41 protein-coding genes, 2 rRNA genes and 1 pseudogene (1 of these 44 only partly in view) are annotated in these 43,745 nt (G+C 67.9%); 37 read left to right on the forward strand and 7 right to left on the reverse strand.

Annotation, left to right across the window (positions count from 1 at the left end):
* Window positions 1-875, forward strand: partial view of a methionine adenosyltransferase gene (metK, locus tag RIE08_16875; GenBank protein ID MEQ8719286.1) — the 3' portion only. It extends 322 nt beyond the left edge of the window; 875 of the gene's 1,197 nt are visible here — the last part of the coding sequence; the start codon falls outside the window, past its left edge; it ends in the stop codon at window positions 873-875.
* A 14-nt stretch (window positions 876-889) separates the two neighbouring features.
* The gene (locus RIE08_16880; protein ID MEQ8719287.1) at window positions 890-2,608 is read left to right on the forward strand and encodes a hypothetical protein; all 1,719 of its coding nucleotides are present in this window, start codon (window positions 890-892) and stop codon (window positions 2,606-2,608) included.
* Window positions 2,609-2,628: 20 nt separating this feature from the next.
* Here RIE08_16880 and RIE08_16885 read toward each other — a convergent pair whose 3' ends face one another.
* Together RIE08_16885 and RIE08_16890 are read right to left on the reverse strand one after the other, a co-directional pair.
* Entirely contained in the window at window positions 2,629-3,144 is a 516-nt protein-coding gene (locus tag RIE08_16885) for a TrmH family RNA methyltransferase (GenBank protein MEQ8719288.1), read from the reverse strand.
* A complete protein-coding gene (locus RIE08_16890; GenBank protein ID MEQ8719289.1) occupies window positions 3,141-3,782 on the reverse strand; it encodes a methyltransferase in 642 nt (213 codons plus the stop codon). The genes RIE08_16885 and RIE08_16890 overlap by 4 nt, the downstream gene beginning before the upstream one ends.
* A 23-nt stretch (window positions 3,783-3,805) precedes the next feature.
* Between RIE08_16890 and def the strand changes: the two genes are divergently transcribed.
* The 6 genes from def (at window position 3,806) to RIE08_16920 (ending at window position 8,170) form a co-directional block, all read left to right on the forward strand.
* A complete protein-coding gene (def, locus tag RIE08_16895; protein MEQ8719290.1) occupies window positions 3,806-4,330 on the forward strand; it encodes a peptide deformylase in 525 nt (174 codons plus the stop codon).
* Window positions 4,327-5,226: a methionyl-tRNA formyltransferase gene (locus RIE08_16900; GenBank protein MEQ8719291.1), complete on the forward strand. Its 900-nt coding sequence runs from the start codon at window positions 4,327-4,329 to the stop codon at window positions 5,224-5,226. The genes def and RIE08_16900 overlap by 4 nt, the downstream gene beginning before the upstream one ends.
* A complete protein-coding gene (locus RIE08_16905) occupies window positions 5,223-6,386 on the forward strand; it encodes a transcription antitermination factor NusB (protein MEQ8719292.1) in 1,164 nt (387 codons plus the stop codon). Before RIE08_16900 ends, RIE08_16905 begins: the two co-directional genes overlap by 4 nt.
* Window positions 6,387-6,508: 122 nt before the next feature.
* A complete protein-coding gene (locus RIE08_16910) occupies window positions 6,509-7,045 on the forward strand; it encodes a hypothetical protein (protein MEQ8719293.1) in 537 nt (178 codons plus the stop codon).
* Window positions 7,042-7,509 (forward strand): hypothetical protein, encoded by a 468-nt coding sequence (locus tag RIE08_16915; protein MEQ8719294.1) that lies wholly within the window; start codon window positions 7,042-7,044, stop codon window positions 7,507-7,509. Before RIE08_16910 ends, RIE08_16915 begins: the two co-directional genes overlap by 4 nt.
* A complete protein-coding gene (locus RIE08_16920) occupies window positions 7,496-8,170 on the forward strand; it encodes a hypothetical protein (GenBank protein MEQ8719295.1) in 675 nt (224 codons plus the stop codon). The genes RIE08_16915 and RIE08_16920 overlap by 14 nt, the downstream gene beginning before the upstream one ends.
* 22 nt (window positions 8,171-8,192) lie before the next feature.
* Here RIE08_16920 and RIE08_16925 read toward each other — a convergent pair whose 3' ends face one another.
* Entirely contained in the window at window positions 8,193-8,585 is a 393-nt protein-coding gene (locus RIE08_16925) for a rhodanese-like domain-containing protein (GenBank protein MEQ8719296.1), read from the reverse strand.
* A gap of 50 nt (window positions 8,586-8,635) precedes the next feature.
* Window positions 8,636-9,052 carry a RidA family protein gene (locus RIE08_16930; protein MEQ8719297.1) on the reverse strand — a complete coding sequence of 139 codons (417 nt, stop codon included), beginning with the start codon at window positions 9,050-9,052 and terminating at the stop codon, window positions 8,636-8,638.
* A gap of 166 nt (window positions 9,053-9,218) precedes the next feature.
* Between RIE08_16930 and RIE08_16935 the strand changes: the two genes are divergently transcribed.
* The 7 genes from RIE08_16935 to RIE08_16965 all read left to right on the forward strand — a co-directional run bounded on the left by RIE08_16935 (window position 9,219) and on the right by RIE08_16965 (window position 14,759).
* Entirely contained in the window at window positions 9,219-10,196 is a 978-nt protein-coding gene (locus RIE08_16935) for a hypothetical protein (protein MEQ8719298.1), read from the forward strand.
* A 78-nt stretch (window positions 10,197-10,274) separates the two neighbouring features.
* Window positions 10,275-11,156 carry a hypothetical protein gene (locus RIE08_16940; GenBank protein ID MEQ8719299.1) on the forward strand — a complete coding sequence of 294 codons (882 nt, stop codon included), beginning with the start codon at window positions 10,275-10,277 and terminating at the stop codon, window positions 11,154-11,156.
* A 6-nt stretch (window positions 11,157-11,162) separates the two neighbouring features.
* A complete protein-coding gene (locus RIE08_16945; protein MEQ8719300.1) occupies window positions 11,163-12,077 on the forward strand; it encodes a hypothetical protein in 915 nt (304 codons plus the stop codon).
* A gap of 49 nt (window positions 12,078-12,126) precedes the next feature.
* Entirely contained in the window at window positions 12,127-12,615 is a 489-nt protein-coding gene (locus RIE08_16950) for a MogA/MoaB family molybdenum cofactor biosynthesis protein (GenBank protein ID MEQ8719301.1), read from the forward strand.
* Between the two features lie 4 nt (window positions 12,616-12,619).
* Window positions 12,620-13,645: a bifunctional diaminohydroxyphosphoribosylaminopyrimidine deaminase/5-amino-6-(5-phosphoribosylamino)uracil reductase RibD gene (ribD, locus tag RIE08_16955; GenBank protein ID MEQ8719302.1), complete on the forward strand. Its 1,026-nt coding sequence runs from the start codon at window positions 12,620-12,622 to the stop codon at window positions 13,643-13,645.
* Between the two features lie 5 nt (window positions 13,646-13,650).
* Window positions 13,651-14,526 carry an ATP phosphoribosyltransferase gene (gene hisG / locus RIE08_16960; protein MEQ8719303.1) on the forward strand — a complete coding sequence of 292 codons (876 nt, stop codon included), beginning with the start codon at window positions 13,651-13,653 and terminating at the stop codon, window positions 14,524-14,526.
* Window positions 14,523-14,759 (forward strand): hypothetical protein, encoded by a 237-nt coding sequence (locus RIE08_16965; protein MEQ8719304.1) that lies wholly within the window; start codon window positions 14,523-14,525, stop codon window positions 14,757-14,759. The genes hisG and RIE08_16965 overlap by 4 nt, the downstream gene beginning before the upstream one ends.
* On the opposite strand, the gene RIE08_16970 is transcribed toward RIE08_16965, so the two are convergent.
* Window positions 14,739-15,224: a hypothetical protein gene (locus tag RIE08_16970; protein ID MEQ8719305.1), complete on the reverse strand. Its 486-nt coding sequence runs from the start codon at window positions 15,222-15,224 to the stop codon at window positions 14,739-14,741. The two genes, RIE08_16965 and RIE08_16970, sit on opposite strands and share 21 nt — an antisense overlap.
* A gap of 358 nt (window positions 15,225-15,582) precedes the next feature.
* On the opposite strand from RIE08_16970, the pseudogene infC reads away from it, so the two are divergent.
* The 19 genes and pseudogenes from infC (at window position 15,583) to RIE08_17065 (ending at window position 34,410) form a co-directional block, all read left to right on the forward strand.
* Window positions 15,583-16,071 (forward strand): annotated as a pseudogene (infC, locus tag RIE08_16975) (translation initiation factor IF-3).
* 230 nt (window positions 16,072-16,301) lie between these two features.
* Window positions 16,302-16,496, forward strand: a complete 195-nt coding sequence (gene rpmI / locus RIE08_16980) for a 50S ribosomal protein L35 (GenBank protein MEQ8719306.1) — start codon at window positions 16,302-16,304, stop codon at window positions 16,494-16,496.
* A 27-nt stretch (window positions 16,497-16,523) separates the two neighbouring features.
* Window positions 16,524-16,892 (forward strand): 50S ribosomal protein L20, encoded by a 369-nt coding sequence (gene rplT, locus RIE08_16985; protein ID MEQ8719307.1) that lies wholly within the window; start codon window positions 16,524-16,526, stop codon window positions 16,890-16,892.
* 119 nt (window positions 16,893-17,011) lie between these two features.
* A complete protein-coding gene (locus RIE08_16990) occupies window positions 17,012-17,737 on the forward strand; it encodes an RNA methyltransferase (protein ID MEQ8719308.1) in 726 nt (241 codons plus the stop codon).
* Window positions 17,734-18,750, forward strand: a complete 1,017-nt coding sequence (gene pheS / locus RIE08_16995; protein MEQ8719309.1) for a phenylalanine--tRNA ligase subunit alpha — start codon at window positions 17,734-17,736, stop codon at window positions 18,748-18,750. The genes RIE08_16990 and pheS overlap by 4 nt, the downstream gene beginning before the upstream one ends.
* 61 nt (window positions 18,751-18,811) lie before the next feature.
* Window positions 18,812-21,157 carry a phenylalanine--tRNA ligase subunit beta gene (gene pheT / locus RIE08_17000; protein ID MEQ8719310.1) on the forward strand — a complete coding sequence of 782 codons (2,346 nt, stop codon included), beginning with the start codon at window positions 18,812-18,814 and terminating at the stop codon, window positions 21,155-21,157.
* An 82-nt stretch (window positions 21,158-21,239) separates the two neighbouring features.
* Window positions 21,240-22,115, forward strand: coding sequence for a xanthine dehydrogenase family protein subunit M (locus tag RIE08_17005; GenBank protein ID MEQ8719311.1), 876 nt, complete (start codon window positions 21,240-21,242; stop codon window positions 22,113-22,115).
* A gap of 1 nt (window position 22,116) precedes the next feature.
* The gene (locus tag RIE08_17010) at window positions 22,117-22,590 is read left to right on the forward strand and encodes a (2Fe-2S)-binding protein (GenBank protein MEQ8719312.1); all 474 of its coding nucleotides are present in this window, start codon (window positions 22,117-22,119) and stop codon (window positions 22,588-22,590) included.
* Window positions 22,587-24,953, forward strand: a complete 2,367-nt coding sequence (locus tag RIE08_17015; GenBank protein ID MEQ8719313.1) for a xanthine dehydrogenase family protein molybdopterin-binding subunit — start codon at window positions 22,587-22,589, stop codon at window positions 24,951-24,953. Before RIE08_17010 ends, RIE08_17015 begins: the two co-directional genes overlap by 4 nt.
* Window positions 24,954-24,990: 37 nt before the next feature.
* Window positions 24,991-26,004, forward strand: a complete 1,014-nt coding sequence (gene argC / locus RIE08_17020; GenBank protein ID MEQ8719314.1) for an N-acetyl-gamma-glutamyl-phosphate reductase — start codon at window positions 24,991-24,993, stop codon at window positions 26,002-26,004.
* Window positions 26,001-27,164, forward strand: coding sequence for a bifunctional glutamate N-acetyltransferase/amino-acid acetyltransferase ArgJ (argJ, locus tag RIE08_17025; GenBank protein MEQ8719315.1), 1,164 nt, complete (start codon window positions 26,001-26,003; stop codon window positions 27,162-27,164). The genes argC and argJ overlap by 4 nt, the downstream gene beginning before the upstream one ends.
* A complete protein-coding gene (gene argB, locus RIE08_17030) occupies window positions 27,164-28,036 on the forward strand; it encodes an acetylglutamate kinase (protein ID MEQ8719316.1) in 873 nt (290 codons plus the stop codon). The genes argJ and argB overlap by 1 nt, the downstream gene beginning before the upstream one ends.
* A complete protein-coding gene (locus RIE08_17035; protein ID MEQ8719317.1) occupies window positions 28,033-29,238 on the forward strand; it encodes an acetylornithine/succinylornithine family transaminase in 1,206 nt (401 codons plus the stop codon). The genes argB and RIE08_17035 overlap by 4 nt, the downstream gene beginning before the upstream one ends.
* Window positions 29,235-30,152, forward strand: a complete 918-nt coding sequence (locus tag RIE08_17040) for an ornithine carbamoyltransferase (protein MEQ8719318.1) — start codon at window positions 29,235-29,237, stop codon at window positions 30,150-30,152. The genes RIE08_17035 and RIE08_17040 overlap by 4 nt, the downstream gene beginning before the upstream one ends.
* Complete coding sequence (argR, locus tag RIE08_17045; GenBank protein ID MEQ8719319.1) at window positions 30,149-30,625, forward strand: arginine repressor; 477 nt, start codon at window positions 30,149-30,151, stop codon at window positions 30,623-30,625. Before RIE08_17040 ends, argR begins: the two co-directional genes overlap by 4 nt.
* Window positions 30,626-30,635: 10 nt before the next feature.
* A complete protein-coding gene (locus RIE08_17050) occupies window positions 30,636-31,856 on the forward strand; it encodes an argininosuccinate synthase (GenBank protein MEQ8719320.1) in 1,221 nt (406 codons plus the stop codon).
* Between the two features lie 10 nt (window positions 31,857-31,866).
* Complete coding sequence (gene argH, locus RIE08_17055) at window positions 31,867-33,264, forward strand: argininosuccinate lyase (GenBank protein MEQ8719321.1); 1,398 nt, start codon at window positions 31,867-31,869, stop codon at window positions 33,262-33,264.
* A complete protein-coding gene (locus RIE08_17060) occupies window positions 33,248-33,835 on the forward strand; it encodes a DNA-3-methyladenine glycosylase (protein MEQ8719322.1) in 588 nt (195 codons plus the stop codon). Before argH ends, RIE08_17060 begins: the two co-directional genes overlap by 17 nt.
* 26 nt (window positions 33,836-33,861) lie before the next feature.
* Window positions 33,862-34,410 carry an NUDIX hydrolase gene (locus tag RIE08_17065; protein ID MEQ8719323.1) on the forward strand — a complete coding sequence of 183 codons (549 nt, stop codon included), beginning with the start codon at window positions 33,862-33,864 and terminating at the stop codon, window positions 34,408-34,410.
* On the opposite strand, the gene RIE08_17070 is transcribed toward RIE08_17065, so the two are convergent.
* Together RIE08_17070 and RIE08_17075 are read right to left on the reverse strand one after the other, a co-directional pair.
* Window positions 34,389-34,913 carry a hypothetical protein gene (locus tag RIE08_17070; GenBank protein ID MEQ8719324.1) on the reverse strand — a complete coding sequence of 175 codons (525 nt, stop codon included), beginning with the start codon at window positions 34,911-34,913 and terminating at the stop codon, window positions 34,389-34,391. The two genes, RIE08_17065 and RIE08_17070, sit on opposite strands and share 22 nt — an antisense overlap.
* 11 nt (window positions 34,914-34,924) lie before the next feature.
* Window positions 34,925-37,327 carry a transglycosylase domain-containing protein gene (locus tag RIE08_17075; GenBank protein MEQ8719325.1) on the reverse strand — a complete coding sequence of 801 codons (2,403 nt, stop codon included), beginning with the start codon at window positions 37,325-37,327 and terminating at the stop codon, window positions 34,925-34,927.
* A 176-nt stretch (window positions 37,328-37,503) separates the two neighbouring features.
* Between RIE08_17075 and tyrS the strand changes: the two genes are divergently transcribed.
* The 3 genes from tyrS to RIE08_17090 all read left to right on the forward strand — a co-directional run.
* Window positions 37,504-38,781, forward strand: coding sequence for a tyrosine--tRNA ligase (gene tyrS, locus RIE08_17080; GenBank protein ID MEQ8719326.1), 1,278 nt, complete (start codon window positions 37,504-37,506; stop codon window positions 38,779-38,781).
* 355 nt (window positions 38,782-39,136) lie between these two features.
* Window positions 39,137-40,661 (forward strand): 16S ribosomal RNA (locus RIE08_17085).
* Between the two features lie 300 nt (window positions 40,662-40,961).
* A 23S ribosomal RNA gene (locus tag RIE08_17090) occupies window positions 40,962-43,745 on the forward strand; the annotation flags it as partial.

The following is a 43,745-nucleotide window of genomic DNA, read 5'->3' on the forward strand; positions in this document are numbered from 1 at the left end:
ACTACTCCGAAGAGGTGCGCTCGGGGAAGGCCGGCGAGGCCGACAAGCTCGACGAGCAGGGGGCCGGCGACCAGGGGATGATGTTCGGGTACGCGTGCGACGAGACCGACGTCCTGATGCCGCTGCCCATCCACCTCGCGCACCGCATGGCCGAGCGTCTCGCCGAGGTGCGCAAGGCCGGGATCGTGCCGTACCTGCGCCCCGACGGCAAGACCCAGGTAACGCTGCGCTACGAGGACGACCGGCCGGTCAAGGTGGAGCAGGTCCTGATCTCCACCCAGCACAACGACGGCATCAGCCGCGATTCGATGATCCGTCCCGACCTCATCGAGAACGTGATCATGCCCGTGCTGCCGCCCGAGCACCGCGACGACGGCTTCGAGGTCCACGTGAACCCGACGGGACGCTTCGTCATCGGCGGGCCTGTCGGTGACGCCGGGCTGACCGGGCGCAAGATCATCGTCGACACCTACGGCGGGTTCGCCCGCCACGGCGGCGGGGCGTTCTCCGGAAAGGACCCCTCGAAGGTCGACCGGTCGGCCGCCTACGCCGCCCGCTGGGTCGCCAAGCACGTCGTCGCGTCCGGCGCGGCCCGGCGTTGCGAGGTCCAGGTGGCCTACGCCATCGGCATGGCCCGCCCGATCTCGGTGCTCGTCGAGACGTTCGGTACCGAGACCGTTGCGCCCGTCGACATCGAGAAGGCGATCGACGACCTCTTCGATCTGAGGCCGGGTGCCATCGTGCGTGACCTGGATCTGTGCCGTCCGATCTACCGCAGGACCGCCGCCTACGGGCACTTCGGCCGCGTCGGCGACGACTTCCCGTGGGAGCGCACCGACCGGGTCGAGGACCTGAAGTCCGCGCTGGGTCTCTGAGCCCCACCGCGGAGGTGGTGCCGCCGCGCCGGGTCCGGGTCCTCCCGGATGTCGCGGTCATCGACAAGACGTTCGACTACGCCGTCCCGGACGCGTGGAACGACGGCCGCTCCGCCCGCCTCGCCGTCGGGTCGATGGTGCGTGTGGACCTCCACGGTCGTCGCGTCGCGGCGTGGGTCACCGAACTGGACCCGGAACCGGTGGCGGGGGTGGTCCTCAAGGACCTCTCGAAGCTCTCGGGCGCGGGTCCGTCCGCGGAGCAGGTGGACCTGGCCGCGTGGATCGCGTGGCGCTGGGGTGGGCGGCGTGCGCCGGTACTGCGTGCCATGTCACCGCACCGGATGGTGGCCGCGCCGCGGCGCTCGTTGCCCGGAGCTTCGCGGCCGCCGACCGACGCGGCCGGCGAGACGGGCGTCCGCGTGGTCGAGATCCCGCCGGCGGGAGACCGGTGGCCGCTGATCACCGACCTCGTCAGCGGCGGACGACCTCTGATCGTCGTGCCGTCGGTGGCCGACGCCGGCCGGCTCGCCCGTCGACTGCGGCGCGGCGGCGCCCACGTGGCGCTGCTGCCCGACGAGTGGGCCGCCGCGGCGGGTGGCGCCGTCGTCGTCGGCTCGCGTGCGGCGGCGGTCGGCCCGGTGAGCGGCATCACGTCGATCCTCGTCCTCGACGAACACGACGAGACGCTGCGGGAGGAGCGGGTTCCGACGTGGCACGCCCGCGACGTCGCCGTCGAACGGGCGCGCCGCCTCGGGATCCCGTGCGTACTGACGTCGCCGGTTCCGAGCCTCGAGGCGCGGGTGCTCGGCGAGGTGGTCCGCCCGGGTGCCGCGGAGCGCCGGGAGGGTTGGCCGGTGGTCGACACGATCGATCCCCGCGACGACGACGCCGGCCCCGGCACGTTGTTCACCGAGGCCCTCGTCCGCCGGCTGCGTGAACACGACCGCTGCCTGTGCGTACTGAACCGCACCGGCCGGGCGGTCATGTTGGCCTGTTCACGCTGCGAGGAGATGGCCACGTGTGAGCGCTGCGATGCCGGCGTCGTCGAGAACGACGCCGGTGACCTGCAGTGCCGTCGCTGCGGCACGCAGCGGCCGGTGATCTGCACCAACTGCGGCGCCACGAAGATCCGCCGCCTCCGGCTCGGCGTATCCCGGGTCCGTGAAGACCTCCAGACCCTGCTGCGCGAGCCGGTCGGTGAGGTCACGGCGTCCTCGGAGGGGATCGGCGACGAGCGCGTTCTCGTCGGTACCGAAGCCGTTCTGCACCGCCTCGACGGCGTCGACCTGGTCGCGTTCCTGGACTTCGACCAGGAACTGCTCGCCACCCGCTACCGGGCGGCCGAGGAAGCCCTCGGTCTGATCGCCCGGGCGGCACGGCTCGTCGGGGGCCGGGGCGGTGGTGGGCGGGTGTTCGTCCAGTCGCGGCGCGGTGACGACCCCGTCCTGGAGGCGGCCCGCCGGGGCGACCCTTCGGTGGCCGCCGATGCCGACATGGAGCGTCGCCGTGAACTGGGCTTCCCGCCGTTCAGCGCTGACGCCGAGGTGTCAGGGGAGGCCGCGGCGGAGTTCGTCGCCCGACTCGGATCGCCCCTGGGCGTCGCGGTCATGGGCCCACTCGAAGACCGGTGGCTCCTACGGGGGACCGATCATGCGGTCCTCGCCGATGCCATCGCGGCGGTGGAGCGCCCCGGTGGTCGGCTGCGTATCGCCGTCGATCCGCCCCGCGTCTGACAGCCGCCCGGCGGGGGCATTCACCAGGACCGGCGCCGGACCTCCCAGATGGCGATCGACGCGGCCGTGGCCACGTTGAGCGAGCCGACCTTGCCCAGTTGGGGCAGGTAGATCCCCGCGTCGCACTCCGCGAGGACCGTCTTGGATACGCCGCGGTCCTCGTGGCCGATGACGAGACAGATGTCGCCGGACAGATCGGCTGCCTCCGCGGGTTCGGCCCCGTCGGCCAACTCCACGGCGACGATGCGGGCGCCGGCGGCCTTCTCGGCGGCGACAGCCTCCGCCGCGGTCCCGGCCGCCCAGGTGACGTAGCGGTCCGTACCCAGTGCGGTCTTCGCCACCTTCGGGTTCCGGGGTGTGGTCTCGGTGTCCGCGAACCAGATGTGGTCCACGCGGTAGCACGCTGCGGTTCGGATGATCCCGCCGACGTTGAACGGCCCCTGCACGGCGTCGAGGATGAGCGACAGCCGGGGGAGATCGCCGCGCCGCTGTTCGCGGTGGAGGCGCTTGAGTTCGGTGGACGTGAGTTGTCTCACGGGCGGACCTCCAGGATCCGGTAGCCCTGACGCGAACCGACACGCTCGACCGACCATCCCCGGCCCGTCATCCACTTCGCGAGCGAGTCGGCGCCGAGGTTGCGGTTCACGACGAGCAGGGCACGGCCCTCGGGCGTGAGCCGTCCGATCCACGTCTCCAGGAGTTCGTGCAGCGCCGTCTTGCCCACCCGGATGGGCGGATTGGACCAGATCTCGTCGACGGAACCCTCCGGTACCTCGTCGGGGGTCATCGTCAGCACGGCCACGTCGGTGGCGGCGGCGTTCTCGGCGGTGAGGTCGAGCGCACGCCGGTTCACGTCCACCGCCCAGATCGTCGCGTCGGGGTGACGGCGGGCGAGGGTGACAGCGATGGGCCCGTAGCCACAGCCCAGGTCGACGATGGTGAGGGGCTTCTCGGAGGCGGGATCGCCGGACGGCGATCGGTCCGCGGTCACGAGAGGGCCCTCGGCGAGCAGGTACTTGGTCCCGGGATCGACGGCATCGCCCGCGAAGACGCCGCTGTCGGTGGTCAGGTGCAGCGTGATGTCGGGCAGGGTGAGGTCAACCGTGCGGCGTCGGCTGGCGGCGTCGGGGTTCTCGGCGAAGTAGTGGTCGGTGCGGTCCGGGGTCGTGCCCACGGGGTGACGGTAGCCTTGAGTGCATGTCCGGCTTCGCGATCCGTACCTACGGCGACCCCGTCCTTCGCTCCCGCGCCGCGGAGATCACCGAGATCGACGGGAAGCTCGCGGGTCTCACCGACGAGATGTTCGTCACCATGTACGACGCCCCCGGGATCGGCCTGGCCGCTCCGCAGGTCGGGATCCGCAAGCGTCTTTTCGTCTACGACTTCGGTGACGGGCCGGGCGTCCTGATCAACCCCGAGATCGTCGAGTCCGACGGCGAGTGGGTCTTCGACGAGGGGTGCCTGTCCGTTCCGGGCCTGTCGTGGGAGATCCTGCGCCCCAAGACCATCCACGTGACCGGGATCGACCTCGACGGCAACGAGGTCTCCATCGAGGCCGACGAGCTGTTCTCCCGGCTCATCCAGCACGAGATCGACCACCTCGACGGGGTGCTGCTCGTGGAGCGTCTGGACGAGGACACCCGTCGTGACGCCCTGAGGACCCTGCGTGAGGCGGATTTCAGTCGACCGCGTGAGTCGGCTTCAGGGTTGTCGCTGCCGTGACCTCCCCGCCGGCCCCACCCCGGCGGATCGCCTATCTCGGTTCTCCCGGTCTGGCCGTTCCTCCGTTGCGCGCCCTGGTCGACGCCGGGTTCGACGTCGCACTCGTCGTGACCCAGCCCGACCGCCGTCGCCGTCGTGGCGGGAAGGACGATCCGACCCCGGTCAAGGCCGCGGCGCTCGACCTCGGGATCCCGGTCAGCCACGACGTGGCCGATGTCGTCGACGCGGGCGTGGATCTCGGCGTGGTGGTCGCCTTCGGGCGGATCATCCCCGTCGATGTCCTCGACGCCGTCCCGATGGTCAACATCCATTTCTCGCTGCTGCCCCGCTGGCGTGGCGCGGCGCCGCTCGAGCGGGCGATCCTCGCCGGCGACGAGATGACCGGCGTGTGCCTCATGGACGTCGAGGAGACGCTCGACACCGGCGGCGTCTACGCCCGCCGCGAAGTGCCGATCGGCCCGCACGCGACGCTCGAGGACCTGCGGGGCGACCTCGTCGAAGCCGCGTGCGAGATGCTCGTGACCGAGTTGGGCACCGGTCTCGGTGAACCCGAGCCCCAGTCCGGTGAGGTCACCTGGGCCGAGAAGATACGCCGCGAGGACTACGAGATCGACTGGAGCCGCTCCGCCGTGGAGGTCGAGCGCATCGTCCGTCTCGGGCGGGCCTGGACCACCTGGCGCGAATCCCGGCTGGGCGTCGTGTCGGCCATGGCCCGCTCGGTCGACGAGTCCGAGGGTCGGACGCTGGCTCCCGGGGAGATCGACGGTGTGACCGTCGGGACCGGCGACGGCGTGCTCGTGCTGGCCGAGGTCAAGCCCGAGGGCAAGCGTGCCGTCGACGCCGCAGGTTGGGTGAACGGTGCCCGTCTCGAGCCCGGCGAGGTGTTCGGCACGTGACGGGCCCCGGAGAAGACGGCGCTCCGTCCCGGGAGGGACTCACCATCGAAGGTGGCGACAACGCCCGTGCGATAGCGCGGACCTGTCTGGTCCGGATCGACCAGAGCGGCGCCTTCGCCAACATCGTCGTGCCCCGCACCCTCGACGGGGTCCGGCTGTCCGACGCGGATCGCCGTTTCGTGACCCAGCTCGTCTACGGCACGACGCGGATGCGGCGGTCGTGCGATTGGCTGGTGGACCGCTTCATCACCCGGGAGGTGGAGCCCGAGGTGCGAGCGGTACTGCGGATGGGTGCGTTCCAACTCGTCCACCTCGGCGTGCCACCTCACGCCGCGGTGGACACGTCGGTGGAGATCGCCCCCAAGCGGGCCCGCGGCTTCGTGAACGCCGTCCTGCGCCGCGTGGCCGACGCCGGTCACGACTGGCCCGACGACGGGATCCGGCTGAGCTACCCGGACTGGATCGTCCGCCGGCTCTGCGACGAACTCGGCCGCGAGGACGCCGTCGCGGCGCTCGAGAAGATGAACGAGGCCCCGGCCGTGACCGAGCGTGACGACGGCTACACCCAGGACACCGCGTCGCAGTGGGTGACGGCGGCGGTGGACGCGCAGCCAGGGGACCTGGTCGCCGATGTCTGCGCAGCTCCCGGTGGCAAGGCGACAGGTCTCGCAGCCACCGGCGCCGCTGTCGTCGCGGCGGACCGACGGCCGAGCCGGGTCGGCCTCGTCGTCTCGAACGCGCAGCGCACCGGCGTCGAGTTGTCCGCGGTGGTGGCCGATGCCCGCCGTTCGCCCTACCGCTCGGGGGCCTTCGACCGGGTTCTGGTGGATGCCCCGTGTTCGGGCCTGGGCGTGCTGCGACGCCGCCCCGATGCCCGCTGGCGGATCGAGGAGTCCGACATCGTCGCGTTGGCGACACTGCAACACGAGATCCTCTCCGAGGCGGCTGGACTCGTCGCACCGGGCGGGCGCCTCGTCTACAGCGTCTGCACCCTGGTGGAGGCGGAGACGGTGGACACCGCGGCGGTCGTGGCCGAGCGGGGAGGGTTCGAGCCGGTCGAGATCGGTGAGCCGTGGCGGCCGTGGGGGACAGGCGGAATCCTGCTGCCCCAGGACCACGACACCGACGGCATGGCGCTGTTCGTCTGGCAGCGCGTCTGAGACGAGCGTTTCGTCATCAGATTCCAGTTCGGTTCCAGCTGAGCTTGCTGAGGTTCCAGCCTGACGATTCAGCGCGATGCTGAGGGATTCCGGTGCCGAGGGGTTCGGGAAAGACAGGTCTGATGAAGGACTCGACGACTTCCTGCGCCGCCGTGGTCGTCCTCACGTTGCTCGCGACGTCATGTGGCTCGGGCGACCCGACTGCTGACCACATGGACTGGGGTCCCCTCGCGGTCTACGACAGCGGTGAGGACGGCAACGCAGCCGGACTCGAAGGAGTACTGCGTATCGACGCGGCCTGCACCTATCTCGAGGCCCATGAGGTCGGTCCGGTCGAGGTCCTGCTCCTCTGGCCGGACGAGGGGGTCGAGTGGAACGAGGAATCGGGCACGGTCCGGTTCGAAACGCGGGAAGGTGAGGCGGTCACACTGCGCGACGGTGACCTCGTCGCCTTCGCAGGCGCGGGTTCGACCTCCGATCTCGCCGACGAGCGCACACGCTGGATCGCCGCGCCTCAGCCGAGCTGTGACCAGGACACGGTCTGGTACATCGCCCCCCGAGTGGTCGTCCTGTCTCCCGACTCTCGCGACGAGACCTCGAGCGCCCGCCGAGATGTGTCAGACAGCGGTTCGCCGTCGATCGCCGAGGTCGACGGATGAACCCGCCGTCGTCAGCGACCCGCCGCAGGGTGGCCGTCACCCTCGTCGGTCTCGTCGCCGCATTCGCTGTGGCCGGGATCGTGTGGGAGGTCGTGGACGAGACCACCCAGGAGTGCCCGAACTGGAGTGACGAGGAGCGGGCTGTGTTCGCTCCATGGTTCGATGCCGATGGTGGGTGTCTCGACACTGAGGTCATCTGGTCGGGTGGATGTGAGGACGGTGACGACTACGACTACATAGTCGTGAACCACGACACGGTCGATGAGCACTGGTATCTGACCCGCGACGGCGGTGCGAGTAGAGGCGCCGGTGACCCGTCGATGCTCGCCGAGGCGATCAACACGGGTTGGACACGTCGGGACGGAGCGACCTTGTGGATAGCTGACGACGACACCTTCGCCCTTGCCGTCGACGGTGACCGGATCCTCTGGTACCGGGAGGTGCAGGGCGGTGGCTGTGGGTAGGCGGCTCGGTCTTGTCGTCGCGATCGCTCTCCTGGCGCTCGCGACTTCGTGCTCGGGCGGAGTTCATGACGTCGCGATTCTGCAGGCCGAAGTCCACGACTCGGGGCGGTCGCTGAGTCTCGGCATCGCGACCTGCAACGCGTCGGACATCGAGGTCGAGCTCGTCGAGAACGAGACCGCCGTCAACGTCGTGGTGAGCGCCGTAGGTGGCACCGGGGGCGACGACTGCATGGACCGTACGGCTGTCGAGCTCTTGATGCCACTGGGCGAGAGGGTGCTAGTCGACGACGTGACCGGGATGGAGGTCACCGTCTTCGACCCGGCCGCGCCGGATCCTGTCCTGGTCAGCTCGTGGACGTACGAGTTGCAGGTTGACGTCGTCGACGAGGAAGCGGTGCACGAGCAACCGAACGTACCCGTCGTCGAGTCGACCGAATCCGGTTTCGTGGTCCGCTGGGAGCCGCTGTGTGGCTGGGCTCAGGACGTCGACGTGAGCATCGTCGCGGACCGCAGCGGCATCGACGTTCGCATCGAGTACCCGGTCGGGGGTGATTGCCCGGCGGTTCCGATGCAGTCCGTCGTCACGTTCGAGACGACCGATCCGATCGCTTCCGAGAGGGTCGATGTCACCCTCGTTCCGGCAGAGGTTGCGGAGGGGTGACGAACGGCTTGGCCCGGTGTGCTCAGACCGCGCCGATGTCCCTCAGCGCCAGGTAGCCGCCGACGAGGTCGGTCGCCCGGTGAAGACCGAGTTGTCGCAGCGTCGCCGCCGCGAGGCTCGAGGAGTAGCCCTCGTGGCAGACGATCACGACCCGTTGGTCGTGGTCGGTGACCTCGGGGATGCGGTGCGGGCTCGCCGGGTCCAGCCGCCACTCGAGCACGTTGCGGTCGATCACGACTGCCCCTGGCAGGGCTCCGTACGTGTCGCGCTGTTCGACGGGGCGGGTGTCGACGACGAGCGCGCCGTCCTCGAACTCCGCAGCGAGCCCGGAGGGTTCGACGCGATCGAGCTGCGCCTGCGTCTCGGCGAGCAGATCGTCGATCGTGCGTCGCCCCACCGGTCCTGAACCGTGCATGGCTCGATGGTCCCACATCACCGGAGTCCGCCCCTACCTCAGACGTCCGCTCAGGTGGCCGCCGTCACTTCGATCTCCACCATGAGTTCGGGGGACGCCAACGCCGCCACGCCGAGAACCGTCTGCGGGGGTGAGATGTGGGCGGGCTTGATCCAGTCCGCGTAGACGGCGTAGTTGGCCATGAAACCGGCGGTGTCGGTCGTGTAGAAGCGGATGAAGACGATGTTCGACCGCTCCATGTGGGCTTCGTGGAGGATGTCGTCGACGGCGGCGAGAGAAGCCTCCATCTGGCGCCTGATGTCGCCGACTCCCTCCACCCGCAGGCCATGGGGCGCGTCGGGATCCTCGACGAGGGCCGTCTGGCCGGCGCAGCGCAGAACACGGGTGGCGTCCTCGGTGATCTCGGCCTGGTTCATGGAGAAGGCGTCACCCCATGAGACCGGATTGATCGCAGTCCGCTTCATCATCCCCCCCTCGTTCCCGGCTCCACAGCGCCCGGCCCTGACGACACTACGACGATCGGAGCGACGGGGTTGCCCACGATGTGACGTTCGTCTCAGGTCAGGCGACCAGGAGCTTCCTACGGTGGTATCTGATGATGATCCAAGCCGGATCCTCTCGACGAGGAGCCAAATGACTGACACGGGCATCGGATCTGCGACCCTGCACGAACTCGTCGCCGCAGCGGTGATGGCACCGTCGTCTCACAACACCCAACCCTGGCTCTTCGAGCTGACGCCCGACGGCATCGCGCTTCACGCAGATCGCACGAGGGCGCTCCCCGTCAACGACCCCTACGACCGCGAGTTGACCATCAGCTGTGGGGCCGCGCTGCGGAACCTCGAGTTGGCTGCGGCCCACCTGCGGCTCACCGTGGAGGTGACGTTGCTCCCGGATCCAGCCGACGAGGATCTGCTCGCGCACGTCGAGGTGTCCGGTGACGGGCCGCCGGCTTCGGACGCCGTCGAGGCGATGTACTCGGCCATCCCCGGCCGGCACACCACTCGCGTGACCTTCGAGGAGGAAGCGGTCCCCGATGCGCTGCCCGAACGCCTCGTCGGCGCTGCGGCCGCGCACGGCGCGACGTTGCAGATCATCGGTCCCCGGCAGCGTCAACCGATCGCGGACGTCGTGTCGGAAGGCGACCGTGCCCAGTTCGCAGATCCCCGCTGGCGCCGCGAGCTGGCGAGCTGGATGCACCCGCGTCGCAGGGGTGACGGCCTCGTCGTCCCCGAGGTCGTCGGTCTCGTGACCCGAACGGCGGTGTCCGCCCTGAACCTGGGGGAATCGACGGCCGGGTCCGACGTCGAGCTCGTGCAGGCGGCACCCGTTCTCTGCGTGCTGGCGACAGACCACGACGACACCCGCGCCTGGATCGACGCGGGTCGGGCGCTCGAGGACGTTCTCTTGACGGCTGCGGCGGCCGGGCTGACGGCGGGGCACCTCAACCAGCCCTGCCAGATCCCGGCGCTGCGAACCCGGCTCCAGGCGCTCGTCCCCGAACGACGTCATCCCCAGGTGATCGTGAGACTCGGCCGGCCCTCCAAGAAGGCGACGCGGTCGCCCCGTCGTCCGGTCGACGACGTCATCGTCGGTGAAAGGACTTCGTGAGGGGTGCAGCCGATGACGGCGCGATGGGTGCGAAAATGCTCCGGTGACAGCCCGCGTCCAGGACCCGGCGGTGAACCGGTGAGAACCGCCCGCGTCGCCGTCGCCGTGCTGATCGTCGCCCTCCTCGTCGCAGCCTGCGGCGGCTCCGGCGACCGGCCCACACTTTCGGCCGAGGGAACCGTCGGGCCGACAGCGACAGAGAGCGCGACGCCTACCCCCACGCCCTCTCCCTCACCCACAGCGGCACCTTCAGCGACCGTCACCGCAGCCGCCACAGCGTCGCCGACGCCGACGGGGACACCGAGCCCGACGCCCACCGTGGAGACCACGACGCCGGCTCCGACGCCATCGCCGACGGCCCAGCCGACTGCTACGGCCGAGCCGACACCGGCACCGACGCCGCCTCCCGCGCCGGTGGCAACCCCCGCTCCTACCGTCGCACCGACACCGTCGGTCACACCCGTCCCCCTGAGCGGCGACGACAACCGCGTCTACGTCATGGGGGACTCGACCCTGCTCGGGGCGTCACAGACCGTTCCCGCCGCGCTCGACGGCTGGAACGTCACGTTCGATGCCGCAGGTAGCCGTCGCCTGCCCCAGGCCATCGAGATCCTCGCCGCACGCAGAGGCGAGATAGGGCGCGTGGTCGTCATCCAGATGGGCAACAACTACATCGACGGGGAGGGCGGGACCTACGCGTCCCAGATCGACCGGGCGATGGAGGTGCTTGCCGGCGTGGAACGTGTCGTGTGGCTGACCGTTCCGGAGAAGTGGCCCTCGCGGGTGACCATCAACGACGCCATCCGCGCCGCGCCCGCCCGGTGGCCCCAGATCGTCGTGGCCGACTGGGCCCCGCTCATCGCCGCGCACCCCGAGTATTCCGGTGACATGTTGCACCTGTCGGATCCCGGCAAGGTGGCCATCGCGGACCTGATCGACGCCTACGTCGGCCCCGCCTGATTACCGATGCCCCGGATCGACCGCCGAGCGGGGCTCTCGGTCGCGATGGCACTGGTGGGGTTCCTCGCCGCGGCGTGCGGATCTGCTGCGGATCCGGCGCCTGGCCGCGAGGAGGTCGTCGCTTCGCCCGATGAGGTGGCCGACGATGCAGGGGCCAGTTCCTGCGTCGAGCAGTACTCGCCGGAGACCCTGTCGCGCCGTTCGTTCGCGTTCGCCGGAACCGTCGTGTCCGTCGGCGAGGCCATCGACCCACGCCTCCACGGCGAGGAGGGAACGGCGATACCTCAGCCCTTCGCGCGTTTCGCTGTCGACGAATGGTTCCGGGGTGGCGGTCCCGCCGAGATCGATGTCTGGATCCAGCGCGAGGTCGCAGTCGGCGACGACTTGCTCGTCTCCGGCGAGCCCCGATGGTCGGGAGCGCCGACCGATGATCCGATCGCGTGGGAATGTGGTTTCACCAGCCCGCTCTCCCCGGCCCTCGAGGCCGAGTGGACCGCGGTGTTCGCGGCGTCCGACGCACTCGCCAACGGGGTGGTGATGGACGACGGGAGCAGTCGCTTCGAATGGGAGTTGCGGCTGGTCGACGGGACCCCGTGCGTGGTCATCGAGGCAGACCCCGAGCGCACCGTCTGTCACGACACGGACGCAGGCGACGACATCACCTACGGCCGGGTGCCGAGCTTCCACGTCCTGGTCGGTTCGGTGGTCGGCGAGGTCGCCGATGCCTTCGTCGAGCGTGAGGACCGGGCGCGCCTGTCCGCTCCGGCGGTCGTCCGACGGGACGAGGTCGTCCGACGGGACGACGAAACGGTTGTTGCGTGGGTGGCCGATTCGAGCGACGGCTTCCCGGACGTCTTCACGCTGGTACTGGTCGACGGGTCCGGCGCCGAGGTCTCGCGCACCACGTTCACGGCGCGCTGACATCGCAGCCGTTTGGCGTCTTGGGCGCGTCCCCTCGTAGTTTGCGGCGATGGCCGACAACGACACCGGGGGGCTCGAGGCCAAGGTCCTCACCGCATCCGACGGCGTCATCGCGGGTACCCGTGAGGACCGTTCGGGTGCCGCCCTCGAAGAACTCCTGACCGCCAACGGCTACGACGTCGTCGAGCGGAGGGCGGTCGCCGACGGGACCGAGTCCGTCGCCGCGGCACTGCGCGAGATGACGGCCGGGTTCGCCGGGCTGGTCGTCACCACGGGCGGGACGGGCTTCGGTCCACGGGATCTCACCCCCGAGGGCACCCGCGAGGTCATCGACCGTGAGGCCCCCGGCCTCGCCGAGGCGATGCGTCTCGTGAACCCGCTGGGGCGTCTCAGCCGCGGCATCGCCGGCACCGCCGGGAAGTCCCTCGTCCTCAACACACCCGGCTCGACCAAGGGGTGCGTCGAGGTAACCGAGGCGGTCCTCGACATCGTCCCCCACGCGGTACGGCTCCTTGCCGACGACCCCACACCCCACTGAGGCGGTGAACCCTCCGGGCCACCCCAGCGTCGACTGGGCGTACATGGTCGCGGCGATCGCCGAGGGCGACCGGGCGCGCATGATCGCGCCGCCCAACCCCTGGGTCGGCGCCGTTCTCGTCGAGCCGGGTGGTCGCCGCCACGTGGGGCACACCGAACGCCCGGGCGGGCGTCACGCCGAGCGCGTCGCCCTGGACCGCGCCGGGTCGGCCGCTGTGGGCTCCACGCTCTACGTGACCCTGGAACCGTGCAGTCACCACGGGCGGACACCACCGTGCGTGGACGCCGTGATCGAGGCGGGCGTGGCCCGGGTCGTCGTGGCGATACGTGACCCCGATCCGAACGTCGCCGGCGGGGGACTGCGGCGCCTCCGCGATGCAGGCCTCGAAGTCGAGGTGGGCGTCGGGGCGGACCGCGTCAGCGAGCAGCTCGAGGCCTACCTCCACCACCGCACGACAGGGCGCCCCTTCGTGGTCGCGAAGATGGCCTGCACGCTCGACGGACGGGTTGCCGCCGCGGACGGTTCGAGCCGCTGGATCACCGGTCCCGAGGCCCGCGCCGACGGGCACCGCCTCCGCGCGACGGCAGATGCGATCCTGGTCGGTGCCGGCACGGTGCGCGCCGACGACCCTTCGCTCACGGTCCGCGACTGGACGCCGCCCGCCCCGCTGAAGCTCGACGACGTCCAGCCGATACGTGTCGTCCTGGGGACGGCACCGCCCGATGCGCGTGCGCAACCGTTCCTCGAGGTCGACGGCGACCTCCGTGAGGTGCTGCGCGATCTCGCCGATCGGGGGGTCGTGGAACTCCTCGTCGAGGGCGGCCCGACGGTCATCGGCGACCTCCAGGACGCCGGGCTCATCGACGAGTACGTCATCTACCTGGCGCCCGCGGTGCTCGGACCGATGGGAACCCCCATGTTCGCGGGAGACAGCGCCGAGACCATCGACGACATCTGGCGGGGCGACATCGTCGGTGTCGAACGGCTGGGATCGGACCTCCGGATACGAGTGCGCCCCCGGATACCGTGAGCGCCATGCTCCGACTGGTACTTCCGAAGGGCTCGCTGGAGAAGGCGACGCTCGAACTGTTCGACGCCGCCGACCTCACCGTGAACCGCAGCTCGTCCGTCGCGTACAAGGCCGAGATCGACGACCCGCGCATCGCCGACGTGCGGATCCTGCGCCCCCAGGAGATCCCCCGCTACGTCAGCGAGGGCCTCTTCGACCTCGGCATCACCGGACGGGACTGGGTGGAGGAGACCTCCAGCAAGGTCGAGTCACTCGGCGAGCTGAAGTACTCGAAGGCGACGAGTCGCCCGGTGCGCATCGTGGTCGCGGTGCCCCAGGAATCGGGTTGGAACGAGGTCACTGACCTGCCCCAGGGCGTCCGGGTCTCCTCCGAGTACCCCGAGCTGACGAAGCGTTTCTTCGCCGACAAGGGCATCGAAGCCGACATCCGTCTCTCCTACGGTGCGACCGAGGCGAAGGCCCCCGACATCGTGGACTGCGTCGTGGACCTCACCGAGACCGGCCGGGCGCTGCGCGCCGCCGGCCTGAAGATCATCGGTGAGATCCTGACGTCCTACACGGAGCTCGTCGCCAACCCCGAGTCCCACGCGGATGACGAGAAGCGTCACGCGATGGAACAGATCCGCACGCTGCTGCTCGGTGTTCTCGACGCCCGTGGTCGTGTGCTCGTGAAGCTCAACGTGGGCGCAGATGACCTCGACACGGTGATCGAGCTGTTGCCGTCGCTGAAGGCGCCGACGGTGAACCAGCTCTACCGCGACGCCGGTTTCGCAGTGGAGACCATCGTGTCGAAGTCACAGATCAACATCTTGATCCCCGCGCTGCGCGACGCCGGCGCGTCCGACATCGTCGAGATGCCGGTCTCCAAGATCGTCCCGTGACCACGGCCGAGTCGGCCCCGCATTTCGCCGGGGGTCACCTGACCGGCACGGTGACCGACTTCGATGCCGAGGTCGGCTGGGGTGTGGTCTCCAGTGAAGGTGCGGACTATCCGTTCCACTCGACCGCGATCGCCGACGGCACGCGTCTCATCGATGTCGCAACCGCCGTGGCCTTCGAGGTGGTGCCGGGCCGGATGGGCCGGTGGGAGGGCTCAGCTCTCAGGGCTCTGTGAGGAATCCCCGGGTTCAGTCCCGCCGGCGCCCTCCTTCGCCTGCTTGGCGAGCTGCACGTACGCGAGCCGTACCTGGTTGAGAGCCTCGTTCAGCGGCTGTTCGGGCTCGCCGAGCCTCCCCTTGAGGGCCTCGAGGACCGCGCCCATCGCGTCGATGGCGGTGCGGGCGTCGTCGAGTCCGGGTGGCTGCTTGTTGAGATGGATCGCGGCCAACTCGTAGAAGCCCATCACGTGGTTGGCGACGACGACGTCGACGGGCGTCTCGGCGAGACGGTCCCGGGCCTCGGCCAACTCCGCCATGATCTGTTCGGCCTGGGCGCGCTCTTCGGGGTCCAGGTCGTCGAGGTCGGGCATTCCCTCCATTCCCGGAGTGGGAGCGGCGGCCTCGGGTGGGGCGGGCTCGGGCTCGCCTCCGGAGGGGCGTCGGGGGACCTCGTGTTCGCCGTCGGGAGTCCACAGACTCATCGGGAATTCGCCTCCGTGTCGCTGGGTCGGGCTCACTGGTAGCCTATGGGCCACAACCGAAGCGACAAGTGGGCCCCCGAACCGGCGACGCCGGCAGGGGACCCCACCCGGCCACCGACCGATCGTCCCGCCCGCGGGGCGTGACATCGGGCGAACCGTGCGACCGGGTCGATGCAACCACGATCCACGGCACCCCCGTGATCGTGGACCCGTGATCCACGGGCCCCTCCTCTGGTAGGCGGCGGGCGTCGACCGGACGCCCGCCGTTCGCCGTGGTGGCCGACGTCACCACATCCATCGAGAGGGAGAGTCACATAGTGCTGAGTGATCGGTCATAGCCACGACCGCGGAGCCACGGATCAACGATCGGATACGTGCCAGGGAGGTACGTCTCGTTTCCCCCGACGGGGAACAGATCGGCATCAGGCCGCTGCCCGAGGCGCTCCAACTCGCCCGTGAGATGGGCCTCGATCTCGTCGAAGTCGCCGATCGGGCGGACCCGCCGGTCTGTCGGATCATGGACTACGGCAAGTACAAGTACGAGGCCGCGCAGCGCGCGAAGGAGTCCCGCAAGAAGAGCACCCAGGTGTCGGTCAAGGAGATGAAGTACCGGCCGAAGATCGGCAAGGGCGACTTCGACACCAAGACCCGCAAGGTCCGGGAGTTCCTCGAAGAGGGCAACAAGGTCAAGGTCACGATCATGTTCCGGGGCCGTGAGATGCAGCACCCCGAGCTGGGCAAGCGCATTCTCGACCAGGTGGCCGACGTCGTCGAAGACGTCGCCAACGTCGAGTACGCCCCCCGCCTCGAGGGCCGCAACATGATCATGGTGCTCGGACCGGACAAGTCCGCTCAGCAACGACGCAAGGCGAACGAGAAGAACGCGGCGGAAGCCGAGGAGACCGAACAGACATCGGCGGAAGCCGACGACAGCGAACAGGAAGCTCCCGAGCAGACCGAGGCCTCACCGGCTGCGGCGAGCGCCGAGGAGTAGCACCGGCTTCACCGGTGCGTGACACAGCGCCGGTGAGATCGGTGCCCGCAGAATCGCCGGCCATGCCGGCAGGAGAGACGACGATGCCGAAGATGAAGACCCACAGCGGCGCGAAGAAGCGCTTCAAGGTGACCGGTAGCGGCAAGATCCGCCGCCGCAACCAGAACAAGAACCACATCCTGGAGAAGAAGTCCCCCAAGCGGAAGCGCCAACTCCGTCAGCCGAGCCTCGTGAGCTCTGCCGACGAGCCGACCGTCCGCCGTCAGCTCGGCATCTGAGCCCGGGCACGAGCGAAAGGAACTGAGATGGCAAGAGTCAAGCGCGCCGTTGCGTCCAAGAAGCGCCACAAGTCGACCCTCAAGAAGGCCCGCGGTTACTACGGCAACAAGAGCCGGTCGTTCCGCGCCGCCAACGAGCAGGTCATGCACTCCGGGAACTACGCGTTCCGGGATCGTCGGGCCCGCAAGGGCGAGTTCCGTCGGCTGTGGATCCAGCGGATCAACGCCGCCTGCCGCCTGAACGGCACCACCTACTCGCGTTTCGTCGCCGGGCTCAAGCTCGCCGAGGTCGAAGTGGACCGCAAGGTCCTCGCAGATCTCGCCGTGACCGATCCCGCCGCGTTCGCTTCGCTCGTCGAGGTGGCCGACAAGGCCACGGAGGCGGCGGCTTCCTGACCACGGGAGCGGCGCCGCTCGGGCGCCGCAACCCGCGGATCGCAGACCTCCGCAAGCTCGCGTCGGACTCCAAGGAGCGACGTGCGCGGGGTCTGTTCCTGGTCGAGGGACGCGTCCTGGTGGCCGAGGCGGTCGCCGCGGGACGCGTCCTCGATGCCGTCTACGTGGTCGAGGGTCGTACCACCGAACTCGACGGGCTCGCCCTGTCGCCGTCGACACCGTTGAACCTGATCACCGCGGACGCGCTCGAGTCTGTCGGCGCGTCGGTGACGCCCCAACCGGTGGTTGCCGTGGCCGAATGGCCGTCATGGTCGCTCGCCGATCTGCTGGCGGCACCCGAAGGGCCCATCGTCGTGGCCGTCGACCTGTCAGATCCCGGCAACGCGGGCACGCTTGTGCGTTCCGCTGAGGCGGCGGGTGCCCGAGGCGTCGTGTTGACGAAGGGTTCGGTGGATCCGCGCTCTCCCAAGGTCGTCCGTGCCGGCGCCGGATCGGTCGCCCGTCTCCCGGTGGTGGACGGTCTCGACGCGGTCGCGGTCCTCACAGAGCTCCGTGCGGCCGGCCTTCGGACCGTCGCCGCGGACGCGTCGGCCACCTCGTCGTTGTGGGATGCGGCGCTGCCCGCCGACGTCGTCGTCGTCGTCGGCAGCGAGTCCCACGGTCTCCCGGCCGGCGTCTCAGCCGAGGTGGACGAGGCGATCCGCGTCCCCATGAGTTCGTCGGTGGAGTCGCTCAACGTCGGCGTTTCGGCGGCGATCGTGCTGTTCGAGGCGGCCCGGCGCCGCGCCGGGGGAGTATCCGACTTGAATCCGTCGATAACCGCGTCCAACCTGACCGGATCATGAGCGCACTCGACACACTGCGGGAACGACTCGACGAGGTCGTCGCGGCCGCGCAGACCGGCGTGGCCGAACTCGGTGACGTCGCGGGTCTCGATCAGCTCCGCAACGAGTTGACGGGGAAGGACTCCGTTCTCGTCACCGCACGCCGCGAGATCGGGTCCCTCGCGGACGGTGACAAGCCCGCCGCCGGAAAGCTCCTGGGCGAGATCCGTGCGACCATCGACGGGCTCTTCGACGCCCGCCGCGACGAACTGCGCTCGGTGGAGCTGGCCGGGAAGCTCGAGGCCGAGCGCCTCGACCTGACCGAGGTCGAGCCCCGCGGCGGCGTCGGACACCACCACCTCGTCACTCAGACCATCGACGAATTGATCGACGTCTTCGTCGGAATGGGTTTCACGGTGGCCGAAGGCCCCCAGATCGAGACCGACTGGTACAACTTCGAGTCGCTGAACTTCCCGCCCGGCCACACCGCCCGTGACATGCAGGACACGCTGTACGTGGAGATCGGTGAGGCCGAGTCCACGGTTCTTCGCACCCACACCTCGCCGGTGCAGATGCGGGTCATGGAGGCGAGCGAACCGCCGATCTACATCGTGGCGCCGGGCCGCGTGTTCCGTCGTGACACCGCGGACGCCACCCACATGCCGGTGTTCCACCAGATCGAGGGTCTGGTGGTGGACAGGGGGATCACCTTCGGGGACCTCGCGGGGACCATCGAGGAGTTCACGAAGGCCTACTTCGGCGGCGACGTCACGTCGCGACTGCGCCCGTCCTATTTCCCCTTCACCGAGCCGTCGGCCGAGTTCGACATCCGCCGTGCCGACGGTGAGTGGCTGGAGCTCGGTGGCTGCGGCATGGTGCACCCCAACGTGTTGCGCAACGGCGGCATCGACCCCGAGGTGTACAGCGGGTTCGCGTTCGGATTCGGTATCGACCGGATGGCGATCAGCCGCCACGGAGCGGATGACCTCCGTGACCTGTTCACCAACGACGTCCGGTTCCTGACCCAGTTCTGAGTTCCGCCCACTTCGGCGGAGCCACCAACGACGACCATCCCATCGACGACGAGGAAAACGCGTGAAGGTCCTGCTCTCGTGGCTCCAGGAGTTCGCCCCGATCACAGGTGACCCCGTCGACCTCGGCGAGGAGCTCTCCGATCTCGGCCTCGCGGTCGAGGAGATGGAGATCCTCGGCGAGGGCCTCGACGGGATCGTCGTCGCCAAGGTGCTCGAGCTGTCTCCACACCCCGACGCCGACCGGATCCAGCTCGTCCAGGTCGACCGAGGCGACGGCGAGGCCCTGCAGGTGTGCTGCGGCGCGTTCAACATGTCGGTCGGGGACCTCGTCCCGCTCGCGACGGTCGGCACGACCATGCCCAACGGGATGGACATCGCAGCCCGCAAGATGCGCGGCGAGATGTCCAACGGGATGCTGTGTTCGGCCGCCGAACTCGGTCTCGGATCGGACCACGGCGGAATCATGATCCTGCCCGACCACCCGCTGGGAACGCCGCTGACCGAGGCGCTCGGTCTCGACGGTGACGTCCTGTGGGATCTCGAGGTGAACCCCAACCGGCCCGACGCCCTGTCGGTGGTCGGTGTGGCCCGTGATCTGGCTGCCCGGCTGAGGGTGCCGTTCACGCCACCGTCGCCGGTGGTCTCCGAAGCCGGCGACGACGCCACCGGGCGGATCTCCGTCGAGATCCTCGACCCCGTCCTGTGTGGACGTTTCGTCGCCCGGGTTTTCGACGACGTACGGATCGGCCCGTCGTCGACGAAGATCGCCAACCGCCTGCGGGCGCTCGGGATGCGCCCCATCAACAACGTGGTCGACGTCTCGAACTATGTGATGTTGGAACTCGGCCAGCCGAGCCACGCGTTCGACCTCGCGACGGTGACCGGTGGTGCCCTGCGGGTGCGGCGTGCCCGGGAGGGCGAGACGCTCGTCACCCTCGACGACGTGACCCGCGAGCTCCATCCGTCCGACGGTGTCATCTGCGATGCCGACGACGCGGTCATCAGCCTCGCCGGCGTGATGGGTGGCGCGTCGACGGAGATCTCCGACACGACGTCGTCCGCCATCGTCGAGATGGCGTGGTGGGACCCGCCGTCGATCGCCCACACGTCCCGCCGCCACGCGCTGCGGTCCGAGGCGTCGGGGCGTTTCGAGCGGACCATCGATCCGCAGATCGCCGATCTCGCGATGGCTCGCTTCGCCGAGCTGATGGCCGGCGGCGCCCAGCTGGCGTCCGGTGTGGTCGACGAGCGCGGTCAGCTTCCGGAGCCGGCGAGGGTCCGCCTGCGAACGTCGCGGCTCAACGAGATCCTCGGGGCCGAGATCACGCCGGAGATGGTGGACGGGTACCTCGAGCCGATCGGTTTCGAGGTGACGCCGGTCGGTGAGGATCGTGACGTCGCCGTGCCGTCGTTCCGTCCCGACACGACGACCGAGATCGACGTGATCGAGGAGGTCGCCCGCCACCACGGGTACTCGAAGATCGCGAAGACCGTGCCGACGTCGGCGAGGGCCGGCGCGCTGACCGCCGCGCAGCAGGACCGGCGGCGCGTGCGGGCGCTGATGATCGGGCGGGGGGTGACCGAGGCGATGCCGCTTCCGTTCCTCGCTCCGGGGGATCTGGCCAAGGCGGGCCTGGACGAGGCCGGGATCGTCGTGACGAACCCGCTGGTGTCCGAGGAGTCGGTGATGCGTTCGTCGCTGCGGCCCGGTTTGTTGAAGGCGGTTGCGTACAACGCGTCGCATCGCAATCACGCTGTGAGCCTCTATGAGCTCGGCACGACCTTCGGGGCGGTGCCGGCCGGGGCTGCGCTTCCCGACGAGCGAGAGGTGCTCGGTGTCGTGCTGGCGGGACGTGAGGCACCCGCCGCCGCCGAGATCTGGTGGGACCTCGTCGAGCACCTGCTCGTGGAGGACGCGTCGCTCGAGAACGCCTCCGTCCCCGGTCTGCATGCCACCCGGGCCGCCCGCCTGAACGCAGCGGGTACCGAAGTCGGCGTTGCCGGAGAGATCGCCCCCGACGTGCTGGAGGCCTTCGAGATCACCGGGCGCGTGGCGTGGATCGAGGTGGACCTGACGGTTCTGTTCGGGTTGCCCCACGGCGAACACCAGCTCGAACCCTTCAGCCGGTACCCGTCGTCGGACATCGATCTGGCATTCGTGGTGGGCGACGACGTTCCCGCGGCTGCGCTGCGTTCGGCGCTGCGTGACGCGGCGGGGGAGTTGCTCGCCGGGTTGGAACTCTTCGACGTGCACCGCTCCGAGCGTCTGGGCGAGGGGCTGCGGAGCCTCGCGTTCCGTATGCGCTTCCAGGCGGATGACCGCACGCTGACCGACGACGAGGTCGCCGCGGTGCGGGACCGATGCATTGCGGCCGGCGAAGCGGTGGGGGCGCGCCTGCGGGACTGAGGTCCCGCATCGGGTCTGAGCCGGATTGCGGGAGATCGCCGTTGGTCGTAGGTTCTGCTCCGAAACGTCCAGGGGGGACCGGATGAAGCCTGCGCAGTTCGAGTATCACGCGCCGTCGTCTGTCGAGGAGGCGGTGCGCCTGTTGGGCGACCTCGACGCTGATGGCGAGGTCAGGATTCTGGCGGGAGGACAGAGCCTCTTCCCGATGCTGGCGCTGCGCCTGGCCCAGCCGGACCACGTGGTGGACCTCAACCGGCTGAACCCGGCCCTGTCGGGTATCGAGCGGGTCAACGGATCCCTACGGATCGCCGCGATGACCCGTCAGCGTGCGGCCGAGCGCTCCGACGTGGTCGCCACCGACTGTCCCCTGCTCGCGGAGGCGTTGCCGCAGTGGGGCCACCCGCAGATCCGCAACCGCGGCACGCTGGGCGGGAGCCTCGTCCATGCCGATCCGGCCGCGGAGTTCCCGGCCATCGCGCTCGCTCTCGACGCCACGATGCACCTCGCAGGTCCGAACGGCGAGCGCAGCGTCGCGGCCGCGGACTTCTTCCAGGGGTTCTTGACCACCGACGTGCGCACCGGCGAGATCCTTACCCACGTGGACCTGCCGGTCCCGGCGGAACGCTCCGGCACCTCGTTCCAGGAGCTGAGCCGTCGCCACGGGGACTTCGCGATGGTCGGTGTGGGCGCTTCGGTCACGCTCGACGGGGATCACCTCGCAGATGTGAGGATCGCCTTCTCCGGTGTCGCCTCCACGCCGGTGCGGGCCACGTCGGCCGAGCACGCCCTGAACGGCGTCTCGCCGTCGGAGGACGCCATCGCAGCCGCAGCCTCGGCGGCCGCGGCGGAACTGGATCCCCCCTCCGACGTGCACGCCTCCTCGGCGTACCGCCGACACGTCGCCGGAGTGCTCGCACGACGGGCACTCGGAACCGCCATCGAACGAGCGAGGAACTGACATGGGGCTCAGCGAGGTCAACGTCACCGTCAACGGCCGGGCCCGCCACGGCGCCACCGAATCGAGGCGCTCGCTCGCAGACTTCCTGCGCGACGAGCTGGGCCTCACCGGGACGCACCTGGGGTGCGAGCACGGTGTCTGCGGTGCCTGCACGGTTCTGCTCGACGGTGAGGCCGTGAGGTCCTGTCTGGTTCTCGCCGTGCAGGCCGAGGGATCTGAGATCACCACCGTCGAGGGCCTCGAGACCGACGGCGTCATGCATCCGGTCCAGGAGGCGGCATGGGAGTGTCACTCCTTCCAGTGCGGCTTCTGCACGCCCGGCTTCCTGATGTCGATGGTCGGGTACCTCAACGAGAACCCGGACGGCGGTACCCGTACCGAGATCCGCGAGTACCTGTCGGGCAACATCTGTCGATGTTCGGGATACGAGACGATCGTGGACGCCGTCGTCCGCGCCGCAGGGGGTGCACGATGACCGCGACCGCGAGCACGAGCGTGATGGGCGGCCTGGTCGGCTCCCGGGTCAAGCGCAAGGAGGATCTGCGCATCCTCACCGGACGCGGCCGGTACGTCGACGACGTGAATCCCCGGGGCCTGTTGCACGCCGTGTTCCTGCGGAGTCCGGTCGCGCACGGGACCATCGTCTCGATCGACGTGGACGATGCCAGGGCACTCGAGGGTGTTGCGGACGTCATCACCGGCGCGGAGATGGCCGAGATCACCAACCCCTGCAACTACGGGGCGGAGGTCCCGGGTCTGGTGACACCCACGTACCCGGTCCTGGCGGTGGACACCGTCAGGCACGTCGGCGAGCCCGTCGTGATGATCATCGCCGAGAGCCGTGCCATCGCCGAGGACGCGGCCCAGTTGATCGTCGTCGACTACGACCAGCTCCCCGCCGTGACGAGTAGCACGCAGGCTCTCGCCGACGGCGCACCGCAGCTCTTCGATGACGTTCCCGGCAACATCCGTTACCGGAACCACACGTCGTCCGGTGACGTCGAGGCCGCATTCGCGCAGGCCGATCATGTGATCTCCGAGACGTTCGCCCAGCACCGTTGGGCGCCGGTCCCCATGGAGACCCGCGGTGGCGTGGCCACCTTCGAGCCGGCGTCGCAGATGCTGACCTACGAGGCGGCATGTCAGACGCCGCACCTGCTGAAGTTCCTGGTCGCGGCGGCGATCAACCAGCCCCAACATCTGATGCGTGTGCTCGGCAACGACGTCGGCGGCGGATTCGGCCTCAAGTGGTCGCCCTACCGCGAGGACTTCGCTCTGTGCGCTGCGGCCCGCCGGGTCGGTGGCACCGTCCAGTGGATCGAGGACCGCAACGAGAACCTGATCAGCGCGGGTCACGGTCGCGACGAGACGGTCAGCATCGAGATCGCCGTGCGGGCCGACGGTGAGATCCTCGGCATGCGCGGTTCGGTCGTTCTCGACCAGGGCGCCTATCCGATCATGCCCCCACCGCTGGTCTTCACCGGTCTGATGCGCACCACCCTCCCGGCGCCCTACCGGGTTCCCGCCTACGAGTTCGACGAGACGGTGGCGGTCACCAACAAGGCGTCGTACGTGTCGATCCGAGGTCCGTGGGCCATGGAGACGCTGGTGCGGGAACGCCTGATGGACCTGGTCGCGCGCGAGCTCGGGATCACCCAGGTGGCCGTCCGCGAGCGCAACATGGTCACACTCGCCGAGCAGCCCTACGAGATGGCGACCGGCTACACGCTCGAGAACGTCACCGTCCACGAGACGTTCAAGCGGGCGGTCGAGCTGTCGGACCCCGAGGCGGTGCACGCCCAGTTGGAGGCCGAGCGCGCCGAAGGCCGCATCGTCGGTTTCGGTATCACCTCGTTCATCGAGCCGGCACCGGGGACACCGGAGTACTGGGCGAGTGTCGGATTCCCGTTCGGTCCGGAGCCCACACGCATCAAGGTGGAGCCCGACGGTCACGTCACCGTGTACACGCCGCAGATGCCCCATGGTCAGGGGCACGAGACGACCCTGGCGCAACTCGTGGGGGACGAGCTCGGTGTTCCCTTCGACGACGTCCGCCTCGTATTCGGGGACACGCAGACCACGCCGTTCACGATGATCGGCACGGGCGGGTCGCGGGCAGCGACGATGGCCAGCGGTGGTGTCGTCATGGCATCCCAGGAGGTCCGGGCGAAGATCCTCGACATCGCAGCCGACATGTTGGAGGCGAGCCCCGCCGATCTCGAGATCAAAGATGCCATCATCTCCGTCAAGGGCTCACCCGAGGCCCAGTTGCCGCTTTCGCAGCTGGCGATGACCTGTTACATGGCCCCCGGTGCATTGCCGGAGGGGACCGACACGGACCTGCAGGCATCGGTTGTCTACGACGGTGAAGGCGGTGGATTCTCCCAGGCGACGCACTGCTGCTGGGTGGAGATCGACCCCGACACCGGCCAGATCGACATCCGCCGGTACCTGTCCGTCGAGGACTGCGGGAAGATGATCAACCCGGCCGTGGTCGAGGGTCAGGTCCGCGGTGCCATCACGATGGGTCTGGGCGGCATGCTCTATGAGCACGTGGTCTATGACGACGAGGGTCAGTGCCTCACGGGCACGTTCATGGACTACCTCATGCCGACGGCGGCCGAGATGCCCGACTTCGAGCTCGACCATCTCGAGTTCGAGACCGACAAGCTGATCGGTTCCCGCGGTGTAGGCGAAGGCGGCACCGTCCTCGCACCTGCGGCGCTCACCAACGCGGTCGAGGACGCGATCATCGCCGCGGGGGGACAGAAGGTCACGACTACCCCCTTGACCCCGACCCGGGTCCTCGAACTGCTGGGGACCATTCCTGCGGAATAGAGTTGCATGATCATGCGGGTATCCGTATGATCATGCGGTGCATACCGCAGTCATCATCGGCGCGTCGGGCTACACGGGAGCCGAGCTCCTCCGCCTGATCGCGCAACACCCGGATCTCACGGTGTCCGTCGTGACCGGCGACTCCCAGGCGGGTGAGAAGGTCGCCGACCTCTACCCGGGGCTGGCGGCCGCCTATCCGACCGAGGTGTACGAAGCCTACGACCCGGCGATGGCCGACGGGGTGGATGTGGTGTTCCTGGCCCTGCCCCACGGCCTCACCCAGGACGTCGTGCCGGACCTGCTGGGGAAGGCGAAGGTACTCGTCGACCTGTCGGCGGATTTTCGGATCGATGCCGACGCTTACGAGACGTGGTACGGCGCGCGCCACAGGGCCCCCGAACTCCTCGGACGGTTCGCGACGGGGCTGCCCGAGCTCTATCGCGCCGACATCGCCGGTGCGGATGCCGTCGCCGCCCCGGGTTGCTATCCGACCGCGGCCATCATGGCCCTGCACCCGCTCGTCCACGGCGGGCTGATCGAGCGGGACGGAATCATCGTCGACGCCGCGAGCGGTGTCAGCGGGGCGGGTCGTCCCCCCAAGGCCAACACCACGTTCTGCACCGTCGACGAGGACTTCACCGCGTACGGGCTCGATGGGCACCGCCACGTCGCGGAGATCGACGCGGCCCTCGGCGCGACGGTCCTGTTCACGCCGCACCTCGCGCCGATGAACCGGGGGATCCTGGCCACCTGCTACGCGAGACCCTCCGGGCCGACCGACACGGCGACGCTGCTGGCGGCGCTGGAGGACGCCTATGCCGACGAACCGTTCGTCGTCGTGTCGCAGCGGCCGCCGTCGACCAAGGCGACGCTCGGCTCGAACTGCGTACACATCACCGCCCGTCACGACGCCCGCACGGGCCACGTGGTGGTCATCGCCGCCATCGACAACCTGGTGAAGGGAGCCTCGGGTCAGGCCCTGCAGTGCGCCAACGTGGCGCTCGGTCTCGAGGAGACCGCCGGCCTGCCCCTCGTGGGGGTGACACCGTGAGCGTCACCGACATCGAGGGGTTCTCGGCGGGGGGAATCGCCGCGGGCATCAAGAAGTCCGGCGACCCCGATCTCGCGCTGATCGTGACCGACGACGCCGGGCCGGTGCCGGCTGCCGGCGTGTTCACCTCCAACAAGATGACCGCCGCGCCGGTGCTCGTGAGCCGCGAGCACCTCGACGCCACCGCCGGTCACGCGGCAGCGGTGATCGTCAACAGTGGCAACGCCAACGCCGCCACGGGGCGACAGGGGATGGAAGACGCCGTGCGGATGTGCGGCGAGACGGCGGACGCCGTGGGCTGTCCGGCCGAGGAGGTCCTGGTCTGTTCCACCGGGCTCATCGGCTACCACCTGCCGATGGACGTCATCAGCGCGGGGATACCGAGGGTCGCGGCCGCGGTGACGCCCGACGGTGGGCCGGCCGCGGCGAGGGCGATGATGACGACCGACACCGTCGCCAAGACGACGCTGATCTCCGGTGAGGGCTTCGCCGTCGGCGGGATCGCCAAAGGCGCGGCGATGCTCGAGCCGAACATGGCCACGATGCTCGCGATTCTGACGACCGACCACGCGGCGAAGTCCCAGGACCTGCGGGCGAGCCTGCGTCGGGCGGTGGCCGCGTCGTTCAACCGGCTCACCGTGGACGGTGCCGAGTCCACCAACGACACGGTCCTCGTGCTGGCCAACGGGCGGTCGGGGGTCACCGACCTCGACCGACTCGACGTCGCCCTGACCGCGGCCTGTCGGGACCTGGCCTTTCAGATGGCGAACGATGCGGAGGGGTCCACCAAGACGGTGATACTCACCGTGACCGGCGCCCTCAGCAACGCCGAGGCCGCCTCGGCCGCCCGCGACTGCGCCAACTGTCAACTCGTCAAGTGCTCCTGGTACGGCGAGGACCCCTACTGGGGGCGGATCGCGTCCGAGTTCGGCGCGGCGGGGATCGGTTTCGACCCGAACCGGCTCACGATCGCCTACGGCGACCACGTGGTGTACCGACACGGCGAGCCGGCCGGCCCGGCCTCCGAGGAGCTGGTCGCCTACATGAAGCGGCGGACCCTCGCCCTCAACGTGGACCTCGGTCTGGGCTCGGGCGCCGCCGAGATCATCACGAACGACCTCACACACGCCTACGTCGACGAGAACATGGGGACGAGCTGATGGATCCACGCTCTGACCCCGAGGCGACGGCGGAGGTCCTCACCCAGGCCCTTCCCTACATCCAGCGGTTCGCCAAGCGCACGGTGGTGGTGAAGTACGGCGGCCACGCCATGACCGACCCGGCCCTCGCGCGTCTGTTCGCGGCCGACATCGTCCTGATGCACTCGGTCGGGATCCGCCCGGTGGTGATCCACGGCGGCGGCCCCCAGATCGGCGAGCTCATGGCCCGACTGGGCAAGGAGGCCACGTTCAAGAAGGGCCTGCGGGTCACCGACTCCGAGACGCTCGACATCGCCCGCATGGTCCTCGTCGGCAAGATCAACCGGGACATCGTGTCGTCCATCAACGTCCACGGCTCGCTCGCCGTCGGCGTGTCGGGCGAGGACGGCGGCCTCATCAGGGCGTCGGCGCGTGACCCCGAGCTCGGCTTCGTCGGCGACATCGAGTCGGTGGACCCCACGCTGATCGACCGGCTCCTGGCAGAGTCGCTGATCCCCGTCATCTCCACGATCGGTTCCGACGCGGCCGGTCAGGCCTACAACATCAACGCCGACACCGTCGCCGGGGGCATAGCGGCCGCTCTCGGCGCCGAGAAGCTCATCATGTTGACCGACGTGGACGGGCTTCGATCGGACCCGGAGGACCCGTCCTCGCTCGTGGCGCGCGCGACCGCGGCCGAGGTCGGGGCGATGATCGCCGAAGGCACCGCGCTGGGCGGCATGATTCCGAAGCTGGAAGCCGCTGTCGCGGCTGTCACCGGTGGCGTCGCCTCGGCCCACCTCGTGGACGGCACGCGGCCCCACGTGCTGTTGCTGGAACTCTTCACCGACGCGGGTATCGGCACGATGATCACGATCGGAGAGACGCCATGAGCACCCACATCAGCGCGGTCGGCGCCGGCGCCGATGAGGCACAGTGCCCGTTGATGCCGACATACGGCCCGCCGCAGGTGATGTTCGTCCGCGGCGACGGGTCCACCCTGTGGGATCGCGACGGCAACGAGTACCTGGACGCGCTCAGCGGCCTGGCTGTGACGAGCCTGGGTCACTCCCATCCGGCGGTGACGGCCGCCATCGCCGAGCAGGCCGGCAAGCTCCTCCACGTCTCGAACCTGTACGCCACCGAACACAACGGCGATGTCGCTCGGACCCTCGACGGCCTCATGGGTGGCGGGGGCCAGGTCTTCTTCGCCAACTCCGGTGCAGAGGCCAACGAGTGCGCGTTCAAGCTCGCCCGCAGGTGGGCGGGCCATGGTCGCTACGGCGTGATCACGGCGATGCGGTCCTTCCACGGACGCACACTCGCCACGCTGCACGCCACGGGCCAGCCCGAGAAGCACGAGGTGTTCCAGCCGTTGCCCGAGGGGTTCCGCCACGTCGAGTTCGAAGACGTCGACGCCCTGGACGCCGCCATCGACGAGTGGACCGCGGCGGTCATGGTCGAGGCCATACAGGGCGAGGGTGGCGTCAACGTCCCCCCCGACGGGTACCTGCGGGACCTGCGGGCGCTGTGCGACGAGCGTCAGATCCTCCTCATGGTCGACGAGGTGCAGACCGGCCTCGGGCGGACGGGTGACTGGTTCGCCCATCAACACGACAGGATCGTGCCTGACGTGGTCACAATGGCCAAGGCGCTCGGCAACGGCGTGCCCATCGGTGCGTGCTGGGCGAAGCGGGAGGTCGCGGCGGCGTTCAGGCCGGGCGACCACGCCACCACATTCGGGGGTCAGCCGCTGGTCACCGCTGCTGCGAAGGCGACTCTGCGGGTGATGAAGGAGATCGACGCCCCGCGGCTGGCTCGCGAGAAGGGCGCACAGCTGAGCGCGGCGCTGTCGGCGCTCGAGGGAGTCGCCTCGGTACGCGGCCGCGGTCTGCTGATCGCGGCCGAGATCGACCCGGACCTACTCGGTGACCGGCCCGCGTCCGACGTGGTCTCGGCCGCACTCGGGGTCGGCCTCGTCATCGGGCCGTCCACGAAGACGGCCGTGCGCTGCGCGCCCGCCCTCACCATCGAAGCCACCGACGTCGACCGCATCGCCACCCTCCTCGGCGAGGCACTTGGAGCCCTCTCATGACCACCCGACACCTGCTGGAGATCGATGACCTGACCCCGGGGGAGATCGAGGTGGTGCTGACCCTGGCCCGCGCTCCGCAACCGGCGCAGGTCCTCGCAGGCAGCGGTGTGGCACTGGTCTTCGAGAAGCCGTCGGCACGGACGCGCAACTCGATGGAGATGGCCGTCGTCGGTCTCGGCGGTCACCCGGTCACGATCCGCCCCGACGAGGTCGGCCTCGACACACGCGAGACCACCGAGGACGTCGCCCGCACGCTCGCCTGCTACCACGCCGTGATCGGTGCACGGGTCTTCGAGCACTCGAAGCTCGAACGGATGACGGCGGTCGTCGACGTCCCGGTGGTCAACATGCTCTCGGACACCTCGCACCCGCTACAGGCGCTGGCCGACCTGTTGACCATCGGCGACGAATTCGGCGAGCTCGCCGGTCGCAGCGTCGCCTACGTGGGTGATGCCAACAACGTGGCGCGATCCCTGGCCATCGGAGTTCTCGCCACCGGCGGTTCCTTCCGCCTCGCGCACCCCGACGGCTACGGCTTCGGCGACGAGGATCTGGCCCGCATCGGGGCCGCCGGCGACCGGGTCGACATCTCGGGGGATCCCGCCCGGGCGGTGGAGGGCGCCGACGTCGTCTACGCGGACGTGTGGACCTCGATGGGCCAGGAGGCCGAGAGCGCACGGCGCCGGGCCGACTTCGCCGGGTTCGGCGTGGACGACGCTCTCATGAGCCGCGCGGGCAGCGGGGCGGTGTTCATGCACTGCCTCCCCGCCCACCGGGGCGAAGAGGTCGAGGCGTCCGTGCTGGAGGGTCAGGCGAGTCGCGTGTGGCCCCAGGCCCGCAACCGGATGGCCGCCGCCCGTGGCGTTCTCGAGTTTCTCATGGAGGCCGGCGCCACGGTGGAGCAGAGGACGTGAGTGAGCAGCGGCTGGGCAAGGCCCAACGTCAGCACCGCATCGCCGCTCTGCTCGGCTCACAGGCCGTCACGAGCCAGACGCAACTGGTCGACCTGCTCGCCGACGAGGGCGTCCGCGCGACACAGGCGACTGTCTCCCGGGATCTCGAGGATCTCGGCGCGATCAAGGTGCGGATGCCCGGCGGACAGACCGTCTACGCCGTGCCCGAACTCCCGAGCCAGCAGATCGCCCCCGACGACCATCTCGCGCGGGTCTTCGGCGACTGGGTCGTCGACGTCGCGGTGTCCGCTCCACTCGTCGTTCTGCGGACCCCGCCCGGGTCGGCCCACGTCGTCGCGTCGGCCCTCGACAGATCCGGTGTCGAGGGCATCATCGGTACCGTCGCCGGTGACGACACCATCATGATCGTCGTCGCAGCCGGCCATCCCGTCGACGCTGTCTCGGACCGGCTGCGTGAGCTTTCCGGCCTCTAGGAGGACCCCAGTGACCACGAACATCGACAAGGTCGTTCTCGCGTACTCGGGAGGTCTCGACACGTCGGTCATCCTGCGGTGGCTGACCGAGACCTACGGCTGTGAGGTCGTCACCTTCACAGCCGACCTCGGTCAGGGTGAGGAGCTCGAGCCGGCCCGCACCAAGGCCGAGGCCATGGGTGTGAACGAGATCTTCATCGAGGACCTGCGCGAGGAGTTCGTCGGCGACTTCGTCTACCCGATGTTCCGTGCCAACGCGATCTACGAGGGCGAGTACCTGCTCGGCACGTCGATCGCCCGCCCGCTGATCGCGAAACGACTCGTCGAGATCGCCGACGCCACCGGTGCCGACGCCGTGTCGCACGGCGCGACCGGCAAGGGCAACGACCAGGTCCGTTTCGAGCTGGGTGCCTACGCACTGAAGCCGGGGATCAAGGTCATCGCCCCGTGGCGGGAATGGGACCTGAATTCACGCGAGAGCCTCCTCGCCTACGCCGAGAGTCGCGGGATCCCGATCGAGATGAAGCGCACCGGTGGGTCGCCGTACTCGATGGACGCGAACCTGTTGCACATCTCCTACGAGGGCGGTCCTCTGGAGGATCCGTGGACGGCCTCCGAGGAGGACATGTGGCGCTGGTCCGTCAGCCCCGCGGCGGCACCCGACGAGGTGACCACGATCGAGTTGACGTTCGCGAACGGCGACCCGGTGGCACTGGACGGGAAGCGCCTGAGCCCCGCGGAGATGCTGACCGAGCTCAACCGCGTCGGTGGCGCCAACGGCATCGGCCGCCTCGACATCGTCGAGAACCGCTACGTCGGGATGAAGTCACGCGGCTGCTACGAGACACCGGGCGGGACGATCATGTTGCGGGCGCACCGGGCGATCGAGTCCATCACGCTCGACCGTGAGGTGGCGCACCTCAAGGATGAACTGATGCCGCGCTATGCGAGCCTCGTCTACAACGGCTACTGGTGGAGCCCGGAGCGCAAGATGCTCCAGGCGGCCATCGACGACTCCCAGACGGTCGTCAACGGCGTCGTCCGCCTGGACCTCTACAAGGGGAATGTGACGGTGACCGGCCGACGCTCCGACGACTCGCTGTTCGACGAGGCGATCGTCACCTTCGAAGAGGACGAGGGCGCGTACCATCAGGGCGACGCCGAGGGGTTCATCAAGCTCAATGCCCTCAGGCTGCGCACGGCAGCCGCCCGCGGCCGGACCCTGTCTTAGGATCGCCACCGTGAGCACGCTCTGGCACGGACGATTCTCCGGCGACGCCTCGGAGGCCCTGCGGCTCCTCAACGACTCCCTGCCCTTCGACCAGCGCCTCGCGGCCGAGGACGTGGCGGGTTCGCGCGCCCACGTCCGCGGGTTGATGAAGGTCGGCCTGTTGAGCGAGGGCGAGGGCGAGGCCGTCCTCGCCGCGCTCGACGTCGCCGGACGCGAGCTCGAGGAGGGGACCTTCGCGTTCGCGGAGACCGACGAGGACATCCACACCGCGGTCGAGCGGCGCGTGACCGAACTCGCCGGCCCGGCCGGGGCGAAGTTGCACACCGGTCGGAGTCGCAACGACCAGGTCGCAACCGATCTGCGTCTGTGGACGAAGGGCGCACTCGTGGCCGTGGGGGAGAGGATCATCGCCCTTCAGACGGTGCTGCTGTCACGCGCCGACGAGCTCGGCGATGCACGGATGCCGGGATACACACACCTCCAGCGGGCCCAGCCGGTCACCGTCGCCCACCACCTGCTGGCCCACGGCTGGGCGCTGAGCCGCGATGTGGACCGGATCATCGACTGTCGGGCCCGCCTCGACGTCTCGCCGCTGGGGGCGGGTGCCCTCGCCGGTTCGTCACTGCCGCTCGATCCGGACTTCGTCGCCGCGGAGCTGGGCTTCGCCGGCCGCTTCGAGAACTCCCTGGATGCCGTCAGCGACCGCGACTTCGTCGCCGAGGCGCTGTTCGTGCTGTCGCTGCTGGGCATCCACCTCTCTCGCATGGGCGAGGAGATCATCACGTGGGCGACCGACGAGTTCGGTTTCGTCGCCCTCGACGACGCCTACTCGACCGGCTCGTCGATGCTCCCGCAGAAGAAGAACCCCGACGTGGCCGAACTCGCCCGCGCCAAGGCCGGGCGCCTGATCGGTGACCTCACGGGTCTGCTCGCGGTCCTCAAGGGTCTCCCGCTCGCCTACAACAAGGATCTGCAGGAGGACAAGGAACCGCTGTTCGACGCCGTCGACACGGTCACGCTGACGATGCGGGCCCTGGAGGGCACGATCGCGACCCTCCGTTTCGACACGGAGCGGATGGCCCAGGCTGCGGATTCGCCCTACTCGGCGGCGGTGGACCTCGCCGACCAGCTCGTCGTGAACGGGATGCCCTTCCGGGACGCACACGGCGTGGTGGGGGACCTCGTGCGACGGGCCCTGGCCGGTGAGGCGACGTTGGCGGAGTTGGTGGAGGCCGAGCCCGCCCTCGGTCCGACCGCGGCGCAGTTGCTGGAGCCGGGTGTGGCCCTGTCGCGTCGGTCGACACCCGGCAGCGGCGGCGCGCAGCCGGTACTCGAACAGATCGCCCGTTTCGGCGCCCGCCTGTCGGCCGACGTGGGCCGCCTGGGGCTCGATGAGTCCGAATCGTGAATGGTTCGGCCGTGACAGCCGGGAGGTCGCAGTCGATCTACTCGGCAGGGTGCTGCGTCACGGCCCGACCGCCGGGCGGATCGTGGAGGTCGAGGCGTACAGGGGCACCGATGATCCGGGCAGCCACGGCTACCGCGGTCCGACGCCACGCACCGAGGTCATGTTCGGCCCGGCCGGCCACCTCTACGTCTACTTCAGCTACGGGATGCACTGGGCGGCCAACGTCGTCTGCGGAGCAGTCGGGGTGAGCGAGGCGGTTCTCATCAGGGCGCTGGATCCGGTGGAGGGCGAGGCGCGGATGTGGTCCCGTCGACCCGCGGCACGCCGCCGGCGTGACCTGTGTTCGGGGCCGGCGAAGCTCACCGCCGCCCTGGGCATCGACGGCGGCCTCGACGGCACGGACCTCGTGGCCGACGCCTCGCCGGTCGTCATCGACGATGATGGATTCCGGCCCGGGAGCATCGCCAACAGCGCAAGGATCGGTCTCACCCACGGAGCGGATCTCCCCTGGCGGTGGTACGTCGAGGGCGACGAGAACGTCTCGCGGGCCAGGCCCGGCCCACGGGCATGACGCTGCTGGACGCGACTCACGACTCCATGCGGTCCGCGACCGACCCCGCGGTGGCGCGCGCGGTGGTCGCCGGGTGCCCGCCGGGCCCGCACCGCGACCGCATTCTCGCGATCATCGACAGCAGGTCCGACGTGCTCGACCGCACCTGTCGGCCCGGTCACCTGACCGGTTCGGCCCTGGTCCTCGACGCGGCGGGGGAGCGGACATGTCTGCTCCGGCACCGCAAGCTCGGCCGTTGGCTGCAACCGGGTGGCCACGCCGACGGCGACGCCAACATGGCCGCGGTTGCCCTGCGGGAGGCCACCGAGGAGACGGGGATCTGGGGACTGCGGGTCGATCCCGTCCCGGTCGACCTCGATGTCCACGAGGTGGACCCTCCGGCCGAGGACGCCCATCTGCATCTCGACGTCCGCTTCCTGGTGGTGGCGCCACCGGACTCGGAGCCCGTGGGCAACCACGAGTCCACGGCGCTGGGTTGGTTCACGCCCACGGAGATGGCGGCACTCGAACCCGACGTCGGCATGGTGAGGCTGCTCGCGGCCGCCCGGGAGCGCTACACGTCCTGGGGGACCTGACAGTTCTCCATGTCGTTCGCATCGGCGAAACCGTCGATGCGTTCGGTGACCTGAGCCCCGTCGATCGCGGTGACGGTGAACGCCGGGTCCTCGCCGGTTCGCAGCACGTCGGCGTAGGTGTCCCGGTCACCGATGTAGGTCCGCCAGTCGGCGAGCCACATCTGCACGTTGCCGGCGTCGCCGTCGCCGGCGACCACAACGGGCGCGATGTCTTCGAGGTCGTCGACCATCGTGCGCAGCAGTACCGACGCCTCGTCGATGAAGGTCCCGCGTTCGGCCGGGTCCTGCGCCTCGAAGGCGCGTGGGAGCAGATCGAGTTGGTCGCGAACGGCCCCGCACACCGTCTGGGCCGCCTCCGGGAACGTCCGGTCCTCCATGCGGTCCGGGTGGCCCCGGGGAGCCAGGGGGGAGAAGCCCCATACCCACGCACCGGCCATGACGACCAGCACGAGGGTCGCCATGGCACGACCGAGGGTCCAGAAACGCTCCTCTGGTTGGGTCATGTCTGGTTGGCTCATGGCTGCACGAAGATCGTGGCCTGGTTGGCGTCGGAGATCTCGAGGCCGCCGATCGGCTCCTGACGCCACACCGTGCCGGAGTCGAGGTCGGCGGAGGCGCCGGTTCCCGGCTGGATGATCTCGGTCACGGCGAAGCCGACACTTCGTAGCAGCGAAGTCGCTTCACCTGCACTGAGCCCGACGACGTTGGGAACCTTGATCAGGTTGTCCGGGTCGGACCCCTGGAAGTCGTCGTCATCGCTGGGATCGCCGAGGCCGCCGCCACCGTCGTCGCTGCCCCCGCCGCCGCCTCCTCCGGGTCCGTCTCCCGGAGTGGGAGTGAGCCCGCTCGCCGCCACCTCGAGTGCCACTGGCACGTTCGTCGGCACGATCGTGCCGGGCGCGGGTGACTGGTTCAGGACGGTTCCGGGTTCCTCGCCCGTGTTGGTGAACGTGGTGACGTTGGCCACCAGGAACAGTTGCTCGAGCAGGGACCGGGCCGAGACGATGTCGATCCCGACGAGGTCGGGCATCACCGACTCGGTGGGGATGGAGGTCGGGACGGTGGTCGCCACCGGGGGGACGAACTCGACGACGGGCAGCCCCTCGGTGGCCGCGGTCATGACGCGCTGCCAGATCCTCGCCGGGTACGACCCTCCGAACACCTGGATGAGTGTCGTCGGCGGCAGCATCGGGATCTGCTCCTCAGGGAAGCCGACCCATACCGACGCGGTGTACTGGGGGGTGAAGCCGGAGAAGGTGGCATCGGCTGCGTTCTCGGCGGTGCCCGTCTTACCCGCTGCGGGCCGGCCTTCGAGTTGGGCGGCGGTTCCGGTGCCGCGCTCGATGACGCCGGTGAGCGCCTGGGTCACCTGGTCGGCGACGTCGGCGGTGATGACCCGGCGGGAGTCGACGGAGTGCTCATAGAGGATCGTCCCGTCCGCACGCACGATCTCGGTCACCAGCGTCGGCTCGAGAAGGACGCCTCGTCGGGCGAAGGTGGAGTAGGCCGTCGCCATGTCGAGGGCCGTCACGTTCTCGGTGCCGAGTACCGCGGCCGGGACCGGCAGCAACTCGGCCTCGACGCCGAGATTGTTCGCCATGGCGACGCCGTTCTCGGGGCCCACATCCATCATGAGCTGGGCGTAGACGGTGTTGTAGGAGCTGATCGTCGCCTGGTCCAGTGTCACAGGCCCGCCGCTGCCACCTCCCTTGACCCGCCATGGTTCGGGAAGGTTGGGAAGCGGGATCTCGATGACCGGCGGCGCCGGGTATGTCTTGCTCATCGGGAAGCCCTGGGTGAGGGCGGCCGCGAGAACGAAAGGCTTGAACGCGGACCCGGCCTGGCGTCCGCCCTGGGTTGCGAGGTTGAACTCCGCGTCGGGGGCATCCCCGAAGAAGTCCTCGCCGCCGACCATCGCCCTGACGTAGCCCGTGGCGTTCTCGATGAGGATCACCGAAGCGGTGGGTCCGTCGGGGCCCTCGTCGGCGAGCACCTCCGCCACGGCGGCTTCGGCCTTGGCCTGTAGATCGAGATCGATCGTGGTCCTGATGGTCAGGCCGCCGTTGAGCAGAAGTTCCTCGCGCTCCTCGAACGTGTCGCCGAACAGCGGGTTGTTGACGAACCACTGGCGGACGTCTGCGACGAAGTGACCCGCGGGGTACCTGACCTCTTCGGGTTGGCTGCGGTCGGCGAGACGCAGCGGCTCGGTGCGGGCCTCGTCGTATTCCTTCTCGCTGATCCACTCGTTGGCGAGCATGCGCTCGAGCACGGCCTGACGCCGCTCCACCGAGTCCTCGGGGTTCAGGTACGGGTTGAACGACGTCGGGGCCTGGATGAGTCCGGCCAGCAGCGCCGACTCGGCGAGCGTCAACTCGTCGAGTGTCTTGTCGAAGTAGACCTCGGCGGCGGCGACGATGCCGCGGGCACGCTCACCGAAGAACACCGAGTTGAGGTACTGGACGAGGATGAACTCCTTCGTGTACTGGCGTTCGAACTGCCAGGCGAGGGCCATCTCCTCGGTCTTGCGTGACGCCGTGCGGTCGGAGCGGTCCAGGAACGTGATGCCCACGTACTGCTGGGTGATCGTCGAGAAACCCTCGGAGACACCGCCGACGTTGATGTTGGACCGGGCGGCACGCAGGATCGCCTGGAAGTCCACACCACTGTGCTGCCAGAAGCGCTCGTCCTCGATGGCGACGACGGCGTCCTGGACCATCTGGGGGATCTCGTCGATCGTCTCGACGTTGATTCTGAACTCGAGCCCCTGGAAGGACGTGAGCAGCGTCCCGTCGGCCGCGTAGATGAACGAGGACTGCGCCTGCTCGGGGACCGTGACCTCGAGATCGCGCGTGTCCCAACTGCACGCACCGGCCACCAGGCCGATGAGCAGTACCAGGGACAGCAGCCGGGTTCGCACGCGTAGAGTGTCCTTCACGACGACGGGTGAGATCGGGTCGTGGGTACGACCGGCGGCCGCCGGACCTCGTTGTTCCGCATTGTTCTGCATTGTTCCGCGTCGGCCGCTGACGTCCAGACTACGGTCCGCCCGTGCCGCTGATGCGGCACCCGCCAAACACCACACGGGAGTTCAACGTGTCAGCCTCCGACGTGCTCGGCGACCTCACCTCGCGGGGTCTCGTCCACGACAGCACCGATCCGACCGAACTGCGGAACCACCTCGACGGGGGCGTCGGGGTGTACCACGGAATCGATCCGACGGCATCGAGCCTCCACGTCGGCAACCTGATCGGTGTCCTGGCCATGCGGAGGTTCCAGATGGCCGGACACACGCCGTTCCTCCTCGTCGGCGGCGCCACCGGGATGGTCGGGGACCCGAGCGGTCGCTCCGACGAGCGGAACCTTCTCGACGTCGAGACGCTGGAGGCCAACGTCGCCGGGATCCGCTCACAACTCGAGCGCCTGGTGGATTTCGACGACGGGGCGCGTCTGGTCAACAACCTCGACTGGACGTCGCCGGTTTCGCTGATCGAGTTCCTGCGCGACGTCGGCAAGCACGTGACCGTCAACCAGATGGTGGCCAAGGAGTCGGTGCGGGCCCGCATGGCCGCGGAGACGGGGATCTCGTTCACCGAGTTCACCTACATGCTGCTCCAGGCGTTCGACTTCTGGTGGCTCCACGAGAACGAGGGGGTCACGATGCAGGTCGGTGGATCGGACCAGTGGGGGAACATCACGGCGGGCATCGACCTCGTCCGGCGCCGCAGCGGCGCGTCCGCACACGGCCTGACCTGGCCACTCATCACCCGGGCCGATGGCGCGAAGTTCGGCAAGACGGCCGAAGGGACGGTCTGGCTGGACCCGGAGAGGACCCTGCCCTACGAGTTCCATCAGTATTTCCTGCGGGTCGACGATGCCGACGTGGCCCGGATGCTCCTGCAACTGACCTTCCTGTCGCCGGAGGAGATCGAAGCGGTCATGGTCGAGCACACCCGCGATCCGGCGGCACGGGTCGCCCAGGGCCGCCTCGCCGACGCTGTGACGACCGTCGTCCACGGTGCCGGCGCCACACGTGCCGCCGCCCTCGCCGGCCAGGCGCTCTTCGGCTCGGGGGAACTCTCGGCCGAGATGCTCGGGGCCCTGCATGGTGTCGTGCCCGAGACGACGCTTTCCGCCGAGGTCCTCGACGGGGACGAGGCGGTCGTCGATCTGTTGACGCTCACGGGACTGAGCCCGTCCCGCTCCGATGCACGCCGCCAGCTCGCCCAGGGTGCGGTCTCGATCAACCGGGAGAAGGTTCAGGGCGGCGTGGTCAGCCGTGATGCCACCATCGGCGGGCGCTACCTGCTCCTGCAGCGGGGCAAGAAGGCCCGCCACCTCGTGACGATCGAGAAATCTGCTCGAGGCGGTTGACGTTCCGCTGCGGCGTCGGTAGCGTAGCTCTTCGCTCCTGAGAGGCAGTATTCGCCTCCGACAGGGGCAGCGGCACCGAAGCACACCTCCGGGTGGAATTTCGGCTGCGGCCGGTACGCCGGCCATGTCGTTCCTTGAAAACGGAAGAGAAGACGAAAAGCCAGTGCGGGCACGTCGGACGCAATCTCGTGTGTCGAGACGTGACCCCGTAAACAGAATTGCTTGGATTGTCGGACGTGAGAGGGTTCGCCCTCAGGGCGTCCGGCTCTTCGAATTCGCTGGGTCGGCGCGAGAACATGCCGGCCACGCACTGAGTCGACGGCACCACGGAGTTCGCTCCGCAGGGCCCGAGATTTTGACGGAGAGTTTGATCCTGGCTCAGGACGAACGCTGGCGGCGGGCCTAACACATGCAAGTCGAACGCGATCCGTCGGTGCTTGCACCGACACATGATCGAGTGGCGAACGGGTGAGTAACACGTGAGGAACCTGCCCCGAAGCTCGGGACAACCACGGGAAACCGTGGCTAATACCGAATGACCTCCTTTGATCGCATGGTCAGTTGAGGAAAGTTCAGGCGCTTCGGGAGGGTCTCACGGCCTATCAGCTAGTTGGTGAGGTAACGGCTCACCAAGGCAACGACGGGTAGCTGGTCTGAGAGGACGATCAGCCACACTGGGACTGAGACACGGCCCAGACTCCTACGGGAGGCAGCAGTGGGGAATCTTGCGCAATGGGCGAAAGCCTGACGCAGCCACGCCGCGTGAGGGAAGACGGCCTTAGGGTTGTAAACCTCTTTCAGAAGGGACGAAAATGACGGTACCTGCAGAAGAAGCCCCGGCCAACTACGTGCCAGCAGCCGCGGTAACACGTAGGGGGCAAGCGTTGTCCGGAATTATTGGGCGTAAAGAGCTCGTAGGCGGTTTGGTAAGTCGGATGTGAAAACTCAGGGCTCAACCCGGAGACGCCATCTGATACTGCCATGACTAGAGTCCGGTAGAGGAGCGTGGAATTCCCGGTGTAGCGGTGAAATGCGCAGATATCGGGAGGAACACCAGCGGCGAAGGCGGCGCTCTGGGCCGGAACTGACGCTGAGGAGCGAAAGCGTGGGGAGCAAACAGGATTAGATACCCTGGTAGTCCACGCCGTAAACGTTGGGCACTAGGTGTGGGGCTCTATCAACGGGCTCCGTGCCGTAGCTAACGCATTAAGTGCCCCGCCTGGGGAGTACGGCCGCAAGGCTAAAACTCAAAGGAATTGACGGGGGCCCGCACAAGCGGCGGAGCATGTTGCTTAATTCGAGGCAACGCGAAGAACCTTACCTGGGTTTGACATGTATCGAAAAGCCATAGAGATATGGTGTCCTTCGGGGCGATACACAGGTGGTGCATGGCTGTCGTCAGCTCGTGTCGTGAGATGTTGGGTTAAGTCCCGCAACGAGCGCAACCCTCGTCCTATGTTGCCAGCACGTAATGGTGGGGACTCGTAGGAGACTGCCGGGGTCAACTCGGAGGAAGGTGGGGATGACGTCAAGTCATCATGCCCCTTATATCCAGGGCTGCAAACATGCTACAATGGCCAGTACAGAGGGCTGCGAGACCGCGAGGTCGAGCGAATCCCATAAAGCTGGTCTCAGTTCGGATTGAAGTCTGCAACTCGACTTCATGAAGCTGGAGTCGCTAGTAATCCCGGATCAGCAACGCCGGGGTGAATACGTTCCCGGGCCTTGTACACACCGCCCGTCACACCACGAAAGTCGGCAACACCCGAAGTCAGTGGCCTAACCCCTCGGGGAAGGAGCTGCCGAAGGTGGGGTTGGCGATTGGGGTGAAGTCGTAACAAGGTAGCCGTACCGGAAGGTGCGGCTGGATCACCTCCTTTCTAAGGAGCTCCTCTCGATGATCTGGCTCATATGAGCCGGCGACTCGAGTAGGTTCCCAGTTAGGCACTCGCTATTCGTTCACTGCCCTCATGAAAACCTGCTTGCAGGTGAGTAGGAGCGCAGTGTCGGTGTTCGTCTCTTCCGCTTTGAAGGCGTGGTCGACAAGACCATCTACTTCACAGACGCTCTGCCCCTCACCTCGGTGTGGGGCATTCGTCATGTACGCCTCTTGAGAATTGCATAGCGAGCACGAGCATCTTTAAATAGATGATATTTATCAATTTCTTGAAATGTAGAAATTCCAAGCTACTAAGAGCCAACGGTGGATGCCTTGGCACTGACTACCGATGAAGGTCGTGAGAGGCTGCGATAAGCCGCGGGGAGCTGCCGACTAAGCGTCGATCCGCGGATGACCGAATGGGGAAACCCAGCACCCGTCATGGGGTGTTACTCCTGTCTGAACACATAGGGCAGGTAGAGGGAACCTGGTGAACTGAAACATCTAAGTAACCAGAGGAAGAGAAAGCAACAGCGACTCCCTGAGTAGCGGCGAGCGAAACGGGATGAGCCTAAACCGGTGTGGTGGAAAGCCTGACGGCGTTGCCACCCCGGGGTTGTGGGAACCGATTGAGGACGCGTCAGAGTCCTCACGGAGTTACAAAGCAAGTGTGTAGTGGAACGACCCTGGAAAGGTCGGCCGTAGAGGGTAATGGCCCCGTACACGAAACGCATCTTGCCTCCGATCGTGTCTCCCGAGTAGCGCCGGATCCGGGAAAGCCGGCGTGAATCTGCGAGGACCACCTCGTAAGGCTACGTATATGTCAGTGACCGATAGTGAACTAGTACCGTGAGGGAAAGGTGAAAAGTACCCCGGGAGGGGAGTGAAATAGTACCTGAAACCGTTGGTTTACAAGCAGTCAGAGCGTCGTCTCTGTTCTTCGGAACAGTGGCCGCGATGGCGTGCCTTTTGAAGAATGAGCCTACGAGTTACGGTGTGTGGCAAGGTTAACCCGTGAGGGGAAGCCGGAGCGAAAGCGAGTCTGAACAGGGCGTTCAGTCGCATGCTGTAGACCCGAAGCCGAGTGATCTAGCCATGGGCAGTGTGAAGCGGAGGTAAGACTCCGTGGAGGCGCGAACCCACTTCGGTTGAAAACGGAGGGGATGACCTGTGGTTAGGGGTGAAAGGCCAATCAAACTCGGTGATAGCTGGTTCTCCGCGAAATGCATTTAGGTGCAGCGTCGCATGTTCAGCCATGGAGGTAGAGCACTGGATGGGTTAGGGGCCCCACAAGGTTACCGACCCCAACCAAACTCCGAATGCCATGGTTCCAGAGTGCGGCAGTGAGACCCCGGGGGATGAGCTTCGGTGGTCGAGAGGGAAACAGCCCAGAACACCAGCTAAGGCCCCTAATTCTGTACTAAGTGGTAAACGATGTGGGATTGCACAGACAGCCAGGAGGTTGGCTTAGAAGCAGCCACCCTTGAAAGAGTGCGTAACAGCTCACTGGTCGAGTGATCCTGCGCGGACAATGTAACGGGGCTCAAGTACAGAGCCGAAGCTGTGTATTCGTACGCAAGTACGAGTGGTAGCGGAGCGTCGATCTTGCAGAGAAGCGGCGGTGGAAACCGTCGTGGAGCGTGGTCGAGTGCGAATGTAGGCATGAGTAGCGAGAGAGGGGTGAGAAACCCCTCCGCCGGAAGTCCAAGGGTTCCTGGGGAAGGCTAATCCTCCCAGGGTGAGTCGGGAGCTAAGACGAGGCCGAAAGGCGTAGTCGATGCACAACTGGTTGATATTCCAGTACCACCACATTATGCGCCCATGCCAAAGCAACTTTGCTAAGGGGATGCTGCTAGCCCGTAAAACGGCCGGCAGACGAACCGACCCAGGTTGTGGCGGCAAGCAATGCGGGGACGCAGGAAGGTAAGTGATCCCAGGTGATGGTTATCCTGGGGTAAGCGTGTAGGGAGAGGCCCAGGTAAGTCCGGTCCTCATCAATCCTGAGACGCGACGCCGAGCCGAATCAGGCGAAGTCACCGATCCTATGCTGCCAAGAAAAGCCGCTAGCTAGTACGTGTGGTGCCCGTACCCCAAACCAACACAGGTGGACAGGTAGAGAATACCAAGGCGATTGGGAGAACTATGGTTAAGGAACTCGGCAAAATGCGTCCGTAACTTCGGGAGAAGGACGACCCCAATAGGGTGACGGGATTTACTCCCTGAGCTCGAAGGGGTGGCACAAACCAGTGGGAAGCGACTGTTTACTAAAAACACAGCAGCGTGCGAAGCCGTAAGGCGCTGTATACGCTGTGACTCCTGCCCGGTGCTGGAAGGTTACGGGGAAGGGTTAGCCCTCGGGCGAAGCTCTGAACCTAAGCCCCAGTAAACGGCGGCCGTAACTATAACGGTCCTAAGGTAGCGAAATTCCTTGTCGGGTAAGTTCCGACCTGCACGAATGGAGTAACGACTCCCCAACTGTCTCAACCATAGACCCAGCGAAATTGAAGTACGAGTAAAGATGCTCGTTAGCTACAGAAGGACGGAAAGACCCCGTGGACCTTTACTACAGTTTGGTATTGGTTTTTGGTCTGAGTTGTGTAGGATAGGTGGGAGACTAGGAAGCATCGGCGCTAGCTGGTGTGGAGTCGTCCTTGAAATACCACCCTTCTCATATTGGAAATCTAACTTCGGCCCGTTATCCGGGTCAGGGACAGTGCCAGATGGGTAGTTTGACTGGGGCGGTCGCCTCCTAAATTGTAACGGAGGCGCTCAAAGGTTCCCTCAGACTGGTCGGCCATCAGTCGTCGAGTGCAAGCGCACAAGGGAGCTTGACTGCGAGACTTACAAGTCGAGCAGGTACGAAAGTAGGAGCTAGTGATCCGGCGGTTGCGTGTGGAAGCGCCGTCGCTCAACGGATAAAAGGTACCCCGGGGATAACAGGCTAATCTTCCCCAAGAGTCCATATCGACGGGAAGGTTTGGCACCTCGATGTCGGCTCATCGCATCCTGGGGCTGAAGCAGGTCCCAAGGGTTGGGCTGTTCGCCCATTAAAGCGGTACGCGAGCTGGGTTTAGAACGTCGTGAG

The sequence above is a fragment of the Acidimicrobiales bacterium genome (assembly GCA_040219085.1).
GTDB lineage: Bacteria > Actinomycetota > Acidimicrobiia > Acidimicrobiales > JAVJTC01 > JAVJTC01.

Bases quoted from the DNA above. Each gene is read 5' to 3' on its own strand.
- def (MEQ8719290.1), top strand. From the start codon at position 3,806: ATGTCCGGCTTCGCGATCCGTACCTACGGCGACCCCGTCCTTCGCTCC.
- RIE08_16910 (MEQ8719293.1), top strand. From the start codon at position 6,509: ATGAAGGACTCGACGACTTCCTGCGCCGCCGTGGTCGTCCTCACGTTG.
- RIE08_16915 (MEQ8719294.1), top strand. From the start codon at position 7,042: ATGAACCCGCCGTCGTCAGCGACCCGCCGCAGGGTGGCCGTCACCCTC.
- RIE08_16925 (MEQ8719296.1), bottom strand. From the start codon at position 8,585: ATGCACGGTTCAGGACCGGTGGGGCGACGCACGATCGACGATCTGCTC.
- RIE08_16930 (MEQ8719297.1), bottom strand. From the start codon at position 9,052: ATGATGAAGCGGACTGCGATCAATCCGGTCTCATGGGGTGACGCCTTC.
- RIE08_16935 (MEQ8719298.1), top strand. From the start codon at position 9,219: ATGACTGACACGGGCATCGGATCTGCGACCCTGCACGAACTCGTCGCC.
- RIE08_16945 (MEQ8719300.1), top strand. From the start codon at position 11,163: ATGCCCCGGATCGACCGCCGAGCGGGGCTCTCGGTCGCGATGGCACTG.
- RIE08_16950 (MEQ8719301.1), top strand. From the start codon at position 12,127: ATGGCCGACAACGACACCGGGGGGCTCGAGGCCAAGGTCCTCACCGCA.
- hisG (MEQ8719303.1), top strand. From the start codon at position 13,651: ATGCTCCGACTGGTACTTCCGAAGGGCTCGCTGGAGAAGGCGACGCTC.
- RIE08_16970 (MEQ8719305.1), bottom strand. From the start codon at position 15,224: ATGAGTCTGTGGACTCCCGACGGCGAACACGAGGTCCCCCGACGCCCC.
- rpmI (MEQ8719306.1), top strand. From the start codon at position 16,302: ATGCCGAAGATGAAGACCCACAGCGGCGCGAAGAAGCGCTTCAAGGTG.
- rplT (MEQ8719307.1), top strand. From the start codon at position 16,524: ATGGCAAGAGTCAAGCGCGCCGTTGCGTCCAAGAAGCGCCACAAGTCG.
- pheS (MEQ8719309.1), top strand. From the start codon at position 17,734: ATGAGCGCACTCGACACACTGCGGGAACGACTCGACGAGGTCGTCGCG.
- RIE08_17005 (MEQ8719311.1), top strand. From the start codon at position 21,240: ATGAAGCCTGCGCAGTTCGAGTATCACGCGCCGTCGTCTGTCGAGGAG.
- RIE08_17010 (MEQ8719312.1), top strand. From the start codon at position 22,117: ATGGGGCTCAGCGAGGTCAACGTCACCGTCAACGGCCGGGCCCGCCAC.
- RIE08_17015 (MEQ8719313.1), top strand. From the start codon at position 22,587: ATGACCGCGACCGCGAGCACGAGCGTGATGGGCGGCCTGGTCGGCTCC.
- argB (MEQ8719316.1), top strand. From the start codon at position 27,164: ATGGATCCACGCTCTGACCCCGAGGCGACGGCGGAGGTCCTCACCCAG.
- RIE08_17035 (MEQ8719317.1), top strand. From the start codon at position 28,033: ATGAGCACCCACATCAGCGCGGTCGGCGCCGGCGCCGATGAGGCACAG.
- RIE08_17040 (MEQ8719318.1), top strand. From the start codon at position 29,235: ATGACCACCCGACACCTGCTGGAGATCGATGACCTGACCCCGGGGGAG.
- RIE08_17060 (MEQ8719322.1), top strand. From the start codon at position 33,248: ATGAGTCCGAATCGTGAATGGTTCGGCCGTGACAGCCGGGAGGTCGCA.
- RIE08_17065 (MEQ8719323.1), top strand. From the start codon at position 33,862: ATGCGGTCCGCGACCGACCCCGCGGTGGCGCGCGCGGTGGTCGCCGGG.
- RIE08_17070 (MEQ8719324.1), bottom strand. From the start codon at position 34,913: ATGACCCAACCAGAGGAGCGTTTCTGGACCCTCGGTCGTGCCATGGCG.